Source organism: Micromonospora xinjiangensis, assembly GCF_056150165.1.
Genome location: NZ_JAXCFO010000005.1, coordinates 433817 through 491487 on the forward strand (window position 1 = coordinate 433817; position 57671 = coordinate 491487).

Below are 57671 nucleotides of genomic sequence, written 5' to 3' on the forward strand. Positions count from 1 at the left end.
ATCCTGGTGAACAACGCGGCGGTGTTCCTCGTCGGCACGGTCGACCAGCTGGGCACGGACGACCTGGAGCGCACCATCGCGGTGAACGTCCGGGCCCCGTACGTCGCCGCGCAGGCCGCCGCCCGGCACCTCGGCGACGGCGGGCGGATCATCAGCATCGGCAGCAACGTCGGCGAGCGGGCCGTCTTCCCGGGGCTGGCGCTCTACTCGATGAGCAAGACCGCCCTGGCCGGGCTGACCCGTGGCCTCGCCCGGGAGCTGGGACCGCGCGGCATCACCGTCAACGTGGTCAACCCGGGCCCGACCGACACCGACGCGAACCCGGCCGACGGCCCGAACGCGGCGGCGATCGCCGGCTTCACCGCCCTGGGCCGCTACGCGCGCCCCGCCGACATCGCGGCGACCGTCGCGCATCTGGCGACACCGGAGGCGGCGTACGTCACCGGCGCGGTGATCAACGTGGACGGTGGGTTCACGAGTTGACCGGTGGCCGGGCGCGCCGGTGGGCAGCCGGTGCGCCCGGCCCGGCCCCGGTCTCCGCCGGCTGCCCGGCCCCGGCCACGGTCCGCCGCCCCGGCCACGGCCACGGCCCGCCGCCCCGGCCACGGCCTCAGCCGGGCGCCCGGACGGGATGGTGCAGGAACGGGAGCACCACCGCCGGCAGCGCCGGCGAGGAGAGGATGTCGTGGTGGGTGAGCCCGGGGAGCACCGCCAGGCGGGAGGCCGGACGGCCGCCGTCGTCCGCACCGGGGTCGCGGCGACCGCCGCCGAGCAGCCCGAAGAACTCCGCCACGTGCGCGATCGGGATCGAGTCGGCGTCGGCGAAGACCAGCAGCGTCGGCGACGCCAGCGCCGCCACCTCCGCCGACCAGTCGTAGTCGCGCCGCAGCAGCTCCCCCGACTTCGCCCAGAGCAGCGGCCAGTCCTGCGGCCGGGGTGCGAGGCGGGCGTGGCGCCGGTGCGACGGGGTGCCGCGCATCCGCTCGCCGGTCCGCTCGTCGTGGCCGGCCATCACGGCCAGCACCTCCGGATACCAACCGCCCCGCCGGCAGGGTGCGGACACCACCACCAGCCGGCGGACCAGCTCCGGGTGCTGGATCGCGACGCGCAGCGCCACCCCGCCGCCCAGCGAGTGACCGAGCAGGTCGGCCTCGGCCGCACCGAGGTGGCGCAGCAACCCGGCGACGTCGTCGGCCATCGACTCGTGACGCAGCGGGCGGTCGACGTCGGCGGTGCGCCCGTGCCCCTGGAGGTCGACCGCGATCACCCGGTGCCGGCCGGTCAGCGCCGGCAGGAGCCGGGCGAAGTCCTCGGCCGCGCCGAAGGCGCCGTGCAGCAGCACCAGCGGACGCCCGGCGCCGTGCGACTCGTACCAGAGCCGCACCCCGTCGACCTCGGCGTAGCTCACCCCGCCACCTCTCCCTCGGCTCCCGCCGGCCATCCCACACGGGGCGCACCGCCTCGGTGCTCGTCGACCACCGACGTCTGATCCGGGTCGTCCGGGGTAAACGCGGCGGCGGCAGCAGTCCGGCCCGGAAGTCACAGGAGGCACCGTGACCCTCACCGCGCCCACCGGCACCCTCGACCTCGACACCGTGGCGAAGGTGGCCGCCCAGCTCCGGGTGGATTCGGTTCGGTCCAGCACGAGCGCCGGCTCCGGGCATCCGACGTCCGGCATGTCGGCCGCCGACCTCTTCGCCGTGCTGGTGACCCGGCACCTACGCTACGACTGGGACGACCCGCGCTCACCCGCGAACGACCACCTGATCCTCTCCAAGGGGCACGCCTCCCCGCTGCTGTACGCGCTGTTCAAGGCGGTCGGGGTGATCTCCGACGACGAGCTGATGCAGGGCTACCGCCGGTTCGGGCAGCGCCTCCAGGGGCACCCGACGCCCGCGCTGCCCTGGGTCGACGTCGCCACCGGCTCACTCGGGCAGGGGCTGCCCGACGGCGTGGGGGTCGCCCTGGCCGGCAAGTACCTGGACAAGCAGCCGTACCGGGTGTGGGTGCTCTGCGGCGACAGCGAGCTGGCCGAGGGATCCATCTGGGAGGCGCTCGACAAGGCCTCCTACTACGGGCTGTCCAACCTGATCACGATGGTCGACGTGAACCGGCTCGGCCAGCGCGGCCCCACCGACCTGGGGTGGGACCTCGACGCGTACGCCCGGCGGGCCGAGGCGTTCGGCGCCCGGGTGCTGGTCGTCAACGGTCACCACCTGACCGCCGTCGACGACGCGATGACCGCCGCCGAGGACCCGGGCCCCGGGCAGCCCACGGTGATCCTGGCCCGGACGGTCAAGGGACGGGGCTTCTCCGAGGTCGAGGACAGCAACGACTGGCACGGCAAGCCCTTCCCGCCGGAGATGGCGGAGCGGGCCGTCCGCGAGCTGGGCGGCGAGAGCAACCTGACGGTACGCGGGCCCCGGCCGACGCCGGCCACCACCGACGGCTCCAGCCCCACCGGCGACACCGCCGCCCGCCCCACCACGACCGAGGCCACCGAACCGGCCGAGCCCGCCCGCTACGACCTGGGCGAGAAGGTGCCGACCCGCAAGGCGTACGGCGACGCGCTGGTCGCCCTCGGCGCCCGCAACCCGCGCGTCGTGGCGCTCGACGGCGAGGTCAGCAACTCGACGTACGCCTTCGAGTTCGCGCGGGCCCATCCCGACCGGTACTTCGAGATGTTCATCGCCGAGCAGCAGATGGTCGCCGCCGCGACCGGCCTGGCGGTGCGCGGCTACCGACCGTTCGCCTCGACCTTCGCGGCGTTCCTCACCCGGGCGTACGACTTCATCCGGATGGGTGCCGTCTCCGGCGTCGACCTGTGCCTGGTGGGCTCGCACGCCGGGGTGGAGATCGGCCCCGACGGGCCGTCCCAGATGGGTCTCGAGGACCTGGCCATGATGCGCGCGGTGCACGGCTCGACGGTGCTGTACCCGAGCGACGCGACCAGCACGGTCGCCCTCACCGAGGTGATGGCCGTCCTCCCGGGGATCAGCTACCTGCGCACGACCCGCGGCAAGTACCCGGTGCTCTACGCCCACGGCGAGAGCTTCCCGGTGGGCGGATCCAAGGTGCTGCGCTCGTCCGCCCAGGACAGCGTGACGCTGATCGGGGCCGGTGTCACGCTGCACGCGTGCCTCGCGGCGGCCGACGCCCTGGCGGGCGACGGGATCAGCGCCCGCGTCATCGACTGCTACTCGGTCAAGCCCATCGACGACGCCGCCATCGCCGCCGCCGCGACCGCCACCGGACGAATCGTGGTGGCCGAGGACCACCACCCCGAGGGCGGCCTCGGGTCCGCGGTGAAGGACAGCCTCATCGCCGGTGGCCGGGGCGACTCGTCCTTCGCCCACCTCGCCGTGCGCGGCATGCCGGGCTCCGGGACGAGCAAGGAGCTGCTCGCCTGGGCGGGCATCGACGCCGATCACATCGCCGACGCCGCCCGCAGCCTGGTGCTCGGCTGACGCGCCCTCCCGCTCGAAGGCTAGGACGACCGGGGGCCGGACCGCGCTGGTTCGCACGGCTGCGCGGTCCGGCGCACGTTCCCGTGGCTCGGGTCGGCGAGCCACACACGACCATCAGCCGTCGGTCCGCTCGTCGGCCGTGACCATCCAGAGGTGCCCGTCGGGGTCGGCGAACGTGCCGGTGTAGCCCCAGGGCTGCGCCGCCGGCGGCGTCACGACCCGGGCGCCCGCCGACCGGGCCCGCTCGACGATCCGCTGGACCTCGGCGGGGCTGTCGGCGGTCAGGCCGAGCACGCACTCACTGCGGCCCCGGTCGGCGACCTCGTGGTCGCCGATGACCCAGCCGAAGCCCCCGCTCGGCACCAGCATCAGCCGCAGGCCGTCGTTCACGACGAACTGCAACGGCTCCGGGACCCCGTCCGCCGCCGGCTCACCGATCGCGGGCAGGCCGAGGGCCTGCGCGTAGAAGCGGTGCGAGGTCGGGCGGTCGGCGATCGGGAGGCTGACGGTCACGGGCGAAGCGGGCATGGTGGCAACTCCAGGCTGAGCGGCGAACGTGTCACCGTGACAGACCGGCCGACCGGCCGGGACTCATCGCCGACGAGGAGGGCGGTTTCGCAGCGATGTTTGTGCTGGTGGGCGCGGCAGGTTTCGAACCTGCGACCCCTCGCTTGTAAGGCGAGTGCTCTCCCGCTGAGCTACGCGCCCGGAACGCCCGTGCGGCGGGCCGGTGGCTGGCAAGCTTACCTGCTGGCCGCCGGCCCGGTCGCACGGCGTGGCCGGAATCGGGTCAGCCGGCGGCCCCGGCCAGCGCCTTTCGCCAGGCCTGCTGGTCGCGTGCCTCCCCCGGCATGTTCATCTCGGCGTACCGGACGACGCCGGCCTTGTCGATCACGAAGGTGCCCCGGTTGGCGACACCGGTGGCGTCGTTGAACACGTCGTACGCCTGGGCGACCGCGCCGTGCGGCCAGAAGTCGGCGAGCATCGGGAACCGGTAGCCCTCGCGGTCGGCCCACACCCTGTGGCTGAAGACCGAGTCGACGCTGACGGTCAGCACCTGGACCTCGTCGTTGACGTACTCGTCGAGGTTGTCCCGGATCTCGTGCAGCTCGCCCTGGCACACGCCGGTGAAGGCGAGCGGGTAGAACACCAGCAGCACGGTGCGGCGGCCGCGGAAGTCGGAGAGCCGGACCTCCTGGTTGTTCTGGTCCTTGAGCGCGAAGTCGGGCGCCTCGGCGCCAACCTCGATGGGCATGCGAGAACTCCTCGGATGACGGCGGAACGGCGTCGCCCGCGCACCCGGCGACCCGCCGGGTACCGGTGCGGTCTGCCGTCCCCCGGGGGGCGACGGGCGGCCGGAGCTACTTCTTGCCCTTGGCCCCGCGGCGCAGGACGAGGCGGGCCCCGCTCCAGTCCCGGCCGGCGTTGATCGTCGAGGTCTGCTGGAGGCCCGCCGTGGGAGCGGATTCCGCGATCTCGCTCGGCTCGACGTGCCCGTCTCGGCCCGCCTTCGGCGTGAGCAGCCACACGACGCCGTTGTCGGCCAGCGGACCGAGGGCGTCGACGAGGATCTCGAAGAGGTCGCCGTCCCCGTCGCGATACCAGACCAGCACCGCGTCGACCACCTCGTCGGTGTCCTCGTCGACCAGCTCTCCACAGCGGTCGGTCAGGGCGTCGCGGAGGTCGTGGTCGACGTCGTCGTCGTACCCCATCTCCATGACGACCATCCCCGGTTCGATCCCGAACCGGTCCGCCAGGCTGCGTACCCCGTCGGCGGCCTGACCAGCGGTCGCGCTCACTGTCGCGTGCCTCCTCATCTCGTCCTGCTCGGCGCCGAGGTCGACGCCGTCAGGCAAAGTCCACACAGTTGTGCCTCCCCGCGCAAGTGGCGCACCGGGTGGAACGGAATTTACCGTGCCAGGAGCGTGCGGGCACCCTCGGTAATGGCTTCCTCCGAGACCAGAACCTGACGCGCGGCCGGACCTAATGGTACAAACGAGTCAACTCCGGCAACCCGCCGCGCTGCCCCGACATATCCGGCATCCACCAGTGCCGCGATGACCCCCTCGCCGACCCCGCCGGAGCGGCGCGTCTCGTCCACCACCAGCACCCGGCCGGTCGCCGAGGCCTCCCGGATGATGTCCGCCACCGGCAGCGGGGCGAGCCACCGCAGGTCCACGACCCGGGTGCCGATCCCCTCCGCGGCGAGCCCGGCCGCCGCCCGCAGCGACAGGCGTACGCCGTTACCGAAGGTGATGATCGTCAGGTCCTCGGCCGAGCCCACCCCGTAGACCCGGGCGCGACCGATCGGAACGTGGCCGCTCGCCCAGGCCTCGGGCTCCGCGTAGCCGGCCAGCCACTCGCCGTCACCCTCGGCGTAGAGGTCCCGGGTGTGGTAGAGCGCGATCGGTTCCAGGAACACGCAGACGCTGCCGTCCACCGCCGCGCTGGCCAGGCAGGTGCGCAGCATCGGCGCCGCGTCGTCCGGCCGCGCCGGCACCGCGATCACCAGGCCGGGCACGTCCCGGAGCACGGCCACCGAGTTGTCGTTGTGGAAGTGCCCACCGAAGCCCTCCTGGTAGGCGAGCCCGGCGATGCGTACGACCATGGGGTTGCGGTAGGCCCCCTGGGAGAAGAACTGCATGGTGGCCGCCTCGCCGCGGAGCTGGTCCTCGGCGTTGTGCAGGTAGGCCAGGTACTGGATCTCCGGCACCGGGAGCATCCCGGCCAACCCGGCGCCCAGCCCCAGCCCGAGCACCGAGGTCTCGTCGAGCAGCGTGTCGAAGACGCGGGCCGGCCCGAACCGGTCCCGCAGGCCCTTGGTCACCCCGTACACGCCGCCCTTGGCGGCCACGTCCTCCCCGAAGACCGCCATCCGGGGGTGGTCGAGCATCCCGTCGGCGAGCGCGGCGTTGATGCTCTGCGCGAGCGTGAGCGGGCCGGCCAGCTCCGGCGGCTTGCCGCCGAACGCCTCGGCCCGGACGGCGGCACCGGGACCGGCGGCGCGGGCCGCCGCCTCGGCCACGGCGCGGGCGACCCGCGCCGGCCGCCGGGGCGCCAGCGGGGCGACCACGTCCGCGGCGGTGGAGAGCTTCGGCTCGCCGATCACCTCCTCGGCGATCCGGCGCACCTGCCAGCCGATGTCGTCGTAGCGGGCCAGCAGCTCGGCACCGCTGGCCACCCCCGCGTCCACGAGCAGCCGGGCGGTCGCGGCCAGCGGATCCCGGGCCAGGTCCGCGCTGATCTCCGCGGGGCTGCGGTACGCCGTCTCGGCGTCCGCGCCGGCGTGCCCCATGAGCCGGACGGTACCCAGGTGCAGCACGGCCGGCCGGCGGTGCCTGCGCACCCAGGCGGCGGCCTCCGCGGCGACCTCGTACGCCCGCGCGGGGTCGCTGCCGTCGGCGGCGAAGTAGCGGATGCCCGGCTTGGACCGCAGCGCGTTCTCCACCCAGCCCCGCGGTGACCGGACGCTGATGCCCAGACCGTTGTCCTCGCAGACGAAGAGCACGGGGATGCGCAGGCCCGTGTGGTCGTACCAGCCGGCGGTGTTGAACGCGGCCGTGGCGCTGGCATGGTTGATCGAGGCGTCGCCGAACGAGCAGACCACGATCGAGTCCGGCGGCCACGGCACCGACGACGTCTCGTCGCCGCCGATCCGCACCCCGCCGCCCGCCCGCCGGGTCTCCAGCCGGCGCAGCCGCTCCACGGCGAGCCCCATGCCGACCGCGCGGGGCAGGTGCGAGGCGATGGTGGACGTGGTCGGTACGACGGCCAGGTCGGGGTGGCCGAACACCTTGTGCCGGCCGCCGGCGATCGGTTCGCGGGCGGAGGCGACCAGGCCGCGCAGCACGTCGCGCGCCGCCTCGGCGTGCACCCAGGGGCGCTCCGGCCGGGCCGGCGCGTCGTCGTCCGGAGCGTCGTCGTCCGGCGAGGCGTGGTCAGTTCCGTCCGGGTCGGCCCCGTCGGCGAAGACGTCGTCGAGGAAGGTGTCCCCGCCGACCTCGGAGGAGGTGGCGTCGATCGCCTCCGGTCCATCGGCCCCGGGCCCGGGTGCGGGCCGGACGGGTGCGGCGGAGTCGGGCCCGCCCGGGGACGCCCCGGTCACGGCACGGGCTTCCGGCCCGGTCGCGGCGGCGGAGGACGCGCCGGCCTCCTCGTCGTACGCCCCGGCCTCGTCGTCGGAGGCAGCGGGCGCGTCGCCGCCCGGAGCGGACCCGGCGGCCTGGGCGGCCCGGACGCAGTAGAACGCGCCGGACCGGTAGTGCAGCAGGGCCGGATCGGTGGGGCGCAGCACGGCGGCGACCACCGCGTTGCCCTCGTGGCCGGCCGAGCCGATGGTGTAGAAACCCTCGCCGAAGCTGCGCAGCCAGCGCGCGGCGAGATCCAGCTGCCGGCTCGTGACCTGCGCGTCGAACAGGTCGAGGGCCCGCGCGCCGGTGAGCGTCGCGCCGTCGGTGACCGGCTCGGCCGGGTCGCGCCGCCGCCGTGCGTCGCCCAGCGCGGCCAGCGTCTCCCGGAACCGGTCGTCGAGATCTTGCGGGGTGGTCACGTCCGACAGCATTACCGACGCGGGCCAGTCACGCCCACCCGGACACACGGCGACCGGCGCGGGTCAGGACGCGCAGCAGTCCTCGGGCAGCTCGCCGTCGGAGACCTTCCACGTCAGGTCACGCAGGACGACCAGCTCGCCCGTGGTGAGCCCGTCGAGCAGTCGAGAGTCGGACATGATCCGGTGCACCCGCTCCCGCATCCGCCGCCCGGCCTCGGTGACCACGAGGGTCTTCTGCCGGCGGTCGGTGGGGTCGACCCGGCGCCGCACCAGCCCGGCCTGCTCCAGCTTGTCGACCAGGGCGGTCACGTTGGACCGGTCGCACCGCAGCTGCTCGGCGAGCTCCCGCGCCGGCAACGGCCGGTCCGGGTCCAGCTCGTGCAGGGCGCGGGCGACCGCGGGGGTGAGACCGAGCTCGGCGATCTCCACGTCCTGCTGGTGCCGGATGGCCGACGCCAGGTGCACGATCCGCCGCACGGCGTCGCCCGCCAGCCCCGAGCGGTCGGCCGGCTCGGGACCGCCGGTCGGGACGGCAGCCTGCGTCATGCCCCCAGTCTACGTGCGGAAATCAGAAGTTGATCACCCTCGCCGGCAGGTCCGCCACCCCCGTTCGGCCAGCCGGGCCCGGCGAGGTCGGCCGGGGCCGCCGGGCCGGCAGCCACCGTTTGGGCGTCTGCCGGCGTCGGTGCCAACGCGCCGGACCGACGCCGGGTCAACCGGGCGGCGGGGCGCCGGCGTCAGCCGGGGAGGAACGAGAAGCGCACCTGCCGCGTCGGGTTGTCGCCGTTGGTGTCGACCAGGCAGATCGACTGCCAGGTGCCGAGCGCCAACCGGCCGCCGAGGACCGGCAGCGTGGCGTACGGCGGGACGAACGCGGGCAGGACGTGGTCCCGGCCGTGACCGCGCGACCCGTGCCGATGCCGCCAGCGGTCGTCGCTCGGTAGCAGCTCGTCCAGCGCGGTGAGCAGGTCGTCGTCGGAGCCCGACCCGGTCTCGATGATCGCCAGGCCGGCGGTGGCGTGCGGCACGAAGACGTGCAGGAGGCCGTCGCCCTGGCCGGAGACGAAGCTCTGCGCCTCGGCGGTGATGTCCCGGACGGTGGGGCGGGAGCCGGTCTGGACGGTGATCACGTCACTACGCATACGTCGCATTCTGCCGCAGCCCCGGCGTCAGGAACCGCCGCCACCGCCCCCACCCGAGTCCCCGCCACCGCCGGAGCCGCCCGAGTCGCCGCCGGACCAACCACCCGAGTCGGAGCCCCCGGGCGCGTGGTGGGGCGTGTGCGGGATGTAGGTGTCGGCGTGCCGTCGGCGGGGCCCGGGCACCGGCCGGGCGGCCCGGCGCGGCGCCCGCAGTCCACGGCTCAGCAGGACCGCCCCGAGGGCGATCGCCGCCCCGGCGAGCAGCAGGACCGGCACGGGGGCCGCGTCGCCGGAGAGCAGCACCGGCACGGCGGGCAGCGCCACGAGAACCCCGGCCGCGATGGCCAGAGCCCCGCCCACCACGCGTCGTCCGTCCATGCGCGAACGGTAACCACTCCGGACAACCCCGCCCGGGGACGTCGTCGACCACGCAAAGTTACCCACGGGTACCTGTGTTGAGCGTCGCGTCGGGGGGACCTAGACGTGACGCCGGGTGCCACCAGGGGGCAGGATGGCGCTAGAGACCTATCCCACACACAACCGAGGGACCGCCTGTGGCTACGGAACGCAAGCGCCCGGTGATCACCGCCGGCCTGCCGAGCCAGCTTCCGGACATCGACCCAGAAGAGACCAGTGAATGGGTCGAGTCGCTCGACGGGGTCATCGACGAGCGCGGAACCAAGCGCGCCCGCTACGTGATGCTGCGCCTGCTGGAGCGCGCGCGGGAGCGCCAGGTCGGGGTGCCGTCCCTGACCACCACGGACTACATCAACACCATCCCGCCGGAGCGCGAGCCGTGGTTCCCGGGTGACGAGCACATCGAGCGGCGGATCCGGGCCTACATCCGGTGGAACGCCGCGATGCTGGTCCACCGGGCGCAGCGTCCCGAGATCGGCGTCGGTGGGCACATCTCCACCTTCGCCAGCTCGGCGTCGCTCTACGAGGTGGGGTTCAACCACTTCTTCCGTGGCAAGAACCACCCGGGCGGCGGCGACCACATCTTCTACCAGGGCCACGCGTCGCCCGGCATGTACGCGCGGGCCTTCCTGGAGGGGCGGCTCAGCGAGGACCAGCTGGATGGCTTCCGGCAGGAGCTGTCCCACCCGGGCGGCGCCCTGCCGTCGTACCCGCACCCGCGGCTGATGCCGGACTTCTGGGAGTTCCCCACCGTCTCGATGGGCCTCGGCGGCCTGAACGCCATCTACCAGGCCCGGTTCAACCGCTACCTGCACCACCGTGGCATCAAGGACACCTCCGACCAGCACGTGTGGGCGTTCCTCGGCGACGGCGAGATGGACGAGCCGGAGACGCTGGGCGCGATCGGGGTGGCCGCCCGCGAGGAGCTGGACAACCTCACCTTCGTGATCAACTGCAACCTCCAGCGGTTGGACGGCCCGGTCCGTGGCAACGGCAAGGTCATGCAGGAGCTGGAGGCGTTCTTCCGGGGCGCCGGTTGGAACGTCATCAAGGTGGTGTGGGGCCGCGAGTGGGACCCGCTGCTCGCCGCCGACACCGACGGCGCGCTGGTGAACCTCATGAACACCACGCCCGACGGTGACTACCAGACCTACAAGGCGGAGTCCGGCGCGTACGTCCGGGAGCACTTCTTCGGGCGCGACCCGCGCACCCGCAAGATGGTCGAGCACCTGAGCGACGACGAGATCTGGAACCTCAAGCGGGGCGGGCACGACTACCGCAAGCTCTACGCGGCCTACAAGGCGGCGGTCGAGCACACCGGCCAGCCCACCGTGATCCTCGCCAAGACGATCAAGGGCTGGACGCTCGGCTCGCACTTCGAGGGGCGCAACGCGACCCACCAGATGAAGAAGCTGACGCTGGAGGACCTGAAGACCTTCCGCGACCGGCTCTACCTGGACATCCCGGACTCGGCGCTGGAGGAGAACCCCTACCTGCCGCCGTACTTCCACCCGGGCGAGAAGTCCGACGAGATCGCCTACCTCAAGGAGCGGCGCGAGCAGCTCGGCGGCTACCTGCCGTCACGGCGCACCAGCGCCAAGCGGCTGGCCATTCCGGGGCCGGAGCGCTTCGCGGACGTCAAGCGGGGCTCGGGCAAGCAGAAGGTGGCCACCACCATGGCCTTCGTCCGCCTGCTCAAGGACCTGATGAAGGACAAGGAGTTCGGCAAGCGCTGGGTGCCGATCATCCCGGACGAGGCCCGGACGTTCGGCATGGACTCGCTCTTCCCGACGCAGAAGATCTACTCGCCGCACGGCCAGCGCTACACCTCCGTCGACCGGGACCTGTTCCTGTCGTACAAGGAGGCGACCGGCGGGCAGATCCTGCACGAGGGCATCAACGAGGCCGGTTCGGTGGCCTCGTTCACCGCCGCGGGCTCGTCGTACGCCACGCACGACGAGCCGATGATCCCGATGTACATCTTCTACTCGATGTTCGGGTTCCAGCGCACCGCGGACGGGCTGTGGGCGGCCGCCGACCAGATGGCCCGGGGCTTCCTGCTCGGTGCCACCGCCGGGCGGACCACGCTCAACGGTGAGGGTCTCCAGCACGAGGACGGGCACTCGCACCTGATCGCCGCCACGAACCCGGCGGTGGTCGCGTACGACCCGGCGTTCGCGTTCGAGATCGCGCACATCGTCGAGAGCGGCCTGCACCGGATGTACGGCGAGGCGCAGGAGAACGTCTTCTACTACCTGACGGTCTACAACGAGCCGATCTTCCAGCCGGTCGAGCCGGAGGGTGTGGACGTCGAGGGCATCGTCAAGGGCATCTACCGCTACGCCGCGGCGCCCAGCGTCGAGGGCGACGCGCCGAAGGCGAACATCCTCGCCTCCGGCACCGGCATGCAGTGGGCGCTCAAGGCGCAGCAGCTGCTCGCCCAGGACTGGGGCGTGGCCGCGGACGTGTGGTCGGTGACCTCCTGGACCGAGCTGCGTCGGGACGCGGTCGAGTGCGAGGAGCACAACCTCCTCAACCCGGGTGCGGAGGCGCGCGTGCCGTACGTGGCGCGGAAGCTGGCCGACGCCGACGGGCCGAAGGTCGCGGTCAGCGACTGGATGCGCGCGGTACCGGACCTGATCGCCCGCTGGGTACCCGGCGACTACACCTCGCTGGGCACCGACGGGTTCGGCATGTCGGACACCCGCCACGCCCTGCGTCGGCACTTCCACGTCGACGCCGAGTCGGTGGTGGTCGCCACGCTGCGGCAGCTCGCGCTCCGGGGCGCGGTGCCGACCACCGTGCCGGCCGAGGCGGCCAAGAAGTACGCGATCGACGACGTCAGCGCGGCCCCGGTCGGCGAGACCGGCGGCGACAGCTAGGACGCACGACCGCTGAAGGGCCCGCGCATCCGCGCGGGCCCTTCCCGTCTCCCCGAAACCCATGATCCCGTCGATCATGGACGTGTGGCGCCGGAAACGCCCCGGTACAGGCGTTTCGTACACGGCCACAACTGCGTGATCGACGGGGGCGGGGGCGGCGGGCAGGCGTGGCGGGGCGGGGCCGCACGTGCGGGTAGGGCGGTGGCCCGGGGTCCCTGGCGGGGACGCCGGGCCACCACCATCGCGGGTGACGCCGGGGACGGGCCCGGTCAGCCGACGGCGGCCAGGTCGGTCAGCCGGGCCAACGACTCCTCCAGATCGGCGCCGACCCGGCGCAGACCGAGCCGGAGCAGGGCGGCCTTGACCGGACCGGCCGGCCAGCGCACGACGATCAGCCGTACGACCGTGCCACCCTCCTCCTCGTCGGGAGTGAGTTGAACGTAGATCTCGGTGCGCGCCTCCGCCCGGGCACCGGCACCCTTGGCGCGCTCGCGCCACCCGATCAGGGTCGGCTCCTGGTAGGCGATCACCTCGGCTTCGTGCGCCGCGCCACGCCCGGCCTGGACCCGTTGCCGCCGACCGAAGCCCTCACCCGAGAGCACCTCGGCCGCGCGGACCCCCGCCAGCCAGGCCGGCAACTGCTCGGCCCGCTGTACGACGTCCCAGACCGCTTCCACCGGCGCCGCCACGTGCGCACTGCGTTCCACGAGGATCATTTCCGTCTTCCTCCAGTGAGGACATCCGCGATATTCGGCACTCTATGCGCAAATTCGGACGTACCTGGACGGGTTCGGAAAAAGACACGCCGAAAAGCATTGCGGATCCAGTCATCACGGCCTATGGCGCAATCCCGGCCCGCGTCCTAGAGTCCGAGCACGTTTCACATTGCTCGGGAGGGCGTATGCCGACCGCACCGCCGCCGCAGTTCCCCGCCGGATTCCGCTGGGGCGTCTCCACGTCGGCCTACCAGATCGAGGGCGCGGCCCACGCGGCCGGACGCGGCCCGTCGATCTGGGACACCTTCGCCCACTTCCCCGGTCGCATCGTCGACGGCAGCACCGGCGACATCGCCTGCGACCACTACCACCGCTACCGCGAGGACGTCGCGCTGACGGCCGGGCTGGGCGTCGGCGCGTACCGCTTCTCCGTCGCCTGGCCCCGCGTCCAGCCGGACGGCACCGGCCCGGCCAGCCCCGACGGGCTGGACTTCTACGACCGGCTCGTCGACGAGCTGCTCGCCCACGGCGTCGACCCGGTGGCCACGCTCTACCACTGGGACCTGCCGCAGCCCCTGGAGGACGCCGGCGGCTGGCTGGCCCGCGACACGGCGGCCCGCTTCGCCGCGTACGCGGACCTCGTCGCCGCCCGGCTCGGCGACCGGGTCAAGCTCTGGATCACCCTCAACGAGCCGTTCGTCCACATGAGCCTCGGCTACGGCACCGGCCAGCACGCGCCGGGCCGGGTGCTGCTCTTCGACGCCTTCCCCGTCGCCCACCACCAGCTGCTCGGGCACGGGCTGGCCGTCGCCGCGCTGCGCGCCCGCAGCGGCAGCCCGGTCGCCATCGCCAACAACTACTCCCCGGTGCGCGTGCTCGGCGACCGCGACACCGACCGGGCCGCCGGGGCGGCGTACGAGGCGCTGCACAACCGGCTGTTCACCGACCCGCTGCTCGGGCACGGCTATCCGGAGGGGACGGTCGGCGATCCGTCCCTCGTCCACGACGGCGACCTGGCGACCATCGCCGCCCCGATCGACGTGCTCGGCGTCAACTACTACAACCCCACGGGCGTACGCGCGCCGCGGGAGGACTCGCCACTGCCGTTCGAGCTGGCGCCGCTCGACGGCTACCCGCGCACCGCGTTCGACTGGCCGGTGGCGCCCGACGGGCTGCGTGAGCTGCTCGGCTGGCTGCACGGCAGGTACGGCGACGCGCTGCCGCCCATCGAGATCACCGAGAGCGGCTGCGCGTACGACGACGTGCCCGACGCCGACGGGCGGGTGCACGACCCGGAGCGGATCGCGTACCTCGACGGGCACCTGCGCGCGGTCCGCGCGGCGCTCGACGACGGGGTCGACGTCCGCGGGTACTTCGTGTGGTCGCTGCTGGACAACTGGGAGTGGGCCGAGGGGTTCACGAAGCGCTTCGGCCTGGTGCACGTCGACTACGCGAGCCAGGCGCGCACCCCGAAGTCCTCGTACGCCTGGCTGCGGGACGTCATCGCGGCCTCGCGCCCGGACCGGGCGCGGTGACCACCCTCGACCCGACGCCGGCCTCGCTGCCGGCGGCGTTGGCCGAACCGACGGCGCCGGTGCGGCGCGGCTGGATCGCGCTGATCTTCGCGGCCAACCTCGGGGTGTGGATGGCGTTCTTCACCCCGATCCAGGTGCTGCTGCCGCAGCAGATCGAGCGGATCGACCCGGGCGGCAAGGAGGCGATGCTGGCCGTGGTCACCGGGGTGGGAGCGCTCGCCGCGGTGATCGCCAACCCGTTGGCCGGCGCGCTCTCCGACCGGACCTGCCTGCGGCTGGGCCGGCACGAGTTCGGTCGCCGGCACGTCTGGACCGCCGGTGGGGCGGTGCTCGGCGCACTGGCCCTGGTGATCCTCGCCCAGCAGCGCACCGTGCTCGGGGTGGCGCTCGCCTGGGTCGCGGCCCAGGTCTGCCTCAACGCGATGCTCGCCAGCCTCACCGCGGCGATCCCCGACCGGGTCCCCGTCGCCCAGCGCGGCGGGGTCTCCGGCTGGGTGGGCATCCCGCAGGCGCTCGGCCTGGTGGTCGGCGCGGTGCTGGTCACGGCCGTGGTCACCGGCAACTCCGCCGGCTACGCCGCGGTGGCGCTGGCGGTGCTCGTGCTGGCGTTGCCGTTCGCGCTGCTCACCGCCGACGATCCGCTGCCCCGGGCGCACCGGCCGGCGCTGCGGCTGCGCGCTCTCGTGGCCTCGATGTGGGTCAGTCCGCGCCGGCACCCGGACTTCGCGTGGGCGTGGTTCACCCGGTTCCTGGTGCAGACGGGCAACGCGCTGGGCACCCTCTACCTGCTGTACTTCCTGACCGACGGCGTCCGGGTGGCCGACCCGGAGGGCTCCCTGCTGGTGCTCATCCTGCTCTACACGCTGGGCATGATGCTCACCGCGGTCCTCGCCGGCCGGATCAGCGACCGCTCCGGACGGCGGAAGATCTTCGTGATCATCTCCGGGCTGGTCATGGCGGTGGCGGCGGTGCTGCTCGCGGCCGCCCCGACGTGGCCCATGGCCATCGTCGCCGCGGTGCTGCTCGGCGCCGGTTACGGCGTCTACCTCTCGGTGGACGCCGCGTTGATCACCCAGGTGCTCCCCCGCGCCACGGACCGGGCCAAGGACCTCGGGGTGATCAACATCGCCAACTCGGCGCCGCAGGTGCTCGGCCCGGCGCTCTCCGCGCCGATCGTGGTGCACCTCGGCGGATACCCGACGCTCTACGCCGTCACCGCCGTGGTCACGCTGCTCGGCAGCGCCCTGGTGGTGAAGATCCGCTCGGTGCCCTGAGCCGACCCCTGCCCTAATGGGCTCGCGCAGCGCCGTAGGCTGGGGGCGTGACGGTACGTGTACGCTTCGCCCCTTCCCCGACCGGTATGTTCCACGTCGGCGGCGCCCGCTCGGCCCTGCAGAACTGGATCTACGCCAAGCAGCAGGGCGGGGTGTTCGTGCTCCGCATCGAGGACACCGACGCGGCGCGCAACAAGCCGGAGTGGACCGAGGGCATCCTCTCCGCGCTGGACTGGATCGGCATCGAGCGCACCAGCTACGAGGGCCCCCACTTCCAGTCGGAGAACGCCCACGAGCACCGGGCGGCCGCGCAACGGCTCTACGACTCGGGCCGGGCGTACTACTGCGACTGCACCCGCGAGGACGTGATCGCCCGCACGGGCTCGTCGCACTCCGGCTACGACGGCTACTGCCGGGACCGGGGCCTGGGCCCCGGCGAGGGGCGGGCGCTGCGCTTCCGCACGCCCGACGAGGGGGCGACCGTCGTCGTCGACCTGATCCGCGGCGAGCCGACGTTCGAGAACAAGCTGATCGAGGACTTCGTCATCGCCCGCGGCAACGGCTCGCCGGTCTTCCTGCTGGCCAACGTCGTGGACGACATGATCATGGGGATCACCCACGTGATCCGCGCCGAGGAGCACCTGCCCAACACGCCGAAGCAGCAGCTGCTCTGGGACGCGCTGGGGGTCAAGCCCCCGGTCTGGGCGCATGTGCCGGTGGTGGTCAACGAGAAGCGGCAGAAGCTCTCGAAGCGCCGGGACAAGGTGGCCCTCGAGGCGTACCGCGACGAGGGTTACCTCGCCGACGCGATGCGCAACTACCTGATGCTGCTCGGCTGGGCGCCCTCCGGCGACCGGGAGATCGTCCCCTGGTCGGTGATCGAGGAGGAGTTCCGGCTGGAGGACGTCAACCCGTCGCCGGCGTTCTTCGACGAGAAGAAGCTGCGCGCGTTCAACGGGGAGTACATCCGGGCGCTGTCCGTCGACGAGTTCATCGCCGCCTGCCAGCCGTGGCTGACCGGCACCGGCACCATCGCCCCGCCGCCGTGGCAGCCGGAGGAGTTCGACGCCGAGGCGTTCGCCGCCGTCGCGCCGCTGGCCCAGACCCGCATCGCGGTGCTCAGCGAGATCGTCCCGAACGTCGACTTCCTCTTCCTCGCCGCGCCGCTGATCGACGAGGCGGCCTGGGCCAAGGCCATGAAGGAGGGCTCGGCCGAGCTGCTCGACGCCGCCGCCGCGGCGTTCGAGGCCCTGCCGTCCTGGGACGCCGAGTCGATCAAGGCGGCGCTGGAGACGGTCGGCACCGAGCGGGGGCTCAAGCTCGGCAAGGCCCAGGCGCCGGTACGCGTCGCGGTTACCGGCCGCACCGTGGGCCTGCCGCTGTTCGAGTCGCTGGAGGTGCTCGGTCGGGAGCGGACGCTCGCCCGCCTGCGCGCCGCCCGCGTCCGCCTCGTCTGACGCCAGGGGAGGCAGCCCGACGGCTGCCTCCCCACCACGCCGGCCGGCCGCCGCACGCCCGGTCCACGGGCTCACCGCCGCTGCGCGCCACTCGCTCCCGCCTGCGCTTCGCCCGCCTCCCGCCGCCCGCCCGCGCGTCACCGCCCGGCCGGGACACCCGGCGGTGGCGCGGCACGCGTCCGGACGGCTCCGCTACGGGCGGTCGCGGGCGGAGCGGCGACGGAACAGGAGACCGGCGGCCAGGGCGGCGAGCAGCACGAGGGCCCCCGCCGCCCACAGCCAGCCGCTGGTGTCGTCCCGCTCGTCGGCGCTCGGCACGACGGCCCCGCTCGGGGTGACCTCGTCCGGCCCGGCGTTCGCGGTCGGGCTGCCCGTGGGGCTCGCCGACGGGGTCGCCGGTGCCGCGCCGCCGGTGGCCGTCGCGGTGGCGGACGGCGTGGCGGACGGATCGGCCGGAGTGCCGGTGGTCAGGGTGAACCGGACCTCGCCCTTGACCGGGTGCCCGTCGCCGGAGGCCACCTGGTAACCGACGATGTAGAGCCCCGCCCGGCCCGGCTTGAACGGCACCCGCACCCGGCTGCCGGAGAAGGCCGGCTCGCCGCCCGCGGCGGCCACATTGTCCGGTCCCGTCACTGTGATCTTCGTCGTAGCCGGGTCCAACCGGGACAGGAACCGCAGCTCGATCCGGGCCGGCGCGGACGCCACCCGAGCCCCGTCGCGGGGATCGCTGCCGGTCAAGGAGTTGTGCGCGGCGGCCGGCGCCGCCGGCAACACCAACGACACACCGAGCGCCACGCCGAGCACCGCTGGCACGAAGCGCGCCACACGTGCGACCCTGCCCCCCATGAACCCCTCCGTAAAGGTACGATCCGCCCGCTGATCAACGGCTGCTCATTGGTCGGGCCGAGATCGCACATAGTTCCAATTACTGTTCCACGTGCTGCAACCATTCGACATCCTGCGCAGTCTTGAGGTGTGGCGTCCGGTACGCGGACCGGTCGTCGTCGCGGATCCAGGCGTCAACTGCAGCAATGCCATCCATCGAACGGGGCGAGGAGGCGGCGATGGTCCGACGGGTGAGGCGTCTGGTCGCCGTACTGGCCAGCGCACTCGCGGCAACCCTGTCGGTCGGCTTCGCCGGCCCGGCACACGCCGCTCCGAAGCCGCCGCCACCCCCACCCGGGGTGGACATCACCGGAGTGGGCCTGGCGGAGCCGTTGCGGTTGCGCTCGGACACGCAGGCGGCGCTCGTGACGGCCGTGATCGACCAGGTCAGCTTCCTCGGTCGCATCGGGGCGTCCACCGGGCCGAAGGCGGCCGACCTCGGTCCGAAGTACACCGTCGTCGTGCTCGCCGGTGACACCCCCAAGCAGACGTACGACCTCTACCCGAGCGCCGCCGGCGGGCCGCGCGTCTACCGCCCGGCGAAGCAGCCGGACTCCCGCAAGACCAAGGCCGGGTGGTTCCTCGGCCGGCTCACGATGTCCGAGACGCTGCGCACGGCCGGGGTGCCGTTGGAGCGCCGGTACGACACGATCAGCGGCGGCGTCGGCGGCGGCGAGCGGGTGATCCCGGAGGACGCCCTCAACCCCGCCAGGGACATCGACGAGGCTTTCGGCGACCTTCAGCGCCTGCTGTTGCTCAACGTGGCGGTGGTGCTGATCATCACCACGGGTCTCGCCGGGATCGCGCTGCTGATCCGCCGGCGTACGCGCTGACCTCCACCGCCGCGCGGCCGGCTCAGCACCAGCGGCGCGGTGGCCGCTCCCGACGCCCGCCGCGCCGGGGCGGACGGACCGCGCCGTGCCGGTGCGCGCCGGCCCAGCCGGGCAGGTCGCTACGGCAGGCGGAGCCGGCCTCGACCGGCTCCGGCTCGGTCGGAATCGACTCCCCGGCGCGCTGCCGCGGCACCGCCGGGTCGTCCTCGGCCCGCTCGATCGGCCGGCTCGCGGCCGGCTCCGGCGGGAACGGCGGCACCGCGCCGAGCGGGCGGCGGTGCTTCGCGGCCGCCTGCTGATCGTGGTGGCCCGGCCGGCAGGGCTCCCCCTGGGCGCAGCCGTGGTCGGCCTCCCCCTGCCCCATCCCGGTCTCCTCACACTCGCCATCGCCCGCCGGCGGTCGCGCCGACGTGCAGTGTCACCGTACTGGCCGCCTCCGACGCGGTGTGCGGGGCGTACCAGGGTCGGTCGACCACGCGCCGGGCCGCGTACCTCCTTCGGCGGAGGAGGCCGCGCGTGACCTCCTCCCCGGGGCGGAGGGCGAGCGGCGACCGGTGTGGTGAGATCGGGGCATGCGACTGCCCCCGTGGCTCGGCTCGGGCACCCGGGGCCGGGACCTGGCGCTGGCCGTCGCGGCGCTCGTCGGCGGGCTCGTCCTGTTCGGCCTGGGCGTCCAGCCACAGCTGTCCTGGCATCCGGACCTGCCGGAGGCGTTGTTCCTGCTGCCGCTGGCCGCGATGTGCGTGGCGGTCGCGCTGCGGCGGGCGGCCACCCGTGCCGGCCTCGCCCTGGGCACGGTCGCCGTGGTGGCCGACGGGCTGCTCGGCACCTCGCTGGGCACCGTCCTGATCTACACCCAGGTGCTCTACGACGCCTGCGTGTACGGCCCGCCCCGCACCTGGCGGTGGCTGCTGCGGATCACCGTCGCCTCGAGCGTGCTCGCCATGGCCGTCGGCGTGCTCCTCGTCGGCACCTGGCGCGGGGTCGGCTTCGGTACGCCGCTCGTGCTGGCCGGGGTGGTGCCGGTGCTCACCGGGATCAGCGTGCGGCAGTACCGCGACCAGGCGGCCGCCGAGCGGGCCCGGGCCGAGCAGACCGCGCGCCTGGCCGAGCTCGACCGGCGGCAGGCGGTCGCCGCGGAGCGGGCGCGCATGGCACGGGAGCTGCACGACGTCATCGCCAACCACCTCAGCGCGGTGGCCATCCACGCCACCGCCGCGCTCTCCGTGCCGGGGCTCGACCGGTCCCAGGTCGAGTCGGCGCTGCGGGTCATCCGGGAGAACAGCGTGCAGGGCCTGGCCGAGATGCGGCAGATGATCGGTGTGCTGCGGGCGCCGGAGCGGCCCGGGGCCCCGGGCGACGACCCGGAGAGCGCGGTCCCCGCCCGGCTGGACGAGCTGGACCGGCTGGTGGAGCGAGCCCGGGCAGCGGGGCTGGCGGTCACGGTCAGCACCAGGGGCCGGCCGGAGGGCCTCCCGGTCGGCGTCGACCTGGCCGCCTACCGGATCGTGCAGGAGTCGTTGACCAACGCCCTCAAGCACGGCGGTGGGCAGGCCGACCTCGACATCACGTACCGGCCCGCCGAGGTGGTGGTGACCGTCGAGAACCCGCTCCGCGCCGGCCGGGCCGCGCTACCGGGGGCCGGCGCCGGGCTGATCGGCATGCGGGAACGCGCCGTGCTGCTGGACGGCCGGTTCGTGGCGGGCCCACGGGACGGCCGGTGGCGGGTCCGGGCCGCCCTGCCGACCGCGCGGCAGCCGTCGTGACGGCCCGGGGCGCCGAGCCGGCGGACGGCGCGGGCGGCACGCGGGCGGACGGCGCGCGCGGGCGGGGCGACCCGAGCGGAGCGACCCGGGTGGTGCTCGCCGACGACCAACCCGCCGTCCGGGCGGGGCTGGGGCTGATCCTCTCCGCCGCGGCGGACATCGAGGTGGTCGGCGAGGCCGGCGACGGGGACGAGGCGATCCGGCTGTGCCGCGAGCTGCGCCCGGACGTGGCGGTGCTCGACGTCCGCATGCCGCGCCGGGACGGCGTCGCCGCCACCCGGGAGATCGTCGCCGCGCAGCTCGCCGACGTGCTGGTGCTGACCACGTTCGACCTCGACGAGTACGTCTTCGGGGCGCTGCGGGCGGGCGCCGCCGGCTTCCTGCTGAAGGACACCGACGCCGCGGGGCTGCTGGCGGCGGTGCGTGCGGTGGCCCGCGGCGAGGGGATGATCGCCCCAGCGGTGACCCGGCGGCTGATCCACGCCTTCGCGACCGGCGCGCCGGCCGCACCGCCGCCCGGCCGGGCGGCGGTCGAGGCCCTCACCCCGCGCGAGCGCGACGTGCTGGCCTGTCTGGGGCTCGGCCTGTCCAACCAGCAGATCGCCGACCGGCTGGCGATGGCGGAGAGCACCACCAAGACCCACGTCAGCCGGATCCTCGGCAAGCTGGAGCTGCGCAGCCGGGTGCAGGCGGCCATCCTGGCCCAGGAGCTCGACCTGCCCGCTCCCCCGCCCGCCTGAGCCGGCCGACGGGCCGGCCTGGTTCCCCGCCCCGGAGCCGGCGCCCGCTCCCCGGCCCGGCAAGCCCGTCACGGCGGGGCTCGTCACGCCGCGCCTGGTCGCGGTCGGGCTGGTCACAGCGTGTGTCAGGCTGGTGCGGTGGGAAACGAGGCGGGCGACGGCGATCTGAGCGCCACGCTGCGCCGCATCGAGCGGGCGGCGGGAGCCCTGGCCACGGCGAGCGTGGCCCGGATGGACGAGACGCTGCCCTGGTTCCGAGCCCTGCCGGCCGACCAGCGCTCCTGGGTCATGCTGGTGGCCCAGGCCGGTGTCCGGTCGCTCGTGCAGTGGCTGGGCTCCGGCGGCGGCAGCACGGACAGCACGCAGGAGGTCTCCGACGAGGTCTTCGCGGCCGCGCCCCAGGCGCTGGCCCGCTCGATCACCCTCCAGCAGACGGTCGCACTGATCAAGGTGACCATCGACGTGGTCGAGGAGCAGGTGCCCCACCTGGCCGCCGAGGGCGAGGAGCAGCGACTGCGCGACGCCGTGCTGCGCTTCTCCCGCGAGATCGCCTTCGCCGCCGCCCGGGTGTACGCGCGCGCCGCCGAGTCGCGTGGCGCGTGGGACGCCCGGTTGCAGGCGCTGCTGGTGGACGCGCTGCTGCGCGGCGACTCGCCGGACGTGCTGGCCAGTCGGGCGGCCGCGCTGGGCTGGGCGGACGCCCCGCCGGTCGCGGTCGCGGTCGGGCGCTCCCCCGGCGGGGAGGTCTCCGCCGTGCTGCACACGGTCTACCGGCAGGCGAGGCGGATCGGCGCCGAGGTGATCGGTGGCGTGCACGGCGACCGGCTCGTCGTCGTGCTCGGTGGCACCGCCGACCCGGTGGCCGCCACCGGCAAGCTGCTGGGCGCGTTCGGCGACGGGCCGGTGGTCGTCGGGCCGCCGGTGCCGAGCCTCGACGCGGCCGCCGAGTCGGCGCGGGCCGCGCTGGCGGGTTTCCGGGCGGCGCCCGCCTGGCCGGGCGCGCCCCGTCCGGTGCCCGCCACGGACCTGCTGCCGGAGCGGGCGCTCGCGGGCGACGCGGAGGCCCGCCGACGGCTGCGGCACGACGTGTACGGTGTGCTGCTCCGCGCCGGCGGCGAGTTGCTGGGGACCCTGGACGCGTTCTTCGCCGCCGGGGGCACGTTGGAGAGCGCGGCCCGTGGGCTCTTCGTGCACCCGAACACGGTGCGCTACCGGTTGCGCCGGATCGCCGAGGTGACCGGCTTCTCGCCCCTCACCGCGCGGGACGCGTTCGCGCTCCAGGTGGCCCTCGCGGTCGGTCGGCTCGACCCAGTGGTCCCACCAGTCCCGACCCAGACAATCGGGCCAGGAGTCAGCAAAACGTCACAGACAGGTGATGATCACCGCCGATCTTTGTAGGGTCCCTCCAATACTCCTAGTGTGGTTTGGTCGGAGGCGGCACAGCGCTACCGGGGCGTATCCGGGAGAGTCATAGTCGTGCTCGCCGTACTTTCTCCCGGACAGGGTTCTCAGAAGCCCGGCTTCCTGACCCCCTGGCTCGACCTGACCGGCGCCGAAGCGCGTCTGCGCTGGTGGTCGGCCCTCGCCGGGGTCGACCTGGTGCGCCTGGGCACCGTCGCCGACGCCGACGAGATCAAGGACACCGCCCGCACCCAGCCCCTGCTGGTCGCCGCGGCGCTGCTCGCCGCCGAACACCTGCCGATGCACGACGTGACGGTCACCGCCGGCCACAGCGTCGGCGAGCTGGGGGCAGCCGCCCTGGCCGGGGTGCTCCCCGCCGAGGCCGCCATCACGCTGGCCGGCGTACGCGGCCGGGAGATGGCCGCCGCCTGCGCGCTGGAGCCGACCGGGATGGCGGCCGTGCTGGGCGGCGACCCCGACGAGGTGCTCGCCGCGATCGAGGCACACGGGCTGCACCCGGCCAACCGCAACGGGGCCGGTCAGATCGTCGCCGCCGGCGCGCTGGACGCCCTCGACAAGCTCGCCGCCGAGCCGCCCGCGAAGACCCGGATCATCCGGCTCCAGGTGGCCGGCGCCTTCCACACCCCGTACATGGCGCCCGCCGAGGCGGCCCTCGCCGCGGTGGCCGCCGGGATCACCCCGACCGACCCGAGCCGGATTCTCCTGTCCAACCGGGACGGCTCCGCGGTCAACCACGGCGGGGAGATGGTGCAGCGCCTGGTCCGCCAGGTCACCGCCCCGGTCCGCTGGGACCTCTGCATGCGTACGCTCGCGGACCTCGGCGTCACCGGCGTGATCGAGCTGCCGCCGGCCGGCACCCTCGCCGGGCTGGTCAAGCGGGAGCTGAAGGGCACCGACGCCCCCGAGATCGTCACCCTGAACACCCCGGACGACCTGCCCGCCGCGCGCGACCTGATCGCCCGGCACGGCGCGGCGCCGAGTCACGAGCCGGCCATCTCCTTCCGGGTCGTGGTCGCCCCGGCCGCCGGCACCTTCGCCCCGGTCGAGGGCCTCGCCGAGGGCGACACGCTCCGCTCCGGCCAGGTGATCGGCCACGTCGCCACCCGGCAGGGGCCGGTCGAGGTCACCGCCCACGACAGCGGCGCGCTCACCGAGTGGCTCGCCCACCACGACGACCCGGTCGCCCCGGGCCAACCACTCGCCCGCATCGGAGGACACAACTGATGGCCGGAAGCCGGATCGTCGCCCTGGGGCACTACCAGCCCTCCCGGGTGGTCACCAACGACGACCTCGCCCGGATGGTCGACACCAACGACGAGTGGATCCGGGACCGGGTCGGCATCGTCACCCGACGGATCGCCGACAACGAGACGGTGGCCGACATGGCCGCGGCCGCCGCGGGCAAGGCGCTGGCCAACTCCGGGCTCACCGCCGCCGACATCGACCTCGTCGTGGTCGCCACCTGCACGTCCGTGGACCGCAGCCCGAACGTGGCCTGCCGGGTAGCGGCGAAGCTCGGCATCACCGCGCCCGGGGCGTACGACATCAACACCGCCTGCTCGGGCTTCTCGTACGCGCTGGGCACCGTCGACCACGCCATCCGGGCCGGCGCGGCGCGCAACGCGATCGTCATCGGCGCGGAGAAGCTCTCCGACTTCACCGACTGGACCGACCGCTCGACCTGCATCATCTTCGGCGACGGCGCCGGCGCCGCGGTGGTCACCGCGACCGGCGACGACGAGCCGGTCGGCGTCGGCCCGGTGCTCTGGGGCTCGGTGCCCGAGAAGAGCGAGGCGGTGCGGATCGAGGGCTGGCGGCCGTACGTGCAGCAGGAGGGGCAGGCCGTCTTCCGCTGGGCGACGACCTCGCTCGCCCCGCTGGCCCTGCAGGCCTGCGAGCGGGCCGGGGTGGCCCCCTCCGAGCTGGCCGCGTTCGTGCCGCACCAGGCGAACGCCCGGATCATCGACGGCATCGCCAAGCGCCTCGACATCCCCGACGCGATCATCGCGAAGGACATCGTCGAGTCCGGCAACACCTCCGCGGCGAGCGTGCCGCTGGCCCTGTCGAAGCTCGTCGAGCGGCGGGAGATCCCCTCGGGGGCCCCGGTGCTGCTCTTCGGTTTCGGTGGTGGCCTCACCTACGCGGGCCAGGTCGTCCGCTGCCCCTGAAACCCGACTCGGCGCGCGGCGCCGAGGCGAAAGTCGGGCGGCGAGGCCGTCCGACGCGATCAACCCGATGAGAGGAACGAACCGTAATGACCCGTGACGAGATCACCGCCGGCCTCGCCGAGATCCTCGAAGAGGTTGCCGGGGTGAACCCGGACGAGGTGGCCGAGGGGAAGTCCTTCACCGACGACCTGGACGTCGACTCGCTCTCCATGGTGGAGGTCGTGGTGGCGGCCGAGGAGAAGTTCGGCGTCAAGATCCCGGACAACGAGGTGCAGAACCTCAAGACCGTCGGTGACGCGGTCAGCTACATCGAGGCGCAGTCCTGATCATGACTCGCCCCGACGTCGTCGTCACCGGGCTCGGCGCGACGACCCCGCTCGGCGGGGACGTCGCGTCGACCTGGGAAGCCATGGTCGCCGGCCGCTCCGGGGTGAGCCCGCTCACCCAGGAGTGGGCGGCACAACTGCCGGTGCGGATCGCCGCGCAGCTCGCCGTCGAGCCGTCCGAGGTGCTGGAGCGGGTACGCCTGCGCCGGCTGGACCGCTCCGAGGCGATCGCCATCATCGCGGCGAAGCAGGCCTGGGCGGACGCCGCGCTGGCCGACTCCGGGCTGGACCCGGAGCGGTTGGCGGTGAGCGTGGGCTCCGGCATCGGTGGCGCCACCACCCTTCTGGCCCAGGACGACATCCTCGAGGCCTCCGGGCCTCGCCGCGTCTCCCCGCACACCGTGCCGATGCTCATGCCGAACGGTCCGGCCGCCTGGGTCGGGCTCGAACTCGGCGCCAAGGCCGGTGTGCACTCGGTCGCCAGCGCCTGCGCGACCGGTGCGGAGGCGATCGCGCTCGGCCTCGACATGATCCGGTCGGGCCGCGCCGACGTGGTCGTGGCCGGCGGCACCGAGGCGGTCATCCACCCGCTGCCGATCGCCGGATTCGCCTCGATGCGGGCCATGTCCACCCGCAACGAGGAGCCGGAGAAGGCTTCCCGTCCGTGGGACTCCGGCCGGGACGGCTTCGTGCTCGGTGAGGGCGCGGGCGTGGTCGTCCTGGAGCGGGCCGACCACGCCGCCGCGCGTGGAGCCCGGGTGTACGCCCGGCTCGCCGGCGCGGGGATCACCTCGGACGCGTACGACATCGTGCAGCCGCACAACGAGGGTGAGGGCGCCATCCGGGCGATCTCGAAGGCGATCGCCGACGCGGACATCGCCAAGCGGGACATCGTCCACGTGAACGCGCACGCCACGTCGACCCCGATCGGCGACATGCTGGAGATCGGCGCGCTGCACAAGGCGCTCGGCGACCATCCGGTGCTCGCCGCGACCAAGTCGATGACCGGGCACCTGCTCGGCGCGGCCGGCGCGCTCGAGTCGATCGCCACGATCCTCGCCATCCGCGACGGTGTCGTACCTCCGACGATCAACCTCGACGACCCCGACAAGGACCTCACCCTGGACGTGGCCGCCCACAAGGCGCGCCACATGGAGATCCCCGCCGCGCTGAACAACGCGTTCGGCTTCGGCGGCCACAACGTGGCTCTCGTCTTTGCGCGGGCCTGAGACCACAGCCTTGGAGGCTCACGTGACCACCACCGCCGTCGGTGCGGACACGACCACCGTGGACTACCGAGATCCCGAGCTGCGGCTCCGGGCTCTCTTCGACGCCGGCTCGTTGCGCCTGCTGGCGCCCCGGGACACCTCCGGGGTGATGTGGGCGCGCGGCGAGATCGACGGCACGCCGGCCATCGCCTTCGCCAGCGACGGGACCCGGATGGGCGGCGCGATGGGCGCCGAGGGGTGCCGGCACATCGTCGACGCGATCGACACCGCCGTGCGGGAGCGGGTGCCGGTGCTCGGCCTCTGGCACTCCGGCGGCGCCCGGCTGCCCGAGGGCGTGCTTGCCCTCGACGCCGTCGGGCAGGTCTTCTCCGCCATGGTCCGGGCCTCCGGCCGGGTGCCGCAGATCTCCGTGGTGCTCGGGCCGGCCGCCGGTGGCGCGGCCTACGGGCCCGCGCTGACCGACATCGTGGTGATGGGCGGCGCGGGCCGGATCTTCGTGACCGGCCCGGAGGTGGTGCGCAGCGTCACCGGCGAACAGGTCGACATGGAGCGCCTCGGCGGTCCCGAGCCGCACGGCCGCCGCTCCGGCGTCGCCCACGTCACCTGCAAGGACGACGACGAGGCGATCGCCGAGGCGCGCAAGCTCGCCGCGCTGCTCGGCAACCAGGGCCGGCTCAGCCCGGACGACGTGCCGGCCGGCGACGAGGACGGCCACGACCTCGCCGCCAAGATGCCGGCCGAGGCCAACCGGGCGTACGACGTGAAGCCGGTGGTCAAGGCGCTGCTCGACGCCCCCGGCGTGGAGCTGCACGCCAAGTGGGCGCCGAACATCGTCACCACGCTCGGCCGGTTCGCCGGCCGGACGGTCGGCGTGATCGCCAACAACCCGCTCCGCCTCGGTGGCTGCCTGGACGCCTCCAGCGCCGAGAAGGCGGCACGGTTCGTGCGGATGTGCGACTCGCTCGGCGTGCCGCTGGTCGTGCTGGTCGACGTCCCCGGCTACCTGCCCGGCCTCGGGCAGGAGTGGGACGGCGTCGTGCGGCGCGGGGCGAAGCTGCTGCACGCCTTCGCCGAGGCCGTCGTGCCGCGGGTGACCCTGGTGACCCGCAAGGCGTACGGCGGCGCGTACATCGCCATGAACTCGCGCTCGCTCGGCGCCACGGCCGTGTTCGCCTGGCCGAACGCGGAACTCGCCGTGATGGGTGCGAGCGCGGCGGTGAACGTCCTGCACCGCAAGAAGCTCGCCGCCGCACCGGCGGAGGAGCGGGAGGCGCTGCGGGCCCAGCTGATCGAGGAGCAGACCCGGGTCGCCGGTGGTGTCAACCGGGCACTCGAGATCGGCGTGGTCGACGACGTGATTAAGCCGGCCGAGACCCGGCGCCGGATCGCCGAGGCGCTCGCCGCGGCGCCGGCCGCCCGGGGCGCGCACGGCAACATCCCCCTGTGACGAACGGTGCACCGTGAGGGCCCGCGCTCGCCGAGCGCGGGCCCTCACCCGTCACCGGGCCTGGTTGCGCGGGTGTCGCTTCGCGGTCCGCTCGTTGCCTCGCCGGTAGTTGCCGGTCCACCTCGCCATGACCAGCTGCGGATCGTCGTCGACCTCGTCGAGGAACCGCGCGGCCCGACCGCCCCGCAGGGTGCCGGCCACCCGGTGGTGGTGCCAGATCACCACGCTACCGTCCGGCCGTTCCACGTACCGGAATCCCTGCGCCATGCCGGCGAGCCTGCCAGCGGCGCACCGGCGCGCGCGACGAGATTCCCGCCGGCTGCGGGGTTGACTCTCCAGCGACTGGAGACGAGAGGCTCATCGCCGTGAACGACCGTAGCGACCTGTTCAGCATCGGGCAGCTCGCCCGCCGGACCGGCCTCACCGTGCGGACCATCCGCTTCTGGTCCGACCTGGGGTTGCTGCCGCCGACGACCCGCTCGGCGGGCGGCTACCGGCTCTACGACGCCGCCTCGGTGGCCCGCCTGGAATTGCTCGGCAGCCTGCGGGAGCTGGGCATCGGCCTCGACGACGCACGCCGGATCCTGGACCGGCAGGTGAGCGTCCGGGACGTGGCCCGGGCACACGTCCGGGCGCTGGACGCGGAGATCCGGACGCTGCGTCTGCGCCGGGCGGTGCTGCGGTCGATCACCCGACGTGGCAGCACGAGCGAGGAGTGGAAACTCATGAACGATCTGGCCCGCCTCTCCGCCCGGGAGCGGCAGCAAATCATCGACGACTTCGTCGCCGAGGTCTTCGACGGCGTCGACGTGGACCTGGGTACGGGGTTGGCCCAGGCCATGCGCGCCATGCCCGCGGAGCTGCCCGACGAGCCCACCGACGAGGAGGTGGACGCCTGGCTGGAGCTGGCCGAGCTGGTCGCCGACCCGGACTTCCGCCGCCGGGTACGGGAGATGGCGGTGGCCGGCTCGACGGAGCGGGACGCTCCCCCGCCGCAGCCGCTGCCGTCGGTCGAGCCCGCGCGGGCGGCGCTGGCGGCCGGCGTCGACCCGGCGTCCCCGCAGGCCCGGGCGGTGCTCGACGAGATGGTCGACCCGGCGCTGTCCGCCGAGGAGCGGCGGGCACTGGCCGACGGGATGGCGACGTTCACCGACCGGCGCGTGGAGCGGTACTGGCAGCTTCTCGGGATCCTCAACCGACGCCCGCCGTTCCCGCCGGCCGTTCCGGCGGTGGAGTGGTTGATCGCCGCCCTGCGCGCGCAGCGCTGAGCACGGCACGCCCCGGGCGTCACTGTCCGTTTCCGTCCTGGTCGACGGGAGCGACTACGCTCCGGGGCGTGTCCGACGACACCACCCCGGCGGCGGAGCCGTCCGCCCAACGGTTCGTGGTCTGCGGCGACGGCGCGCTCGCCCGCCGCCTGGTGGCGGAGCTCGTCGACCGGTACGGCGCGCAGGTCACGGTGGTGCTGCCGTCGCTGAACGAGAACCACGCACCGGACATCGCGGAGTTCGGGCCGGAGACCGGCGAGCCGGGGCTGCGGCCGGAGGTCCTGGTGGCGCGCCGGTTGACCGCGGAGGTGCTGGACCGCGCCAGGGTGCGGCAGGCGGCGGCGGTCGCGCTGGTCGGCGCCGACGACGTCACCAACGTGGACGCCGCCATGATCGTCCGTGAGCTGGACCCGGACGTACGGCTCGTCGTCCGCCTGTTCAATCCCGTGCTGGGCGAGGGCGTGTCGAGCATGCTCGGGGACTGCGCCGTGCTGTCCGGGTCCGAGATCGCCGCCCCGGCGTTCGTGGCGGCGACGCTGGGCGACGAGGCCCCCACCTACCTGCGGCTACCCGACGGCGAACTGCTCCGCACGGCAAGCCGGCGCACCCTCGACGAGGCCGCCGACATCGTCTGCGCGCTGGCGCGCACCGACGGGCCCGAGCCGGTCACGCTGCCGTCGGACGAGGATGCCGCCGATCTGGTCCTCGTCCGGGCGTACGGGCAGCCCCGCCCCGAGCCGCCCCGACGGCGTCGCCCCCGCCTGCTGCGGACCACCGCCCTCGTCTTCGGGCGGAACCTGCGGCGGACGTTGGCCGGCATGGCCGTGCTGTTCGTCGCCGCCGGCGCGGTGCTCGCGTACGCCCGGGGCCTGCGACCGGTCGAGGCCGTCTACCTGGCGCTGCTCACGGCGCTCGGCGGTGCCGAGGCCGACCCGGGAGCCCCGCTGGCCGAGAAGGTGACCGCGGTGGTCCTGGCGGTCGCGGGCGTCGCGATCGTGCCGGCGGTCACCGCGCTGGTCGTCGACGCGCTCGTGCACGCCCGGCTGAAGGTGGCGGCCGGCGGGCTCGCCGACCCGGTCACCGATCACGTGATCGTGGTGGGGCTGGGCAACGTGGGCACCCGGGTGCTCCAGGAGCTGCACGCGTTCGGCGTGCCGGTGGTCGGGGTGGACCGGACGGCGTCGGCGCGGGGGGTGGCCGTCGGTCGCGAGTTCGGGCTCCCCGTGGTGATCGGCGACGCGACCAGCCCGGAGACCCTCCGCGCCGCCTCCGTGCAGACCTGCCGGGCACTGGTCGTGCTGACCGGGGACGACGTGACGAACCTGGAGACCGCGCTGCTCGGGCGTTCGACGCACGCCACCGGCCGGGCGCCGTCCGGGCAACCGGGCGGGTCGCCGCGCGTCGTGCTCCGGCTCTTCGACGACGGGTTCGCCCAACGCGTCCAGCGGACCTTCGGTCTCACCCGGTCGCGCAGCGTGTCGTACCTCGCGGCACCCGCCTTCGCGGCGGCCATGATGGGACGCGAGGTGATCGACACCATCTCCGTCGGCCGCCGCGTCCTCCTCCTGGCCGAGCTCCCGATCGGCGCCGGCTCGGAACTCGAGGGCGCGTTCTGTCCCGACATCTCGCGGCCGGGCGAGGTCCGCGTCATCGCGATGCGTACCGGCCGGGCGGGCCAGACGATCTGGTCGCTGCCCCAGCGCCGCCCGCTGGTACGCACCGACCGGCTGATCGTGGTGGCGACCCGGGCGGGGCTCGCCGCGCTGCTGCCCCGGGCCGTGTCCAGCCCGGATCCTCCGGCGCTGGCCGAGCCGACGCCGCTGCCGCTGCTGCTGCGAGGAGGGCGACGCCGGCCGGGCGATCACCCCGGACCGGCCGCCTCGGACCCGGGCGATCCGGGGCCGCCGCACGCCGGAGCCCGGTCGGAGGCCTGACGGGTCAGCTGTCGCAGGTGCTCGCGGGCAGGCCGGGCACGGTCACCGGGGACCGGCCCGCGGGGCGCGCCTTGCCGGCCAGCACGCGGGCCAGCGCGGTCATCGACGCCCGGCTGGAGGAGTAGGTGGCCAGCAGGGTCGGCGAGGTGGCCGAGCCCAGCACGTACGGGGTGTCCATCGCGACCGTGACGGCGGCGTCGGCACGCAGGTCACCGGCCCCGTCGCCGTAACCCACCAGGTGCACCACCGTGCCGCCGCTCGGCACCACCCGCACCCCCGCCGCCTTCAGCGCCTGGGAGAGCAGGGCCCGGGTGCCGTCGCGGCCGCTCGACGAGGTGACCGTGACCGGCCCCCGGACCGGGGTGGTCCCGCAGGAGCCGCGCAGTACCGTCACCGCAGCGGCGGCGAGGGCGTCGGCCGCCTTGCGGTGCTCCGGACCGTTGAGCGTGGACATCGCGGGCGCGGGCGGGCCGGCCAGCCGGAACTTCATGGTCAGCACCCGGGTCACCGCGTCGACCAGCCGGGCCCGTGGCAGCGAGCCGTCGCGCAGCGCGGCGAGCAGGCCGTCGTACGCCTGGGTGACGTTCGGCGTCATGAGGATGAGGTCGTTGCCGGCGTTGAGCGCCCGCACCGCGGCCTCCCCCGGCGACCAACGCTTGGCCGGCGCCATGTTCATGCCGTCGGTGATCACCACGCCCTGGAAACCGAGTTGGTTGCGGAGCACGTCGGTGAGGAGCTTGTGGGAGAAGGTCGCCGGCGTGCCGGGGTCGACCGACCGCACGTCGAGGTGGGCGGACATCACGGCCATCGTGCCGGCGTCTATGCCAGCTTCGAACGATGGCCAGGCGCCGGCCTCCAACGCCTCCCGGGGCTGGGTGAGCACCGGAAGCTCCTCGTGGGAGTCGTCGGCGCTGTGCCCGTGCCCGGGGAAGTGCTTCAGGGTGGCGGCCACCCCCGCGCCCTGCAGCCCCCGGACGGCGGCCCCGACCTGCGGCGACACGCGCTGCGGGTCGGCGCCGAACGACCGGGAGCCGATCACCGTGCTGCGGGTGGCGAGCACGTCGGCGACGGGAGCGAAGTCGAGGTTGATTCCCATGGCGGCCAGCTCGTTGCCGGCGGCCCGCCAGGCGGCCTCGGTCAGCGCCGGGTCACCGGCCGCCCCGGCGGCCAGCGCGCTGGGCAGCACCGTCACCCCGTCGGTGATCCGGGTGACCACGCCGTACTCCTGGTCGGTGCCGATGAGGAACGGCGCCGCACCGGTGGGCAGCTTGCCGGCGGCCTCACGCAGCCCCGTCGTCAGGGCCCGGACCTGGGTCGGGCTGTCGACGTTGGTGGTCTCCTGGTTGCCCTTGGTCGGGTCGTCCGCGCTGAAGCCGACGAGGATCAGCCCGCCGAGCCGGTACTTCGTGATCATCTCGGCCGGGGTGTCCACCCCGGCGAGCGCCCGGTTGCCGGCCGCCGAGCCGGGCGACACGCTGGTCGCCGCGCTGCCGTACGCGTACGGCATCAGCACCTGACCCACCAGGTCCTCGTCGCTGAGCGTGCCGACGAGGACCCGCGCGCGGGCCGCGGGATCGTCGGGCGCGGTGCTCGGTGTCGCGCGGGGTGTCGCCGCGCCCGGCGGCGTGCTCGACGGCGTCGGCTCGGGGCGCTCCGGGGCACCCGAGCAGCCGGAGACGAGAACAGCGGTCAGGGCGGCGACAGCGAGGGGAGTGCGGCGGAACGACACGCCGCCCATCCCACCAGTTCACCGCGTATCGGGGCAACTTGACCTTTCCCCGGAGCCGCCCGCTCCGGCCCGGGCGCGCACCTCGGGGCGGGGGTCACCCGACGCGCGTGAGGAGGGTCACGGGCGCGCCGTCGCCCGCGTACCGGTAGGGCTCCAGTTCCGCGTCCCACGCGGTGCCGAGCGCCTTGTCGAGCGCGTGGGCGATCGCTTCCGGGGCGCGGGCGGTCGCGAGGATGCTGCGGAGCCGGTCCTCCCCGAGCTGGATGTCGCCGGCCGCGCCGACCGTGGCGCGGAACAGGCCCCGCCCCGGGACGTGCATGAAGCGCTCACCGTCGGCACCGGGGCTCGGCTCCTCGGTCACCTCGAAACGGATCATGGGCCACTGCCTCAGGGCAGCAGCCAGCTCGGCGCCCGTCCCCGGACGACCGGTCCACCCGCACTCGGCCCGGCGGGCGCCGGGATCGACGGGCTGTGCGGTCCACTGCAGGTTGACCGGCGCGGCAAGGACGCGCGCGATCGCCCACTCGACGTGCGAGCACACGGCGAGCGGGGTCGAGTGGACGTATACGACGCCACGCGTTGGCACGGTGACCTCCCGGAGAGCGAGGTGCGTCTTCCCCTACGACCTCGATCACCGAGTGGCTCCTGCAACACATGATGACTTGTGTGACGGATGGTGCGCCAGAGAATCGGAAAACTCGCCGGTGGAAACCGCCGGAATAGCCGGACGGGTGGTTGCCGTTGGAACCCCTGACGGCGCGATGACCAGCCAGGGATCGTGGTCGTGTACAGTTCCATCGGCGGCTTGTGCCGCGCACGTCTTTCGCGGGCCCATCCATCCCGGTGTCGTCCGCACAGCCCCCGGACGATCAAGTCCTCCCGTACGTCTTGCAAGGAGTACCTCCGTGGCGAGCAACACCTCTAAGACCGCGCGCGCGTCCGTCCGGGCCGGCCAGGCTGGCCAGGGTGGCGCCCTCAGCGTGCTGGGCGAGTTCAAGTACCTGATCCCGCTCAACGGCGGCAAGCACGCCTACGTGCGGAACCTGACCAACGGCAAGACCGCGCACCTGCGCACCGACTCCGAGGCCTTCATCGAGGAGATCCGGGTGCTGGCCGCCGCGGGCCACGCCGCCAAGATCCGCGCCGAGCTCAACACCCTCGCCGAGGCGCACCCCGGCGACGGCTGGGACGCGACCGAGAAGCGCCTGGTCGAGGCCGGCGTCTTCGAGGGCTGAGCCCTCCCCCCACAGCGACACCGAACCGCCCGTCGGGATGATCCCGGCGGGCGGTTCCGCGTCTGCGCCGCCATCGACCGACCACTGGCCGGCCACCGGGAGATTCCCCACGGCACGGTTGGCGTGCTGTCATGGCGGGTAGCCGGTGTTACCACCGGGTACCCCCGGTGGCACGGATCCGGGCGGCCCGGGGGAGGTGGCGATGCCGGAGCAGACGGAGGTACGCCTCGCCGACGGGGTGCGCCTGCACGTGGAGACGGCCGGGCCGCCGGACGCCGAGGTCACCGCGATCCTGCTGCACGGCTGGACGCTGGACGCCCGGAGCTGGCACCGCCAGGTCGACGCGTTGGGCCAGGCGTTCGGCGCGGCGGTGCGGGTGGTCGCGTACGACGCCCGCGGTCACGGCCGCTCCAGCTGCATGCCGCTGCCGACGGCGACGCTCGCCCAGCTCGGCGACGATCTCGCGGCCGTGGTCGACGCGGTCGCCCCGACCGGCCGGGTGGTGCTGGTCGGGCACTCCATGGGCGGCATGACGATCATGGAGTACGCGCACCGGCACCCCGCGCACTTCGCGGCGCGCACGGCCGGCCTGGCCTTCGTCTCGACGACCGCCGAGGGCCACACCCACACCGTCTACGGGCTCTCCCCGCGGATCGCCCGGCTGATCCGGCTCGCCGAGACCACCGGCGCCGGCGTGCTGGCCCGGTGCGGGTCCTGGCGGCCGCCCCTGCCGCTGCTGCGCGCGCTTCGCCCCAGCATCCGCTGGCTGCTCTTCGGCGACCACTGCGACCCCGCCGACATCCGTCTCGTCACCTCGGCGGTGGCCCGCGCCTCGCTGCGCTCGATCGGCGGGTTCCGGGCCTCCATCGGGGCACAGCACCGGCTGGAGACCCTCGCCGAGCTGGCCCACCTGCCGGCCGCCGCGCTGGTCGGCGACCGGGACCGGCTCACCCCTCCCCCGTGCGCCGAGTCGATCGCCGCCGCGCTGCCCACCACCGAACTGACCGTCTGCCCGGGCGCGGGCCACATGCTGATGATGGAGCGGCCCGACGAGGTGAACGCCGCGCTGCTCGGCGTGCTGCGCCAGGTGCTCGGCGGCGCGGTGGTCGCGCGGCGGGCCGCGGCCGGGGCCTGAGGACCGCGCACCACCTGGCGGAGCGGCACGGACGACCGGGCGTACCCTCGTTCGGTTGGCCCGGCGTGCGGCGTGCGGTTTCTCGCGCGGCCGCCGCCGACGGGGATCAGGAGAGCGCGTGACCGACCAGACCACCCTGGAGCAGGAGATCGCCGTCGAGCAGCGGCATCTCGACCGGGTGTACGCCCGACTCGCCGAGCTGCGGCGGTCGGCGGTCCGCGCCGAGCGGGACGGCTACCGGCTCGCCCGGGTCGGCAACTTCGGCGCGCTGGTCGAGCGGGACGCCATGGTCTTCCACGCCGCCCAGCGGCGCCACACCCTGGACGCCGAGCACGAGGGGCTGGTCTTCGGCCGGCTCGACCTGCGCGACCGCCAGGTGCTGCACATCGGGCGGCTCGGCATCCGGGACGAGAACGCGGCCAGCCTGGTGGTCGACTGGCGGGCGCCGGCGGCCGCCGCCTTCTACCAGGCCACGCCGGCCCAGCCGCTGGGCGTGGTCCGCCGCCGGACGATCCAGTCGAGCGGTGAGCGGGTCGTCCGCATCGAGGACGACCTGCTCGACCCGGGCGCCGCGCCGCCGGAGATGGCCGTGGTGGGCGACGGCGCCCTGCTCGCGACGCTCTCGCGGGCCACCGGCCGGGGCATGCGCGACATCGTGGCCACCATCCAGCGGGAGCAGGACGAGGCGATCCGCTCCCCCGGCTCGGGGGTGACGATCGTGTCGGGCGGCCCGGGCACCGGCAAGACGGCGGTGGCGCTGCACCGGGCGGCGTACCTGCTCTACTCCGACCGTAGCCGGTACGCCGGCGGCGGGATCCTGGTGGTCGGCCCCTCCTCGGTCTTCGTGGAGTACATCGCCTCGGTGCTGCCCTCCCTCGGCGAGGAGACCGCCACCCTGCACTCGCTCGGGACGCTCTTCCCGGGGATGACCGCCACCCGCACCGACCCGCCCGAGGTGGCCGCGGTGAAGGGGTCGCTGCGGATGCGCCGGGTGCTGGAGCGGGCGGTCCGCGACGCGGTGCCGGACGGCCCGGACGAGCTGCGCCTGCTCTACCGGGGTGAGCTGTTGCGGCTGGACCGCCGCGAGCTGGACGCGATCCGGGACCGGGCCCTGCCCCGGGGCGCACGGCGTAACGAGGTGCGCCGCGCGGGTTTCGACGGCGTGTTCGCGGCGCTGTGGGCGCAGGCACGCCGGTTGGGCGTCGGCCGGCTGCCGGAGCAGCGCGTCTTCGAGGACGAGATCGCCGACCGGCCGGAGTTCCGGGAGTTCCTCAAGGCCTGGTGGCCCCGGCTGCACCCGCGCCACGTGCTCGGCTGGCTGGCGCGTCCGGAGCGGTTGCGGCGGTACGCGGGCGGCGTCCTCTCCGGAGCCGAGATCCGGCTGCTGTCGGAGGCGTACCGGACGCTGGACGCCGACGGGCTGACGATCGCCGACATCGCGCTGCTCGACGAGCTGGACGCGCTGCTCGGCAAGCCGGTGCAGCCGGCCCGGCCGAAGCGGGACCCGTTCCAGCTCGCGGGCGGGGTCCGGGAGCTGAGCACGTACGCCGACCGGCGGCGGGCGGCGCGGGAGGCGGCCCGGGAGCGCCCGGCGGACTACCGGGAGTACGCGCACGTGGTGGTGGACGAGGCGCAGGACGTGTCGCCCATGCAGTGGCGGATGATCGGCCGGCGGGGCCGGCTGGCCTCCTGGACGGTGGTGGGCGACCCGGCGCAGACCGCGTGGACCGGTGACCCGGGGGAGCTGGCGCGGGCCCGGGACCAGGCGCTGGGCCGCCGCCGGCGGCACCACTTCACCCTCACCACCAACTACCGCAACTCCTCGGAGATCTTCGCGGTGGCGGCGGCCGAGATCCGGCGGGTCGATCCCGACCTCGCGCTGCCCACCGCGGTCCGCTCCACGGGTGTCGACCCGGTCGAGCTGGTCGTGCCGGCGACCGAGTTGGAGACCACCACCGTGGCGGCGGTGACCCGGGTGCTCGGCGAGGTGGAGGGGACGGTCGGGGTCATCACCCCGGTGCCCCGCCGTGACGAGGTGGCCGCCTGGCTCGGCGCGCTCGGCGCCCCCCGTCTCCAGGTGGTGACCAGCCTGGAGGCGAAGGGCATGGAGTACGACGGCGTGGTGCTGATCGCCCCGAGCGAGATCCGGTCGGATCCGGGCTCGGGTGTCCGGACCCTCTACGTGGCGCTCTCCCGGGCCACCCAGCGGCTCACGACGATCGATCCGACGGGCTGAGGGCTCCCGCCCCGGTCGGCGGACCGCCCGACCCCTCACTTGCATACATAGCGATGTGAGCATATGTTGGACCGGTCGGAACGGTCGCGCGGAGGGTGGTCTCGTGGGCGCAGGTCATGACCATGAGCGGTCGGTGGCGAACGCCGCGCAGCACCACCGTGGCCGGCTCTGGGCGGCCTTCGCGCTGCTGGCCGCCCTCATGCTGGTCGAGGCGGTGGCCGCCTTCCGCACCGGCTCGCTCGCGCTGCTCTCCGACGCCGGGCACATGTTCACCGACGTGCTGGGCATCGGCATGGCCCTCGCGGCGATCACCGCCGGGCGCCGGGCCACCGGGAACCCGCAGCGCACCTTCGGCCTCTACCGCCTCGAGGTGCTCGCCGCGCTCGCCAACGCGGTGCTGCTCTCGGGGGTCGCGGTCTACGTCGTGGTCGAGGCGGTCGGCCGCTTCGGCGACCCGCCCGAGGTGCTGGCCGGCCCCATGCTGGCCGTGGCCGTCCTCGGCCTGCTCGCCAACGTGGTCGCCTTCGCACTGCTGCGCCCGGGCGCGCAGGAGAGCATCAACCTGCGCGGCGCCTACCTCGAGGTGCTGGGCGACCTGCTCGGCTCGCTGGGCGTCATCGGCGCGGCGGCCCTCATCACGGTCACCGACTGGTGGTGGGCGGACCCGCTGGTCGCGGTGGCGATCGGCGTGTTCATCCTTCCCCGCACCTGGCGGCTCGGGCGGGCCGCGGTCCGGATCCTCGTCCAGGCCGCACCGGAGCACCTCCAGGTGAGCGCGGTGCGCGACCGGCTGGCCGCCGTACCCGGCGTCGCCAACGTGCACGACCTGCACGTCTGGACCCTCACCTCGGGCATGGAGGTGGCCTCCGCGCACCTCACGATGGCACCCGGAGCCGAGATCGCTACCGTGCTCGCCGCCGCCCGCAGGGCCCTGCACGAGGACTTCCACATCGAGCACGCCACGTTGCAGATCGAGCCCGGTGCGGCCGCTGGGGCCTGCGGGGCGGTGGAGTGGTAATGAGGACAACCTTAATTCTTGGCGTGTATCGTCCCCCTATGACCGATTTACCGGTAGTTGTGGCGGCACGCGGAGTCACATCTGCTGCACCAGCCCCACCGGCCCCGGTAGGCTCGGTCCCGGCCTCCGCCAGGCGGCGCCCACCGGCGCCGGCGGGGACCGTCGCCTAATCGCCCGCACGGGCGAGCCGGGGAACCACGTTCGTGGGGTGCATCCGCGTCAGCGGTAGGGATCTTCCGTCCCGAACCCGTCAGCTAACCCGGTCGGCGGCTGACGGAAGGACATGTGCATGCCACCAGTGGCACCCGTACGACGACGCGCCGCCCGCACGGCGGCCCTGATCGCCGCGACGCTCGCCCTCTGCGTCGCGCTCACCCCCGGCACCGCCATCGCGGCCACTCCCCCGGCCGCTCTGGCCGCCGCCGCACCCGCGCAGGACGACGAGGGCGGCACGCCCGCCCTCCGGGCCCAGCTCGACGCGGCCAGCCGGGGTTACCTCGACGCGAAGGCGGCCCTGGAGCGGTCGACGAAGCGCCAGCAACAGCTGACCGCCGAGCTGAAGACGATCGAGGGAGAGCTGGCCCAGCGCAGCGGCAAGGTCGGCGAGATCGCCGGCGTCGCCTACCGCACCGGCCGGCTCGCCGCCGTGTCGGCGCTGCTCAACAGCAACTCACCGGACGGCTTCCTGGATCGCGCGGCCGCGCTCGACGCGGTCGCCGCCAACGAGGACCGGGCACTGCGTGAGCTGATGGAGACGCGGGACGAGATGACCCGCACCCGGGCCGCGGTGGACGGCGAGATCCGCGAGCAGCGCAAGCAGGTCGCGGTCATGACCAAGCGCAAGGAGCAGGCCGAGCGGGCCCTCGAGGTCGCCACCAGCAACTCGACCCGCGCCGCCAGCGGCGGCTCCAACCGCGGCACCTCCACCGCGAACGCCGCCCCGGCACCCCGCAACTCCGACGGGTCCTGGCCCAAGGAGTCGTGCAGCGTCAACGACCCGACCCCGGCCAACGGCTGCATCACGCCCCGCATGCTGCACGCGCTCAACCAGGCCAAGGCGGCCGGCTTCACCCGCTACGTCTCGTGCTACCGCAGCGGCGGCTCGGGAGAGCACCCGAAGGGGCGGGCGTGCGACTTCGCCGCGCAGAAGAACGGCTTCGGCGGTGACGCCACCGGCGGCGACAAGACGTACGGCAACAACCTGGCCGCGTACTTCATCCGGAACGCCGACCGGCTCGCCGTGCTCTACGTGATCTGGTATCGGCAGATCTGGCTGCCCAGCAGCGGATGGAAGTCGTACAGCGGGGCGGGCGGCGACCCGTCCAGCGACCACACCAACCACGTGCACCTGTCGGTGTACTGATCGCGCCGGTGGGTGGTCGCCAGGTGGCGGCCACCCACCGGGCACCGCGCCGGGTCGCTACGTCCCGAAGCGTAGGCCGGGTGTCGTCGGTGGTCGGACGATCCGGGCGGCCGACGCGGGCAGCATCACCCACATGAGCCGGACACCGCCCACCGCCCGCAAGGCCCTGCTCACCCTGCACCTGGTCACCTCGCTGGGGTGGCTCGGCACCGACCTCGTGCTGCTCACCCTCGGCGTCGCCGTCCTGCGCGGGGCCGACCCGGCCGTGGTCTACCCGGTCGCCGCCCTCGTCGGCACGACACTCTTCGCGCCGCTCAGCGTGATGGTCTGGGTGATCGGCGTCGCCAGCAGCCTGCTCACCCCGTGGGGGCTCCTGCGCCACCGCTGGGTGCTGGTCAAGCTGCTGATCACCACGGTGATGGTCGTGCTCGTGCTGGCGCTGCTCACACCGAACCTGCGTGCCGCCGGGGACCTCGGTGCCGCCCTGCCGCCCCGCGACCGCGCCGACCTGATCATCGCCCCGGCCGTGTCCACCACTCTCATGATCATCGCTACGGTGCTGTCGACGTACAAGCCGTGGGGCCGGACGCGGCGGGCGGTCCCGCCCACCACGCGCCGACCGGCCACGGCGGCCGGGCGACCGAGGGGCTGACCGGGCGCCGCGACCGCACGCACCGGTGGTCAGGTCACGGCCGGCGGCCCGCCCGGTTCGCCGTCCAGCACCCCACCGAGCCGGTTCGCCAGCGCCAGGTGCGCGGCCCGGGCCTGCCGGAAGGCGTACGCGAAGAGCGGCGCCGGCGCGGCGAGCGTGATCTCGACGTCGATCCGGACCAGCCCGCCGGGCTCGGCGCGCAGGCGGGTGTGGTTGCGTACCGTCGTGGCGGGCCACTGCCGGGCCACCGTCACGATCTGGTCGGTCGTGTCGACGAGGACATCGGCCTGGTACGTCACCGGAAACCGCACCGGCCCCGCGGTCAACCGATCCGTGACGGTGTAACTGGCCCGCGCTCCCGGACGGGCCGGCACCCGGCGGACCCGCACGATCAGCGGATGCAGCTCGCCCTGCCGGCTCAGGTCGCCGAGCAGGGCGGCCGCGTCGGTGAGCGCGCAGCGCGCCTGGACGGTGTAGCTGAAGGAATCCCGCCTGAGCACGCCGTCTCCCCGCCGCCGTCGGTCGCCCGATCCTGGCCCACCGGGCCCCGCCCGGCAACACCCCGGGTGGCAACCGGGTCGACATCGCACGTTCGGGTGACCTTCGCATAACGGTCAAGCGGTGGGGAATCACACAGCCCTGACCGCCAACGGAGGTGCACACGATGGACGGACACGGCGCATGAGCGGACACGTGATGGTCTTCGCCCCCACGCCCCTGCTGACCGTGACCGTCGACCAACCGGCCGGGCAGCCCGAGATCCACCTGCACCCGGGCGGGCAGGGCGTCTGGCAGGCCCGGATGATCATTTCCCTCGGTGGGGAGGTGGTGCTCTGCACCGCGCTCGGCGGGGAGATCGGCCAGGTCCTCGAACCGCTGCTGGTGAGCGAGGGCGTGGACCTGAAGGTGGTGGTCCGCGACTCGGGCAGCGGTGGCTACGTGCACGACCGGCGCGAGGGCACCCGACGGGAGATCGTCGAGGTGCCCGGCCAGCCGCTGAGCCGCCACGAGCTGGACGAGCTCTACAACCTGGCGCTCGGCGAGGGGCTGCGCGCCCCGGTGAGCGTGCTCAGCGGGCCCAACGATCCCACGCTGGTCCCGCCGGACCTCTACCGGCGCTTCGCCGCCGACCTCGGCGCGAACGGCGGGCGCGTGGTGGTCGACCTCTCCGGGGACCACCTCACCGCGGTCCTGGAGAGCGGGGTCTTCTTCCTCAAGGTGAGCCACGAGGAGCTGATCCGCGACGGCCGGGCCGCCGAGGACGACGAGGAGCAGCTCTCCCGCGCGATGTTCGACCTGCACGACGCGGGCGCCGAGAGCGTCGTGGTGAGCCGGGCCGACCGGCCTGCCCTCGCGCTTGTCGATGGTGAGGTGTTCGAGGTGGAGATGCCCCGCCTCGAGACGGCCGACCCGCGCGGAGCCGGCGACTCGATGACCGCCGGCGTCGCCGCCGTGGTCGCCGCCGGCGGCGACATCCGTACGGCGATCCGGACGGGTGCGGCGGCCGGGGCGCTGAACGTCACCCGGCACGGTCTCGGCACCGGCCGGCTCGACTCGATCACCGGCCTGGTCGACCGCGTGAAGCTGGTCCCGGCCGCCTCCCGCCCGCAGCAACGCACCACTCCGGACGAGCTGGCCGACCGGGCGGTCGAGCGATGACCCTCCGCGTGCTCGTCACCAACGACGACGGCATCGGCGCGCCCGGCATCGAGGCGCTGGCCCGGGCGGCCGTGGAACGCGGCCTGGACGTCGTGGTCGCCGCCCCGCTGGAGGAGGCGAGCGGCACCAGCGCCGCGATGACGGCGGTGGAGCGGGAGGGACACGTCGTGGTGCGCGACCACCCCCTGCCCGACCTGCCCGGTGTGCCGGCGTACGGGGTGGGCGGCTCGCCCGGCTTCATCGCGCTGATCGCGATGCACGGCGCGTTCGGGCCCCCGCCGTCGGTGGTGCTGTCCGGGGTCAACCGGGGCGCCAACGCCGGACGGGCCATCCTGCACTCCGGCACGGTCGGCGCCGCCTTCACCGCGGCCGCGAACGGCTGCCGGGCCATGGCGGTGTCACTCGACGTGCTGAGCGCCGGCGAGGCGACCGCGGCGAGCGGCGGCGCGGCGGTGGCCGCGGCGGGGCGGGTACGGGACGCGGAGCGGCACTGGTCGACGGCCGCCCGGGTCGCCCTGGACCTGCTGCCCCGGCTCACCGCCGCCCCCGCGGAGAGCGTGCTGAACGTCAACGCGCCGGACCTGCCCCAGGAGCGGCTGCGCGGCGTACGCCGCGGCACTCTGGCCACCTTCGGTCAGGTGCAGATGACGGTCGCCGAGGCCGGGCACGGCTTCGTCCGCACCTCACTGGAGGAGCCGGGGCAGGCCGCGCAGGCCGGCACCGACCTGGCGCTGCTCGCCGAGGGGTACGCCTCCGTGACCGCGATCCGGGCCGTCAGCGAGGTCGGCGACGTGGACCTGTCGGGCCTGGAGGGGTGAGCGTCCGCCGGTCGGCGCGGCGCGCGGGCGCGTCCTCGCTTCCCGGCGGGCGCTGGTCGGGCGCTCAGGCGCCCGGCAGCACCTCCGGGGTGGGGTTGCCCGCGTAGTAGGGCTCGGGAGCACCGAAGAGCCCGAGCAGACCGGTCACCCAGAGCTGCCGGTGCACGAAGCGGCTGGGCTCGGTGACCACCAGCTTCACGCCGCTCACCTCGGCGGTCTGGAAGCCGGCGACCATCGCGCTGATGCCGACGGAGTCGATGAACGTGACCAGCCGCATGTTGAGCTCGATGCGGGTCGGACGCCCCTTGGCGAGCACCTCGGCAATCGCCTCGCGCACCTCGTAGGCGGTGTCGACGTCGATCTCACCCCGCGGGGCGATCTCCACCACGCCACCCGACAGAACCGACTTCACGATCGACAGGCTCACGCGAGCACCTCCACCCGCCCGTCCCCCGGGCGCCTCGTCAGTACGCGGGCCGCGACCGAGAGTATTCCTCCGACGGCCTCGGTCGCCACCCCTGGGGGATGAGCAATTCGCGGATCAGGGCACTTTTCGTCGCCCTTGTCCGGACTCTTCTCTTCGTCACTTCGTTCAACGATTCGCCACGACTCACGCGTCGCCGCCCCAGGGTAGCGGGTCTCGGCCAGTCCGGCCGAAACCGCACGTCCCGGGCGTGCCCGGGCCCGTTCGTCCGCCCGCCCGCGCACCCTCCGCGGCCGGCGCCCGACGCGCCGGTCCGGTTGCCGCCACTGCCTAGCATCGGCCGGGAGCGCCCTACAGAGAGGACGATCGATGATCAAGAAACTGGCCGGGCTGGCCGGCGTGGCCGCCCTGCTCGCCCTCGTGCTGGCCTGCGGCTTCGGCGGCGGGGACGACGACGATGACGGTGACGACGACTTCGCGCACGGCGTCTCGGTGATCGTGCTGCGCTGAGCACGTCGCCTCCGACGACCCTCGACACCTCGCCCGCCCGCGCCCCGGTCGCAGCACCGGGTCGCGGGCGGCGTGTGTCCCGACCCGCACCCGACCCGCCCGTACGGGCGGACTGCGCCGTTCGGCGGGTTTGCCGTGCCGGTGGGCGGGGCACTGGCGGTAGGCGAACCGTTCGCGGTGGCCGGCAGGGCCGAGGCCGGCGTGATCGCCGCGTCCGGCACCCCGAGGAGGTAACCCCGATGTTCGGTACCACCCTGTTGGACCGCCGCAGCCGGCCGGAGCGGATCGCCGACCAGGCGTGGCAGCAACTGGTCAGCGCAGTGAACACCGCCGGCGACAGCGTCCGGGACACTGCCCGCTCCGCGCGCCGGGGCGGTCACCGGCTCGGTGACGGAGCCGGGGACCTGGTCGGCTCCGCCGCCGACGAGGCCCGCCGCCGGGCCACCCTCGCCTTCGACGCGCTCGCCGGCCGGAAGCCGGCGCTGCCGTGGACCCTCCTGATCGGCGTGGCCCTGGTGGGGGCCGCGATCGGCTGGGCCGCCGGCACCGCCGCCCGGGCGGCCGGCAGCCGGGAGGACCGCGCGGTGGACGACATCGAGTTCGTGGACGTCGACCGCCCCAACTCCCCCGTCAACCTCGACACCTGACCCGCCCGCGCCGGACCCCGTCGATCATGCAGTTGTGGTCGTGAACAAAGGCCGCGTAAGCGCCCGAACCGAGGCATCACAACTGCATGATCGCCCCGGACACGGGGGCCCGGACCCAGGGCGTGGGTGGGTCAGATGGCGTTGATGTGGGTGGGAGCTCGTTCGGCGCGGGCCAGCGCGCGCAGCACGGCCGGCTGGCCGTGGCGGCGCACGGCGAGACGCGCGAGCAGCGACAGCACCGGGTCGATCGCCTCGGCGGGCAGCTCCGGTGTGGGTACGCCGACGCTGACCGACAGGTCGTCGGAGTGCACCGCGAGCTCCATGAGCCGGGTGGTCAGGAAGTCGTCCAACGTGAGCGACCACGGCCCCCGGGCCAGGTGCACGACGCGGTCCGCCGGCTCGTCGGCCAACGCGGCCGTGAGCCGGTCCACCGCCGCCGCCGTCTGCGTGACCAGCGCCTCCGGCCCCTCCTCGGCGATCTTCTCGCCGACCCGGCGAATGCCCACGTTCACCTCGTCGTCGACGCTCGCGCCGATCCAGCTGCCCCGGGCGTAGTGATCGAGCAGGTCGACGGGGTCACCCGGCGGGACGGGCGCCGCCAGCATGGTCTCGGCCTGGAAGACCTGCGAGGCGAGGTGTCCGGCGAGACCCGCGACGCCGAACTCGGCGAGCGCGCTGGGGCGCTGCCACCGCTGGGCGACCGCCGGATCGCCGAGCAGCCGTACGGCCGAACGCGCGGCGATGAGATAGGCCGTCCTGATCGGACCCATGTTCTACCTCCTCGGGGTGGGACCGTCGCGAAGCCTATGCCTCCGCCGCGCCGCGGCATGATCACCCCGCCGGTAACCGTGAGCCACCCTCACCCGGGTCGGGCGAGGGTGGCTCACCCCGACCGGGGGCAGCATCGCCCTCAGGCGGGCGTGCGTGCCGGAGCCGCCCGACGCGACCGGAGGAGGCAGCGATGGCCACCGAGACCGTCACCCGGACCGACCAGGACATCCAATCGGACGTCCTCGACGAGCTGACGTGGGAGCCGCGGGTCCGGCCGCACGAGATCGGCGTGACCGTTGCCGAGGGCGTCGTGACGCTCAGCGGCCGGGTCGACAGCTACGCGAAGAAGTGGGCCGCCGAACGGGCGGCGCACCGGGTGCCCCGGGTCCGCGCCGTCGCCAACGACCTGACCGTCCAGTTGCCGGGCGGGGCCGAGCGCGCCGACCCGGAGATCGCCGCCGCAGCCGGCCACGCCCTGGAATGGGACGCTTTCGTACCGGTCGAGCAGTTGCAGGTGACCGTCTCGGGTGGCTGGGTCACCATGCACGGCGACGTCGAGTGGGAGTACCAGCGACGGGCGGCCGAACGCGCCGTCAGCCGGCTGGCCGGCGTACGCGGGGTGAGCAACGGGATCAGCGTGCGCCCGGCGGCGCGCGCCGACGGGCACGAACTCGCCGAGCGGATCGTCGACGCGCTGGCCCGCAGCCGGGCCACGGAGGCCGAGCACGTCACGGTGCGGGTGCACGGCGACACGGTGCTGCTCAGCGGAGTGGTCCACTCGATGCCGGAACGCGCCGAGGTCGAGCGGGTCGCCTGGTCGGCGCCGGGCATCCGGGAGGTGCAGAACCGCATCGCCGTCGCCCCGGTGCTGCGCTGAACCACCCCGGGCGGGTGAGCCGCCCTCACCCCACGCCGAGCGAGCGTGGGAGTCATGACTGATCCGAACGGGCTGATCGGACCGGGGCGGCCGGCGCCCGACTTCACCCTGCCGGCCACCCCGGACGGGCGGCACACCGGACCGGGCCGTTACCGCGGCCGGCCGGTGGTGCTCGCGTTCTACCCGGCCGACTGGAGTCCGGTCTGCGGCGACCAGATGGCGCTCTACCAGGCCGCGATGCCGGAGTTCGACCGCTACCGGGCGGCCGTGCTGGGCATCTCGGTGGACAGCCTCTGGTCGCACCGGGCCTTCGCACAGGCCCAGGGCATCGAGTTCCCGCTGCTGGCCGACTTCGAGCCCAAGGGCGAGGTCGCTCGGGCGTACGGCGCCTACCAGGACAACGGCGAGGCGGCGCGGGCGCTGGTGGTGCTCGACCCGGAGGGGACGGTCGCCTGGAGCCACCTCTCCCCACCCGAGGTCAACCCGGGCGCGGACGGCATCCTCGACTCGCTGGAGCGGATGCGCGCCGAGCGGGAGGTGACGGTCGGATGACCACTCCCCTGCAGGTCACCGCGCGCCTGCGGACGCCGGTGACCGGAGCCGACCACGTCCGCGGCGCGATGGACGCCCCGGTGACGGTCGTCGAGTACGGCGACTTCCAGTGCCGCTACTGCGGTGCCGCGTACCCCAACCTGCACGAGATGCTCCGGCAGCGGGAGGGCACCGTGCGGCTCGTGTACCGCTACTTCCCGATCGCCAACGTGCACCCGTACGCGGAGAGCGCGGCGGAAGCGGCCGAGGCCGCGGGGGTGCGCGGGCGGTTCTGGGAGATGCACGACTGGCTGTACGAGCACCAGGACCAGCTCGACCCGGTGCACCTGTCGCTCGGCGTCGAGCAGATCGGGTTGCCACCGGACGAGATCGGCGCCGAGGTGGAGCGGCAGGCGCACGCGGACCGGGTGCGGCGGGACTTCGTGGGCGGGATCCGCAGCGGGGTGAACGGCACCCCGACGCTCTTCGTCAACGACGTCCGCCACGACGGCGGGTACGACCTCGCCGACCTGCTCGCCGCGGTCGACGCCGCGGCCGAGCCGTGACCCGGCACCCCGCCCAGCCGTGACACCACATCCCGCGGCCGAGCCTGCGGCGGCCCGCCACGGCACGCCGCCGGCCGACGCACCCGTCGGCCGGCGGCCGGCCCTCGCAGGGCTCAGATCAGCCGCAGCTCGCGGGCCCGCCGCACCGCCTCGCGACGGCGGGTCGCGTCGAGCTTGCGGTAGATGTTGCGCACGTGGGTCTTCACGGTGTTGACCGACAACGACAGCTCGCTGGCGATCTCCACGTTGGACAGGATGCTCTGCAGGTAGCGGAGGATCGTGAGTTCACGTTCCGTGAGTGGCTCGTCCAGCGTCGGCCCCGGCTCGACCGGCCCCCGCTGCGCCGGCTCGTCCGCGCCGCGGACGAGGTCACTCACGAACGACCAGTGCGCCGTGCCGGTGTCGAGGTGCGCGGCGAGCAGGTCCCGCACGGCCGGCTCCGCGCGGGTGAACATTCGTCGGAAGCCCTCCGGGGCGGCCAGGTCGAGCACCTGCTCCAGGATCCGGCCGGCGCGGCGTTCGTCCCCGTCCCGCCGGGTCAGCACCGCGTCGAGCAGCCCCGCCTCCAGCCGCACGGGCAGCGGCCACCGCGCCGCCTCCGGCGCCTGCCACTGGGGCAGCACGCGTGCGGCGGCCCGGACGTCACCGCCGCGCAACTCGGCCAGGGCCAGCGCCACCGCGGGCGGCGCGACCGGCTCGACCCCGTCACGTACCGGGCCGGCCAGCAGGTCCCGCGCGGCGTCCAGGTCGCCCCGGGCCGTGAGCAGCTCGCCGTGCGCCGCCAGCAGCCGGTGCGCCAGCTCGGTGGCGGCGGGCCGGTCGGCGAGGCGCTGCCGGGCCTCGGCCAGCAGCCGGTGCCCGGCCGCCGCCTCGCCCCGGTCCTGGAGCAGCTGCGCGCGGCAGAGCGCGGCGACCGCCACCGCGGCGACCTCGGTGGTCGTACCCACGTCCGGCTCGCCACCGGTCGCGGGGGCGGCGAGCGCCAGGTTCGCGGCGGCCTCCTCGGACTGGTCCCGGTGCAACGCCACGACGGCCAGGGCCAGATAGGCGTACGCGCAGTCGACCCGGCACGCCCAGCCGTGGCAGGGCGGCATGGCGAGCGCCGCCCGCGCGGACGCCTCGGCGGCGCGCAGCTCGCCCGCGAACGCCTGCAGCAGCGCCGACCGGCTGGCGGCGACCAGCTCCGTGCGCGGGCGGCCCGCCTCCCGGGCGGCGGCCGACGCCCGCGCGAGACGCGCCGCCGGCAGCCGCCCCTCCGCCAGCTCGGTGAGCCCGAGCGCGGTGCCGGCGAACGCCCGCAGGTCGGCGTCCTCGGTGGCGCTGCCGCGCGGGCCTGCGGCCACGCCTTCCGCCGCGGCGGGTCCAGCCGCACGTCGGTCGGTGCGTGCCGGGCGGGTGGCGGCGGTACCCGCCTCGGGCGCCGCGCCGGTCGGGGACGGGAGATCCCTGGGCGCCGCGGCGGTCGGGGACCGGGTCTCCCCGGTCCGCCCCCGGACCAGACGGGCAGCCGCGGCACGTACCTCGGCGTGGTCGCCGGCGAGCCGCGCCAGGGTGAGCTCCACCGCGGTGGCCAGCCGCAGGAACCGGTCCCGGCGCGGGGTGGGCAGGGCGCTCGCGTGCGCGGCGGCGACGCGAAGGTGGTCCGCGGCGGCCGCCGTGTCGCCGGCGTGGGCGCGTTCGGCCGCACACGCGAGCGCCAGCTCCGGGTCACGCCGGACCGCCTCCGGCGGCGGAGGCGCCGGAGCCGGCACTCCCACGGCATCCCGGTCGTACGGCGCGAGCTCCGGCCACTGCGCCACGAAGATCTCGGTGGCCCGCTCCCACTGACCGGCGACCAGGGCGTGCCGCAGCCCGTCGGCCGGCCGACCGTTGGCCGCGTACCAGCCCGCCGCCCGCAGGTGCAGCTCGCGCAGCTCCTCGGCGGGCAGCCGGGACAGCTCCGCCCGGAGCAGGTCGGCCAGCAGCGGGTGGCAGCGGTACCAGGGCGGTCGGCTCTCGTCGCGGCGCAGCAGGCCGCCGTCGCCGGCCAGGTCGGCCAGCACCCGCTCGGCGTCCGACCCGCCGGTCAGGGCGTCGGCCAGGTCGGCGCAGACCGTCTCGGCGAGCGCGGTGCGGCGCAGCAGCTCGCGGGACGCCGGATCGACCGCGGCGAGCACCTCCTCGTGCAGGTAACCGGCGATCTCCGGCTGGTCCCCGCCGAACTGCTCGACCCAGCGTGTGGGATCCGGCTGCCGGTGCAGCGCCAGCGCGGCGAAGCGCAGCGCCGCCGGCCAGCCACCGGTGCGCTGCCGCAGTTCACGCAGGGCCGCGGCGGGCAGCGTCACACCGTGCGCGGTGAGCAGGTCGGCCACCTCGTCGTCGGTGAACGCCAGCTCGTCCGGGCCGATCTCGGTCAGCTCCCCCGCCAACCGCAGCCGGTGCACGGCCAGCGGCAGCCCGGCCCGCGCGCCGACGACCAGGCGCAGCCGCTGCCCGGCGTGGCGCAGCAGGAAGTCCAGCCCGGTCAACGCCGCCGGGTCGGTGACCCGGTGCAGGTCGTCCAGGATCAGCAGTACCGGCCGGTCCCGGGCGGCGAGCGCGGCGGCCAGCAGCTCCAACTGATCGGGGCGGGGCGGCCGGTCCGGCACGGGGGCGACGTCCTCCCCCGGCTCGGCGCTGTGGCGCAGCGCCGCCGCCAGGTACGACCAGAGCCGGTGACCGTCGTCGCCCGCCTCCACCGAGACCCAGGCGGGCGCCGGCCGGGACGGCTCGGCCACACTGCCGTCCGCACGCACCTCGGCGCCGGCCCCCGAGCTGCCGTCCACCAGCCGGCTCCAGCTGGCCAGCAGCGTCGTCTTGCCCCAGCCCGCCGGGGCGCTGACCAGCGTGACCGGCCCGGCGCTGCCCGCGTCGAGCAGGCGCAGCAGGCGGGGCCGGGCCACCATCGGCTCGGGCAGCGCCGGCGGCGTCAGGCGGGACGCCAGCAGCGGAACGGCGGGCGTCCCGCGCCGCACCGTCTCCACCCGTGCCCCGCTGCGCTGTTCCGGCATGCGGCCCACCCCCACGGACGCGTTCCACCCCCCGGTCGGCCGGCGGTTACCCGGCGCGGCGCGGTTCACCCCTTCGGGGCGAGCGGGTTCACGGCCGGCCGGGAGCCCTCGTCGAGCCCCCCATAGCGGATGAACAGGGAGGTTACGGACGGCGCCGGCGCCGGGCGATCGGTGTCGGGTGGCAGACTCGCGGGATGGCTGGGGAGCGGACGTACGACGTGGTGCTGTTCGGGGCGACCGGGTTCACCGGCGGCCTGACCGCCGACTATCTGGCCCGGCACGCGCCGGCCGGGCTGCGGTGGGCGCTGGCGGGGCGCGACGCCGACCGCCTCGCCGCGGTGCGGGCGCGGCTCGCCACGATCGACCCGGCGCTGGCCGAGCTGCCCCTGCTGACCGTCGACGCGACCGATCCCGCCGCGGTGCGCGACCTGGCGGAGTGCGCGCGCGTGGTCGCCAGCACCGTCGGCCCGTTCATCCGGCACGGGGAGCCGCTGGTCGCCGCCTGCGCCCGGGCCGGCACCGACTACCTCGACATCACCGGCGAGCCGGAGTTCGTCGACCTCATGTACCTGCGCCACCACGCCGAGGCGGTACGCACCGGGGCGCGCCTCGTGCACGCCTGCGGCTTCGACTCGGTCCCGCACGACCTCGGTGCGTGGTTCACCGTCCGGCAGCTCCCCGACGACGTGCCGATCACCGTGGACGGCTTCGTCCGGGTCGGCGGACGGTTCTCGGGCGGCACGTACCACTCGGCGCTCCTCGCCTTCGCCCGCTCGGCCGAGGCGGGCCGGGTGGCCCGCGAGCGACGCGCCGTCGAGCCGCGGCCGGAGGGGCGGCGGGTCCGGGCGGTGCCGGGACGGCTCGCCCGCCCGTCGGAGCTGGGCATGTGGGCGGTGCCGCTGCCGACCATCGACCCGCAGGTCGTACGCCGTTCGGCCGCCGCCCGCGCCGAGTACGGTCCGGACTTCCGCTACCGGCACTTCGCCGCGGTCAAGCGGCTGCCCACCGTGGTGGCCGCCGCGGCCGGGCTCGGCGCCGTGGCGGGCCTGACGAAGCTCGCGCCGACCCGGCGGTGGTTGTTCGGCCGGCTCGCCGCCGGGCAGGGACCGACACCGGAGCAGCGGGCCCGGTCGTGGTTCCGGGTCCGGTTCGTGGGCGCGGGCGGCGGCCGGCGCGTACGCACCGAGGTCTCCGGTGGCGACCCCGGCTACGACGAGACGGCGAAGATGCTCGCCGAGTCCGCGCTCTGCCTGGCCCTCGACGACCTGCCCCCGAGCGCCGGCCAGCTCACCCCGGTCACCGCGATGGGCGAGGCGCTCCTCGACCGGCTCACCCGCGCCGGGATCACGTTCCGCGTGCTGGACCGGTGAGACCGGTCCAGCCCGGCGGTTTGACCCTCGACCAGCTTGAGACGACAGGATCACGACCGTGGAGAGCGAGCTGCGCAGCATCGGCGAGCTGGCCCGGGCCAGCGGGCTCACGGTCAGCGCCCTGCGGTTCTACGACTCGGCCGGGGTGCTGGTGCCGGCGCGCGTCGACCCGGTGACCGGCTACCGCTGGTACACCGACGACCAGGTGGCCCCGGCCCGGCTGGTGGCCGGGCTGCGCCGCGTCGGCATGCCGGTCCCGGAGATCGCCGCCGCGGTACGGGCCGAACCGGCCGCCGTGCACCGGCTGCTGGACACGCACCTGCGCCGCCTGGAGGACGGTCTCGCCGACGCCCGCCGCGAACTCTCCCGGATCCGTGCCCTGATCGGCCCCGAGGAGCCCGCCATGACCACCCGCCTCGTCCTGTCCCGCGTCGAGCTGGCGCACGCCGTCGCCGCCGTCCGGTTCGCCGTCGGCAGCGATCCCGAACTTCCCGCGCTCGGCGGTGTCCTCTTCGACGTCGAGCCGGACGGGGTGCGTCTGGTCGCGACCGACCGGCACCGGCTCGCGGTGGCCCGGGCCGGCGCGCAGCGGGCGGACGGGCCGCCGGCCCGGGTGCTGGTGCCGGCCGGTTTCGTCGACGAGGTGGCCGCCCTGCTGGACACCGGCGCCGACACCGCCCCGGAGGCCCACCTCGCCGTCGAGGGCACCGACGTGTCGCTCGCGGTGGCCGGGTCCGCGGCGACCACGACGGCGATGCCGTACGACTTCCCCGACTACCGGCGACTGCTCAGGGCGGCCGTCGGCGAGCCGCCGGCGCACCGGATCCCGGTCGACGCGGCGGCGCTGCGGACCGCGCTGCGCCGCGCCGACGCCCCGACGATCGCCCGCGACCACGAGGGGACGCCGATCGCGGTGACCGTGCTCGGCCTCGACGACCGGGACGGGCTGCGGCTGCTCGACCCGGGCGAGGTCGACGCCGGCGCGGGCCTGCGGATCGGGGTGAACGGCGAGTACCTGCTCGACGCGCTGGACGCGGCCGGCGGGCCGCAGCTGATGCTGGAGCTCGACGGCCCGATCGCCCCGCTGGCCGTGCGCCGCCCGGATGACGAGGACACCTTCTCGATCCTGATGCCGATCCGGCTCTGAGGGTCTTCCACCCGGCCCTGACCTGCCGCCCGTCCGGGGGGACGGCCGCGCTCCCCGGCCCGGGCGCGGCGGGCCGCGACGGTAGCATCTGGAGGTCCACCCGACTGCCGGACGGAGGCGTACGGAGCAGCATGCTCGACATGGAGTTGATCCGGAAGGATCGCGAGGCGGTGGCGACCGCGCTGGCGAAGCGTCTGGATCCCGCCGAGGTCAACCGGGCCCTGGACGAGATCCAGCGGCTCGACCAGGAGCGCCGGGCGCTGATCGGCGAGATCGACGCCGAGCGGCAGCGCCGCAAGGCGGAGGCGCGGGCGTACGCGGAGGCGAAGCGGGCCGGCCGCGAGCCGGAGGTCGTCGCGCCGGAGGCCGAGCGCAAGCAGCTCGCCGAGCTGGAGTCCGAGCTGGACGAGGTGCAGGCCCGGCTGCGCACCGCGATGAGCGAGCTGCCCAACCTGCCCGCCGACGACGTGGTGCCGGGCGGCAAGGAGGCCAACCGGGTCGTCAAGACCCACGGTGAGCAGCCGGCGCTGGAGAAGGTCCGCGACCACGTGGAGCTGTCCCGGATGCTCGGCCTGGTCGACCACGAGCGGGGCGTGAAGCTCGGCGGCTCCGGCTTCTGGATGTACACCGGTCTCGGCGCCCGGCTGGAGTGGGCGCTGCTGAACTTCTTCATCGACGAGAACGTCAAGGCCGGCTACGACTTCCTGCTGCCGCCGCACCTGCTGCTCGACACGGCCGGTTTCGCGGCCGGGCAGTTCCCGAAGTTCTACGAGGACGTCTACCACCTCGACCGGGAGTCGGCGCCGCGCGGCCAGTTCCTGCTGCCCACCTCGGAGACCGCGATCCTCGGCGCCTACCAGGACGAGATCCTCGACACGGCCTCGCTGCCACTGAAGCGGTTCGCGTACACGCCGTGCTACCGGCGGGAGGCGGCGGGCTCGCACTCCGACGAGCGCGGCACCGTACGCGGCCACCAGTTCAACAAGGTGGAGATCTTCCAGTTCACGCTGCCCGAGCAGGCGGACGCGGCCCTGGATGAGATGGTCACCCACGCCGAGAGCCTGGTCGAGAAGCTGGGCCTGCACTACCAGCGCAGCCTGCTGTCGGCCGGTGACGCCAGCGCGTCGATGCGGAAGACCCTCGACATCGAGGTGTGGATGCCGAGCATGAACAAGTACAAGGAGGTGTCGTCGGTCTCCTGGGCCGGCGACTACCAGGCGCGCCGGGCGGCGATCCGCTACCGGGAGCCGGGCGGCAAGCAGACCCGCTTCGTGCACACCCTCAACGGGTCGTCGCTGGCCACGAGCCGGCTCTTCCCGGCCATCCTGGAGCAGTTCCAGCAGCCCGACGGGTCGGTGATCGTGCCGGAGGTCCTCCGTGACCGCCTGGGCACCGACCGCCTGACCCCGACCCGCTGACCCCGTCTCCGGGCTATTCGGCCTTCGCGAGGCGCAGGGCCAGTTCCGGGCAGACCTTGACGGCCTTCATCGCGCCCTCCCGCAGCCAGGTCGGCACGGGCGTCGGGGGGAACGCCGGGTAGCCGTTGGTGTCCAGCCTGATGAAGTCGGGCACCACGTGGGCGCAGAGGCCGTGCCCGTCGCAGCGGGACCAGTCGAGGGTCAGCTTCTGCGGGTTCGGGTCGGGTGCGCCGGGCAGCCCCATCGCGCCCTTCACCCGCCGGCCGCACCCGTCACCTGTCGAGTGCATCCGCAGGTCGTCGACGAAGACCTCGATCGCGGAGAGCGCGAACCGGGCCGTACCGTCGGGGTGGCTGCACGCGCCGCGCCCCTTCACCTCGCCGGCGGCGGCCCGCACGACGTCGGCCGGTTGGCTGCCCGCGACCGCGAGGTCCACGGCCCGGGCCAGGTCCGGCAGCCCCCGCTTGCACGGCCCGCACTGGCCCGCGGACTCTCCGGCGAGGTAGCGCACCACCTGGGCCGCCTCGCCCAGCGGGCAGGTGTCGGCGCCCAGCGGCACGATGATGCCGGCGCCGAGCGTGCCGCCGACGGCGGCCAGCCCCGCGCGGGAGATCTCCGCCCGGTCCGCGGCCTCCGCGGTGATCCACTTGCCGTGGTAGCCGCCGGTCAGGATGCCGGGCCCGTCGGGCACCTCGCAGAGTTCGAGGATGTCCCGCAGCGGGGTGCCGAGGGCGCATTCGACGACCGCGGGGCGGGCGGCCGCGCCGGTCACGGTGAGCAGCACGGTGCCCGGTTCGTCGTCGGTGCCGAGGGTCGCGTACTCGTACGGGCCGAGCCGGGCCGCGACGGCGAGCTGGGCGTACGTCTCCGCGTTGGAGAGCAGGGTGGGCAGGCCGTTCACCCCGGAGTCGCTGGAGCGCTTCTTGGTGCCCGGCGGGATGTGCGGCAGCCCGTTGATCCCGTTGACCAGCGCGCCGCCCTCCCCGGAGATGAAGCGGTGCGGGACGGTGACGACGCTGGTCGGCGCGGGCATCCGCCGTTCCGCGAGCGCCTCCATGAGCGACTCGCGCCCCACCCCGTCGTCGGCGACGCCGATGACGATCTCCTCGGCGTCCAGCGCGTACGCGGCCAGCGCCGCGCCGTCCAGGATCAGGTGCGGGGCGCGGGTGAGCAGCACCTTGTCCTTCCAACTCGCCGGCTCCCCCTCGGTGGCGTTGACCACCACCACGGCGCTCAGCTCCTGCCGCTCGCAGGACTCCAGCACCGCGCGCAGCTTGCGGGCGAACGGGAAACCCGCCCCGCCCTTGCCCTTGAGCTGGATCCCCTCGGCGAGGCGCAGCAGGCTCGCCGGTTCCATGGGGCCGAGCGTGCCGTGCACCTCCTCGTGCGCCGCGAAGTCGAGCCGACCGAACTCGGCGAATCCGGCGGTGAGCCGCGGCTCACCGACGCAGGCGACCGGGGGCACCGTCGTACGCCTCACTTCGCCTCACCCCGCAGCCCGGCCCAGTACGCCCCGTCCACGGCGTCCGCGTGCGCCCGCCGCCGCCGCGCCGACCGACTCTCGGCCCGCCGCGCCCGTCGGGACGCCAGGTCCACCAGCGTCGGCGTGTCGTCGGCCGGCACCTCCTCGGGCAGGTAGCGGGAGGGCGGGCGCCAGTACTCCGTCTCCTCCGGCACGTCGTCCTCGATGCTGTGCCGTCCGCCGCCGCTGCGCGGCAGCGCCGAGATCGGCTCGGCGGAGACCGGTTCGGCCACCTCCCAGCGGCGCGGGCTGGTCCACGGCTCCTCGGGCTCCGACCGGGACGGCGGGTACGCGACGCCCGTGTCGACCTGGGCGGGGCGACGCCCGACGGGCATCGACACCCGCACCGATCCGGGCCGACCGTCGTCGCGGCGACCGGCCGCCGGCTCCTGCTCGCGGCGCCGCCGGGTGCGGCGCGCCGCGGCTTCCCGCTCCTCGTCCCGGTACCGGCGATCCGCCCGCTCCCGGACGGAACGCGATGCCGGTTCGGCGTCCTCACCGGCCCGGCGGCGCCGGCCGGCCCGCACCGGCTCGCGGAGCGTGCCCGGCTCCGGCACCACCGGGACGGTGAACCGCTCCGGGTCCCGTCGGCGGGCACCGGCCGGCACCGACAGCTCGGCGGTGGCCTGCGCCCACTCGGCCTCCCGGCGCTGCCGCGCCGCCTGGGCGGCCAGCTTGGCCTCGGCCCGGCGTCCCAGGCCGGCGAGCAGCGACCGGCCGCGCGCCTCCTCGGCGGGCCGCTCGGCGAGCGCCTTGTTCATCGCCGCGGCCTGGTGCTGCTCCCGGCTGCGGCGGCCGAGCGTCACCGAGAGGCGCACCAGCAGCGCCACCACCACGAGCAGCACGCAGGCCAGGTAGCTCAGCACGACCCAGGAGTTGGCGGCGCGGCCGGCGTTGAGGCCGTGGAGCAGGGCGAACGGCCAGGAGACGTACGCCAGCGAGTGCAGCGACCGCCACAGCCACTTCGGGCCGGCGCCGGCGAAGCGGGCCCGGACGACACCGGTCCACAGCACGCTCACCATGAGCAGGGCCGCGACGGTGCCGAGCCCGACGTAGAGCCCGCGGCCGGAGACGAACGGCACGACCGCGTCGGTGCTCGCCGCGCGGCCGGTGGCGACCTTGGTGAGCACGTGGAAGCCGAGCCCGACGACGCCGAGGACGCCGGTGGCCCGGTGCGCGGACTGCAGGAGCACCCGGTGCCGGATCAGCAGGACCAGCCGGTCGGTGGCGAGCAGCCCCAGCATGACGGTGAGGCTGAGCGAGACCAGGGTGACCACCCCGGCGAAGAACTCCGTGAAGAAGAAGCCGTACGCGTACGCCCGCTGGCCGGCGCCGGTGAGCATGACGGCCGCCCACAGCGCCGCGAGTGTCGAGACGATCAGCACGGCCACGGAGGACCGGGACCGGGCGCGGACGCCGCGGCTGCTGGTGCTGGTCCGCACGCTCGTCGACTTCTGGTTCTGCCTGACCCGGGGCATCTGCTCCTCGATCGTCCAGTGGCGGCGCACCGCCGGCCGACTTCGCTCCCCCATCGGTACGGAGCGACGGCGCGGGCGG

Annotated in this window: 53 protein-coding genes, 1 tRNA gene and 1 riboswitch (1 of these 55 cut by a window edge); of the genes, 33 read left to right on the forward strand and 21 right to left on the reverse strand. The window is 74.5% G+C overall.

Features of this window, described 5'->3' with window-relative positions:
- Positions 1-483 carry the 3' portion of an SDR family oxidoreductase gene (locus tag SM573_RS20850; RefSeq protein WP_474616844.1) on the forward strand. It extends 261 nt beyond the left edge of the window, so 483 of the gene's 744 nt are visible here — the last part of the coding sequence; the start codon falls outside the window, past its left edge; the stop codon is at positions 481-483.
- A 127-nt stretch (positions 484-610) separates the two neighbouring features.
- Here SM573_RS20850 and SM573_RS20855 read toward each other — a convergent pair whose 3' ends face one another.
- Complete coding sequence (locus tag SM573_RS20855) at positions 611-1408, reverse strand: alpha/beta fold hydrolase (protein ID WP_474613016.1); 798 nt, start codon at positions 1406-1408, stop codon at positions 611-613.
- A 145-nt stretch (positions 1409-1553) separates the two neighbouring features.
- Here SM573_RS20855 and SM573_RS20860 point away from each other — a divergent pair, with 145 nt between their 5' ends.
- A complete protein-coding gene (locus SM573_RS20860) occupies positions 1554-3467 on the forward strand; it encodes a transketolase (RefSeq protein WP_474613015.1) in 1914 nt (637 codons plus the stop codon).
- A 114-nt stretch (positions 3468-3581) separates the two neighbouring features.
- Here SM573_RS20860 and SM573_RS20865 read toward each other — a convergent pair whose 3' ends face one another.
- The 8 genes from SM573_RS20865 to SM573_RS20900 all read right to left on the reverse strand — a co-directional run bounded on the left by SM573_RS20865 (position 3582) and on the right by SM573_RS20900 (position 9536).
- Positions 3582-3980, reverse strand: a complete 399-nt coding sequence (locus SM573_RS20865; RefSeq protein ID WP_474616845.1) for a VOC family protein — start codon at positions 3978-3980, stop codon at positions 3582-3584.
- Between the two features lie 120 nt (positions 3981-4100).
- Positions 4101-4175 (reverse strand) — tRNA-Val (locus SM573_RS20870).
- Positions 4176-4257: 82 nt separating this feature from the next.
- Positions 4258-4722 carry a peroxiredoxin gene (locus SM573_RS20875; RefSeq protein ID WP_474613013.1) on the reverse strand — a complete coding sequence of 155 codons (465 nt, stop codon included), beginning with the start codon at positions 4720-4722 and terminating at the stop codon, positions 4258-4260.
- Between the two features lie 106 nt (positions 4723-4828).
- Positions 4829-5266 (reverse strand): DUF3052 domain-containing protein, encoded by a 438-nt coding sequence (locus SM573_RS20880; protein WP_474613012.1) that lies wholly within the window; start codon positions 5264-5266, stop codon positions 4829-4831.
- 110 nt (positions 5267-5376) lie between these two features.
- Positions 5377-8028 (reverse strand): transketolase C-terminal domain-containing protein, encoded by a 2652-nt coding sequence (locus SM573_RS20885; RefSeq protein ID WP_474616846.1) that lies wholly within the window; start codon positions 8026-8028, stop codon positions 5377-5379.
- Positions 8029-8079: 51 nt separating this feature from the next.
- Positions 8080-8562, reverse strand: coding sequence for a MarR family winged helix-turn-helix transcriptional regulator (locus SM573_RS20890; RefSeq protein WP_474613010.1), 483 nt, complete (start codon positions 8560-8562; stop codon positions 8080-8082).
- Between the two features lie 191 nt (positions 8563-8753).
- Entirely contained in the window at positions 8754-9158 is a 405-nt protein-coding gene (locus SM573_RS20895) for a YjbQ family protein (protein ID WP_474613009.1), read from the reverse strand.
- A 27-nt stretch (positions 9159-9185) separates the two neighbouring features.
- On the reverse strand, positions 9186-9536 hold the full coding sequence (locus tag SM573_RS20900) for a hypothetical protein (protein WP_474616847.1): 351 nt from the start codon (positions 9534-9536) through the stop codon (positions 9186-9188).
- Positions 9537-9712: 176 nt separating this feature from the next.
- On the opposite strand from SM573_RS20900, the gene aceE reads away from it, so the two are divergent.
- Positions 9713-12457 (forward strand): pyruvate dehydrogenase (acetyl-transferring), homodimeric type, encoded by a 2745-nt coding sequence (gene aceE / locus SM573_RS20905; RefSeq protein ID WP_474616848.1) that lies wholly within the window; start codon positions 9713-9715, stop codon positions 12455-12457.
- A gap of 269 nt (positions 12458-12726) precedes the next feature.
- Here aceE and SM573_RS20910 read toward each other — a convergent pair whose 3' ends face one another.
- Positions 12727-13173, reverse strand: a complete 447-nt coding sequence (locus SM573_RS20910) for an SRPBCC family protein (RefSeq protein ID WP_474613007.1) — start codon at positions 13171-13173, stop codon at positions 12727-12729.
- A gap of 185 nt (positions 13174-13358) precedes the next feature.
- Between SM573_RS20910 and SM573_RS20915 the strand changes: the two genes are divergently transcribed.
- The 3 genes from SM573_RS20915 to gltX are packed head-to-tail and all read left to right on the forward strand — an operon-like array spanning position 13359 to position 17439.
- Positions 13359-14708, forward strand: a complete 1350-nt coding sequence (locus SM573_RS20915) for a GH1 family beta-glucosidase (protein WP_474616849.1) — start codon at positions 13359-13361, stop codon at positions 14706-14708.
- The gene (locus SM573_RS20920) at positions 14705-15982 is read left to right on the forward strand and encodes an MFS transporter (protein WP_474616850.1); all 1278 of its coding nucleotides are present in this window, start codon (positions 14705-14707) and stop codon (positions 15980-15982) included. Before SM573_RS20915 ends, SM573_RS20920 begins: the two co-directional genes overlap by 4 nt.
- Positions 15983-16029: 47 nt before the next feature.
- Complete coding sequence (gene gltX / locus SM573_RS20925; protein WP_474616851.1) at positions 16030-17439, forward strand: glutamate--tRNA ligase; 1410 nt, start codon at positions 16030-16032, stop codon at positions 17437-17439.
- A 192-nt stretch (positions 17440-17631) separates the two neighbouring features.
- Here gltX and SM573_RS20930 read toward each other — a convergent pair whose 3' ends face one another.
- Positions 17632-18264 carry a copper resistance CopC family protein gene (locus SM573_RS20930; protein ID WP_474616852.1) on the reverse strand — a complete coding sequence of 211 codons (633 nt, stop codon included), beginning with the start codon at positions 18262-18264 and terminating at the stop codon, positions 17632-17634.
- 239 nt (positions 18265-18503) lie between these two features.
- Between SM573_RS20930 and SM573_RS20935 the strand changes: the two genes are divergently transcribed.
- The gene (locus tag SM573_RS20935; RefSeq protein WP_474613268.1) at positions 18504-19157 is read left to right on the forward strand and encodes a hypothetical protein; all 654 of its coding nucleotides are present in this window, start codon (positions 18504-18506) and stop codon (positions 19155-19157) included.
- Positions 19158-19179: 22 nt separating this feature from the next.
- On the opposite strand, the gene SM573_RS20940 is transcribed toward SM573_RS20935, so the two are convergent.
- Positions 19180-19521 carry a hypothetical protein gene (locus tag SM573_RS20940; RefSeq protein ID WP_474613002.1) on the reverse strand — a complete coding sequence of 114 codons (342 nt, stop codon included), beginning with the start codon at positions 19519-19521 and terminating at the stop codon, positions 19180-19182.
- 208 nt (positions 19522-19729) lie between these two features.
- Between SM573_RS20940 and SM573_RS20945 the strand changes: the two genes are divergently transcribed.
- The 8 genes from SM573_RS20945 to SM573_RS20980 all read left to right on the forward strand — a co-directional run bounded on the left by SM573_RS20945 (position 19730) and on the right by SM573_RS20980 (position 28255).
- Positions 19730-20923, forward strand: coding sequence for a sensor histidine kinase (locus SM573_RS20945; protein WP_474616853.1), 1194 nt, complete (start codon positions 19730-19732; stop codon positions 20921-20923).
- A gap of 89 nt (positions 20924-21012) precedes the next feature.
- Positions 21013-21663 (forward strand): response regulator, encoded by a 651-nt coding sequence (locus tag SM573_RS20950; protein ID WP_474616909.1) that lies wholly within the window; start codon positions 21013-21015, stop codon positions 21661-21663.
- A gap of 120 nt (positions 21664-21783) precedes the next feature.
- Positions 21784-23061, forward strand: coding sequence for a PucR family transcriptional regulator (locus SM573_RS20955; RefSeq protein ID WP_474613000.1), 1278 nt, complete (start codon positions 21784-21786; stop codon positions 23059-23061).
- Positions 23062-23139: 78 nt separating this feature from the next.
- Positions 23140-24309: an acyltransferase domain-containing protein gene (locus SM573_RS20960; protein ID WP_474612999.1), complete on the forward strand. Its 1170-nt coding sequence runs from the start codon at positions 23140-23142 to the stop codon at positions 24307-24309.
- Positions 24309-25253: a beta-ketoacyl-ACP synthase III gene (locus SM573_RS20965; protein WP_474612998.1), complete on the forward strand. Its 945-nt coding sequence runs from the start codon at positions 24309-24311 to the stop codon at positions 25251-25253. The genes SM573_RS20960 and SM573_RS20965 overlap by 1 nt, the downstream gene beginning before the upstream one ends.
- An 86-nt stretch (positions 25254-25339) precedes the next feature.
- Positions 25340-25579, forward strand: a complete 240-nt coding sequence (locus SM573_RS20970; RefSeq protein WP_064448230.1) for an acyl carrier protein — start codon at positions 25340-25342, stop codon at positions 25577-25579.
- Positions 25580-25581: 2 nt separating this feature from the next.
- Positions 25582-26808: a beta-ketoacyl-ACP synthase II gene (gene fabF / locus SM573_RS20975; RefSeq protein ID WP_474616854.1), complete on the forward strand. Its 1227-nt coding sequence runs from the start codon at positions 25582-25584 to the stop codon at positions 26806-26808.
- A gap of 22 nt (positions 26809-26830) precedes the next feature.
- Positions 26831-28255, forward strand: coding sequence for an acyl-CoA carboxylase subunit beta (locus SM573_RS20980; protein ID WP_474612996.1), 1425 nt, complete (start codon positions 26831-26833; stop codon positions 28253-28255).
- 51 nt (positions 28256-28306) lie between these two features.
- On the opposite strand, the gene SM573_RS20985 is transcribed toward SM573_RS20980, so the two are convergent.
- On the reverse strand, positions 28307-28522 hold the full coding sequence (locus SM573_RS20985) for a hypothetical protein (protein WP_474616855.1): 216 nt from the start codon (positions 28520-28522) through the stop codon (positions 28307-28309).
- Positions 28523-28620: 98 nt separating this feature from the next.
- Between SM573_RS20985 and SM573_RS20990 the strand changes: the two genes are divergently transcribed.
- A complete protein-coding gene (locus tag SM573_RS20990) occupies positions 28621-29523 on the forward strand; it encodes a helix-turn-helix domain-containing protein (RefSeq protein ID WP_474612994.1) in 903 nt (300 codons plus the stop codon).
- Between the two features lie 68 nt (positions 29524-29591).
- Positions 29592-31457 carry a potassium channel family protein gene (locus tag SM573_RS20995; RefSeq protein ID WP_474616856.1) on the forward strand — a complete coding sequence of 622 codons (1866 nt, stop codon included), beginning with the start codon at positions 29592-29594 and terminating at the stop codon, positions 31455-31457.
- A 4-nt stretch (positions 31458-31461) separates the two neighbouring features.
- On the opposite strand, the gene SM573_RS21000 is transcribed toward SM573_RS20995, so the two are convergent.
- Entirely contained in the window at positions 31462-33195 is a 1734-nt protein-coding gene (locus tag SM573_RS21000) for a glycoside hydrolase family 3 protein (protein WP_474612992.1), read from the reverse strand.
- Between the two features lie 85 nt (positions 33196-33280).
- Positions 33281-33772 carry a DUF3145 domain-containing protein gene (locus tag SM573_RS21005; RefSeq protein WP_281572846.1) on the reverse strand — a complete coding sequence of 164 codons (492 nt, stop codon included), beginning with the start codon at positions 33770-33772 and terminating at the stop codon, positions 33281-33283.
- Between the two features lie 319 nt (positions 33773-34091).
- Between SM573_RS21005 and SM573_RS21010 the strand changes: the two genes are divergently transcribed.
- From SM573_RS21010 to SM573_RS21035, 6 genes are all read left to right on the forward strand, one after another.
- Positions 34092-34421: a hypothetical protein gene (locus tag SM573_RS21010; protein ID WP_474612991.1), complete on the forward strand. Its 330-nt coding sequence runs from the start codon at positions 34092-34094 to the stop codon at positions 34419-34421.
- Positions 34422-34623: 202 nt separating this feature from the next.
- Positions 34624-35556: an alpha/beta fold hydrolase gene (locus tag SM573_RS21015; protein WP_474616857.1), complete on the forward strand. Its 933-nt coding sequence runs from the start codon at positions 34624-34626 to the stop codon at positions 35554-35556.
- A gap of 118 nt (positions 35557-35674) precedes the next feature.
- On the forward strand, positions 35675-37792 hold the full coding sequence (locus SM573_RS21020; protein ID WP_474616858.1) for a HelD family protein: 2118 nt from the start codon (positions 35675-35677) through the stop codon (positions 37790-37792).
- Between the two features lie 103 nt (positions 37793-37895).
- Positions 37896-38810 carry a cation diffusion facilitator family transporter gene (locus tag SM573_RS21025; protein WP_474612988.1) on the forward strand — a complete coding sequence of 305 codons (915 nt, stop codon included), beginning with the start codon at positions 37896-37898 and terminating at the stop codon, positions 38808-38810.
- Positions 38811-38963: 153 nt separating this feature from the next.
- Positions 38964-39095: riboswitch (cyclic di-AMP (ydaO/yuaA leader) on the forward strand.
- A 13-nt stretch (positions 39096-39108) separates the two neighbouring features.
- Complete coding sequence (locus SM573_RS21030; RefSeq protein WP_474616910.1) at positions 39109-40173, forward strand: coiled-coil domain-containing protein; 1065 nt, start codon at positions 39109-39111, stop codon at positions 40171-40173.
- Positions 40174-40306: 133 nt separating this feature from the next.
- Positions 40307-40825 carry a hypothetical protein gene (locus SM573_RS21035; protein WP_474612987.1) on the forward strand — a complete coding sequence of 173 codons (519 nt, stop codon included), beginning with the start codon at positions 40307-40309 and terminating at the stop codon, positions 40823-40825.
- 29 nt (positions 40826-40854) lie between these two features.
- Here the strand turns inward: SM573_RS21035 and SM573_RS21040 are convergent, their stop codons facing one another.
- Positions 40855-41325: an SRPBCC family protein gene (locus SM573_RS21040; protein ID WP_474616859.1), complete on the reverse strand. Its 471-nt coding sequence runs from the start codon at positions 41323-41325 to the stop codon at positions 40855-40857.
- Positions 41326-41506: 181 nt separating this feature from the next.
- Here SM573_RS21040 and SM573_RS21045 point away from each other — a divergent pair, with 181 nt between their 5' ends.
- Both SM573_RS21045 and surE read left to right on the forward strand, forming a co-directional pair.
- Positions 41507-42484, forward strand: a complete 978-nt coding sequence (locus tag SM573_RS21045) for a PfkB family carbohydrate kinase (RefSeq protein WP_474612985.1) — start codon at positions 41507-41509, stop codon at positions 42482-42484.
- On the forward strand, positions 42481-43302 hold the full coding sequence (gene surE / locus SM573_RS21050; protein WP_474612984.1) for a 5'/3'-nucleotidase SurE: 822 nt from the start codon (positions 42481-42483) through the stop codon (positions 43300-43302). The genes SM573_RS21045 and surE overlap by 4 nt, the downstream gene beginning before the upstream one ends.
- 64 nt (positions 43303-43366) lie before the next feature.
- Here the strand turns inward: surE and SM573_RS21055 are convergent, their stop codons facing one another.
- The gene (locus SM573_RS21055; RefSeq protein WP_474612983.1) at positions 43367-43729 is read right to left on the reverse strand and encodes an STAS domain-containing protein; all 363 of its coding nucleotides are present in this window, start codon (positions 43727-43729) and stop codon (positions 43367-43369) included.
- 366 nt (positions 43730-44095) lie between these two features.
- Here SM573_RS21055 and SM573_RS21060 point away from each other — a divergent pair, with 366 nt between their 5' ends.
- Positions 44096-44236, forward strand: coding sequence for a hypothetical protein (locus SM573_RS21060; protein WP_474612982.1), 141 nt, complete (start codon positions 44096-44098; stop codon positions 44234-44236).
- A gap of 239 nt (positions 44237-44475) precedes the next feature.
- Positions 44476-44883 (forward strand): hypothetical protein, encoded by a 408-nt coding sequence (locus tag SM573_RS21065; RefSeq protein ID WP_474612981.1) that lies wholly within the window; start codon positions 44476-44478, stop codon positions 44881-44883.
- A gap of 131 nt (positions 44884-45014) precedes the next feature.
- Here the strand turns inward: SM573_RS21065 and SM573_RS21070 are convergent, their stop codons facing one another.
- Entirely contained in the window at positions 45015-45653 is a 639-nt protein-coding gene (locus SM573_RS21070; RefSeq protein WP_474616860.1) for a maleylpyruvate isomerase N-terminal domain-containing protein, read from the reverse strand.
- Positions 45654-45844: 191 nt separating this feature from the next.
- Here SM573_RS21070 and SM573_RS21075 point away from each other — a divergent pair, with 191 nt between their 5' ends.
- Genes SM573_RS21075 through SM573_RS21085 form a run of 3 tightly spaced genes read left to right on the forward strand, consistent with a single transcriptional unit; the run spans position 45845 to position 47628 of the window.
- Positions 45845-46531: a BON domain-containing protein gene (locus SM573_RS21075; RefSeq protein WP_474612979.1), complete on the forward strand. Its 687-nt coding sequence runs from the start codon at positions 45845-45847 to the stop codon at positions 46529-46531.
- A gap of 54 nt (positions 46532-46585) precedes the next feature.
- On the forward strand, positions 46586-47083 hold the full coding sequence (locus tag SM573_RS21080; protein ID WP_474616861.1) for a redoxin domain-containing protein: 498 nt from the start codon (positions 46586-46588) through the stop codon (positions 47081-47083).
- Positions 47080-47628 carry a DsbA family protein gene (locus SM573_RS21085; RefSeq protein WP_474612977.1) on the forward strand — a complete coding sequence of 183 codons (549 nt, stop codon included), beginning with the start codon at positions 47080-47082 and terminating at the stop codon, positions 47626-47628. Before SM573_RS21080 ends, SM573_RS21085 begins: the two co-directional genes overlap by 4 nt.
- A 113-nt stretch (positions 47629-47741) precedes the next feature.
- On the opposite strand, the gene SM573_RS21090 is transcribed toward SM573_RS21085, so the two are convergent.
- The gene (locus tag SM573_RS21090) at positions 47742-50726 is read right to left on the reverse strand and encodes a helix-turn-helix transcriptional regulator (protein WP_474616862.1); all 2985 of its coding nucleotides are present in this window, start codon (positions 50724-50726) and stop codon (positions 47742-47744) included.
- Positions 50727-50851: 125 nt separating this feature from the next.
- Here SM573_RS21090 and SM573_RS21095 point away from each other — a divergent pair, with 125 nt between their 5' ends.
- The 3 genes from SM573_RS21095 (at position 50852) to serS (ending at position 54592) form a co-directional block, all read left to right on the forward strand.
- Positions 50852-52027, forward strand: a complete 1176-nt coding sequence (locus tag SM573_RS21095) for a saccharopine dehydrogenase family protein (protein ID WP_474616863.1) — start codon at positions 50852-50854, stop codon at positions 52025-52027.
- 70 nt (positions 52028-52097) lie between these two features.
- Positions 52098-53174: a DNA polymerase III subunit beta family protein gene (locus SM573_RS21100; RefSeq protein ID WP_474616911.1), complete on the forward strand. Its 1077-nt coding sequence runs from the start codon at positions 52098-52100 to the stop codon at positions 53172-53174.
- Positions 53175-53305: 131 nt separating this feature from the next.
- Positions 53306-54592: a serine--tRNA ligase gene (serS, locus tag SM573_RS21105; protein WP_474612974.1), complete on the forward strand. Its 1287-nt coding sequence runs from the start codon at positions 53306-53308 to the stop codon at positions 54590-54592.
- A 13-nt stretch (positions 54593-54605) separates the two neighbouring features.
- On the opposite strand, the gene SM573_RS21110 is transcribed toward serS, so the two are convergent.
- Positions 54606-56072: an NADH-ubiquinone oxidoreductase-F iron-sulfur binding region domain-containing protein gene (locus SM573_RS21110; RefSeq protein ID WP_474612973.1), complete on the reverse strand. Its 1467-nt coding sequence runs from the start codon at positions 56070-56072 to the stop codon at positions 54606-54608.
- Positions 56069-57646 (reverse strand): hypothetical protein, encoded by a 1578-nt coding sequence (locus tag SM573_RS21115; RefSeq protein ID WP_474612972.1) that lies wholly within the window; start codon positions 57644-57646, stop codon positions 56069-56071. Before SM573_RS21115 ends, SM573_RS21110 begins: the two co-directional genes overlap by 4 nt.
- Positions 57647-57671 lie beyond the last annotated feature (25 nt).

Coding starts and splice junctions, on each gene's coding strand:
- SM573_RS21015 (WP_474616857.1), top strand. CDS start 34,624: ATGCCGGAGCAGACGGAGGTACGCCTCGCCGACGGGGTGCGCCTGCAC.
- SM573_RS20885 (WP_474616846.1), bottom strand. CDS start 8,028: ATGCTGTCGGACGTGACCACCCCGCAAGATCTCGACGACCGGTTCCGG.
- SM573_RS21045 (WP_474612985.1), top strand. CDS start 41,507: ATGAGCGGACACGTGATGGTCTTCGCCCCCACGCCCCTGCTGACCGTG.
- SM573_RS21060 (WP_474612982.1), top strand. CDS start 44,096: ATGATCAAGAAACTGGCCGGGCTGGCCGGCGTGGCCGCCCTGCTCGCC.
- SM573_RS20910 (WP_474613007.1), bottom strand. CDS start 13,173: ATGATCCTCGTGGAACGCAGTGCGCACGTGGCGGCGCCGGTGGAAGCG.
- SM573_RS20875 (WP_474613013.1), bottom strand. CDS start 4,722: ATGCCCATCGAGGTTGGCGCCGAGGCGCCCGACTTCGCGCTCAAGGAC.
- SM573_RS21070 (WP_474616860.1), bottom strand. CDS start 45,653: ATGGGTCCGATCAGGACGGCCTATCTCATCGCCGCGCGTTCGGCCGTA.
- SM573_RS20900 (WP_474616847.1), bottom strand. CDS start 9,536: ATGGACGGACGACGCGTGGTGGGCGGGGCTCTGGCCATCGCGGCCGGG.
- SM573_RS20940 (WP_474613002.1), bottom strand. CDS start 19,521: ATGGGGCAGGGGGAGGCCGACCACGGCTGCGCCCAGGGGGAGCCCTGC.
- SM573_RS21115 (WP_474612972.1), bottom strand. CDS start 57,646: ATGGGGGAGCGAAGTCGGCCGGCGGTGCGCCGCCACTGGACGATCGAG.
- SM573_RS21065 (WP_474612981.1), top strand. CDS start 44,476: ATGTTCGGTACCACCCTGTTGGACCGCCGCAGCCGGCCGGAGCGGATC.
- fabF (WP_474616854.1), top strand. CDS start 25,582: ATGACTCGCCCCGACGTCGTCGTCACCGGGCTCGGCGCGACGACCCCG.
- SM573_RS21095 (WP_474616863.1), top strand. CDS start 50,852: ATGGCTGGGGAGCGGACGTACGACGTGGTGCTGTTCGGGGCGACCGGG.
- SM573_RS20965 (WP_474612998.1), top strand. CDS start 24,309: ATGGCCGGAAGCCGGATCGTCGCCCTGGGGCACTACCAGCCCTCCCGG.
- SM573_RS21000 (WP_474612992.1), bottom strand. CDS start 33,195: ATGGGCGGCGTGTCGTTCCGCCGCACTCCCCTCGCTGTCGCCGCCCTG.
- surE (WP_474612984.1), top strand. CDS start 42,481: ATGACCCTCCGCGTGCTCGTCACCAACGACGACGGCATCGGCGCGCCC.
- SM573_RS20890 (WP_474613010.1), bottom strand. CDS start 8,562: ATGACGCAGGCTGCCGTCCCGACCGGCGGTCCCGAGCCGGCCGACCGC.
- SM573_RS20945 (WP_474616853.1), top strand. CDS start 19,730: ATGCGACTGCCCCCGTGGCTCGGCTCGGGCACCCGGGGCCGGGACCTG.
- SM573_RS20985 (WP_474616855.1), bottom strand. CDS start 28,522: ATGGCGCAGGGATTCCGGTACGTGGAACGGCCGGACGGTAGCGTGGTG.
- SM573_RS20895 (WP_474613009.1), bottom strand. CDS start 9,158: ATGCGTAGTGACGTGATCACCGTCCAGACCGGCTCCCGCCCCACCGTC.
- SM573_RS20935 (WP_474613268.1), top strand. CDS start 18,504: ATGGTCCGACGGGTGAGGCGTCTGGTCGCCGTACTGGCCAGCGCACTC.
- serS (WP_474612974.1), top strand. CDS start 53,306: ATGCTCGACATGGAGTTGATCCGGAAGGATCGCGAGGCGGTGGCGACC.
- SM573_RS21080 (WP_474616861.1), top strand. CDS start 46,586: ATGACTGATCCGAACGGGCTGATCGGACCGGGGCGGCCGGCGCCCGAC.
- SM573_RS20915 (WP_474616849.1), top strand. CDS start 13,359: ATGCCGACCGCACCGCCGCCGCAGTTCCCCGCCGGATTCCGCTGGGGC.
- SM573_RS21035 (WP_474612987.1), top strand. CDS start 40,307: ATGAGCCGGACACCGCCCACCGCCCGCAAGGCCCTGCTCACCCTGCAC.
- SM573_RS20970 (WP_064448230.1), top strand. CDS start 25,340: ATGACCCGTGACGAGATCACCGCCGGCCTCGCCGAGATCCTCGAAGAG.
- SM573_RS21075 (WP_474612979.1), top strand. CDS start 45,845: ATGGCCACCGAGACCGTCACCCGGACCGACCAGGACATCCAATCGGAC.
- SM573_RS21085 (WP_474612977.1), top strand. CDS start 47,080: ATGACCACTCCCCTGCAGGTCACCGCGCGCCTGCGGACGCCGGTGACC.